This is a genomic window from Brevibacterium sp. S111, from assembly GCF_004745075.1.
Classification (GTDB): domain Bacteria; phylum Actinomycetota; class Actinomycetes; order Actinomycetales; family Brevibacteriaceae; genus Brevibacterium.
Window position 1 is genome coordinate 1 of sequence record NZ_RHFH01000009.1, and the last position, 57,671, is coordinate 57,671.

Here is a 57,671-nt window from a genome sequence, read left to right on the forward strand (position 1 = left end):
TACACCCCTTCCTGGTGTATGTCCACGCTCCCGGCTGTTGGCGCAGCGCGGGAGCCCTCTATTCGTCTGTTCAGCCTACCTCGGTACCAGGATCCCGGTTTCGGGATTTAAATGGATACCCCTTTCCCGAATACGTGAAAGATGAGACACGGAGGGACAAGTGGTGCTTCACCCCCACTGCAGCCAGGTGGTCTTGAAGTCCGAGTAGTTCTCCAACGCGTGGACGGACAAGTCACGTCCGAAACCGGACTGCTTGAACCCGCCGAAGGGCGTGGTGAAGCCCAGTGCGTCGACGGTGTTGACCGAGACAGTGCCGGCCACCAGGCGCGCGGACACGCGGTGGGCCCGGGCCATGCTGCCCGTCCACAGGGCTGCTGCCAGACCGTAGGGCGTTTCGTTTGCTTTCGAGATCGCCTCCTCCTCGGTGTCGAAGGGGGTGACGAGGGCGACCGGTCCGAAGATCTCGTGGCTGTGCAGACGGTGATCGTCCGGCAGGTCCGTGACGATCGTCGGCTCGACGAATGTGCGGCGGCCGTTGATCGCCGGGCGGTTGCCGCCCTGGACGATGGTGCCGTCCGCGCGAGCCTGTTCGATGCATTCCCACACATCATCGGCGTGCTTCTCGGACACGAGGCAGCCGATCGCGCTCTCGGGATCGAGCGGATCCCCGGGCTGGAAGTCCTCGGCTGCGTCCTCGAGCAGATGGACGAACTCTTCGTACACGGGGCGTTCGACGAAGATCCGGGAGGTGGCCGAGCAGACCTCGCCCTGGTTGTAGAAGATGCCGAATGCCGCCTTCCGAGCCGCGGCAGCGAGGTCATCGGTGTCGGCGAAGATGACGTTCGCGCTCTTGCCCCCGGCCTCGAGTGCCAGACGCTTCATATTGGACTCCCCGGCGTAGACCTGGAGCTGCTTGGCGACCTCGGTGGACCCGGTGAAGCCGAGCATGTCCACGTCCATGTGCCGGCCCAGTGCCGTACCGACGACCGAGCCGCGACCGGGTACGACGTTGAGGATGCCCGCGGGCAACCCCGCCTCGACAGCGATCTCGGCCAGCAGCAGGACCGAATGCGAGGCCTCGACCGGCGGTTTGGCGACCAGCGCATTGCCGGCCGCCAGCGCCGGAGCGATCTTCCACGTCGCGATCTCCAGCGGATAGTTCCACGGCACGATGACCCCGATGACGCCCAGCGGCTCGCGGGTGACGAGCGCCGTCGACCCCGCCGGGGTCACCGGAATCTCGTCACTGAGCTTCTCGATCGCCTCTCCGTAGAAGCGGAACAGGGCCGCGGCCCCCGGAGCGTCGATCGTCGAGGACTCACCGATCGGCTTACCCATGTCGAGCGTGTCGAGGAGGGCGAATTCGTCCGACCGCGCTTCGATGAGGTCGGCCAGGCGCAGCAGCACCTCACGCCGATGCGTCGCCGAGGCACGCGACCACTCGCCGCCATCGAACGCGGCGCGAGCGCTCGCCACCGCCGCATCGGCATCGGATCCGTCACCGAGGTGGAGCTGCGAGATCACCTCACCGGTGGCGGGGTTCGTCTTCGGATGAGTCTGCCCCGAGCGGGCATCAACCCGTTGCCCGTTGATGACGGGGCGTCCGTCGATGCTCAGAGCCGCTGCTGCGGCCTGCCATTCGGCCAGGGTCGCCGGTCGGGTCGTGGTGTCGGTCAGAGCCGCGGTCATGGAAGGTCTCCTTCGAAAGTGGTGCGGAAAGCGAGTGGGCAGTGACAGCGGTCAGCGGTCGCTGGAGGGTTCGACGGGCGAGGGACTGGGGCACTCGGCGGGCGCTGCCGGCTCGGCGACGGGGGAGGCCGGTGCCTCCTCGATGTCATCGGAGTGCAGCAGGTTGATGCCGCGGGTCTCCGGCAGCGAGGCGACGGTGACGATGCCGATGACGCCGACGACGGCGAGGAACCAACCGGGGCTCAGGGTGCTGCCGGTGGTATCGATGAGCCAGGTGAGGATGTACGGCGCAGTACCGGCGAAGAGTGCGGCGGTCAGTGCGTAGGCGATGGACAGTCCCGTCTGCCTCGTCCGGGTCGGGAAGAGCTCGACGACGGTGGCAGCGTGCGTGCCGAGGATGATCGCGAGGATGAAGGCCAGTCCGAAGGTCGACACGAACGACGCCCACGGGTAGTCCGCGCCCATGAGGAGGAACAGCGGCACGGAGAGGACGGTGAGTGCGATCGCCGCGGTCATGAGCACGGGCTTGCGTCCGAACCGGTCAGAAGCGATTCCCGCCAGCGGGACGATGACGAGTCCGAGCGCCGAAGCCAGGGTCGACAGCAGCGCCGCCCGCCCGGGTTCGATGCCCATAGCGGTCTCCTGATAGGTGAGCAGGTAGACGAGGACGACGTAGAACGTGACGTTCATGAACGTCTCCATCCCGCAGGTCTGGAGGAACTGTTTGGGATTGCGTTTGAACACCTCGCGCAGGGGCGCCTCGGCGACGGTCTCCATCTTCTGCAGCGCCTCGAATTCCGGGGTGTCCTCGATCTTCCGACGGATGTAGAGGCCGATGAACCCCAAGGGCACGGTGATGAGGAACGGGATCCTCCAGCCCCAGGCGCTCACCTGGTCGGGCGTCAGCGCCTGGTTGAGGAGGAAGACGACGAAGGAGGCCAAGAGGAATCCGGCCAGGGAGCCCACCTCGAGCCAGCTGCAACCGAAGCCGCGACGCTTCGGCGGAGAGAACTCTCCGAGGAACGCTGCGGCGCTGCCGAATTCGCCGCCGGCGGCCAGTCCCTGGACGATGCGGGTGACGATGAGGAGGATCGGGGCGAGCACTCCGATGGTTCCGTAGGTCGGCAGCACACCGAGTGCGAGTGTCGACAGGGCCATGGCGAGGATGACCAGCGACAGTGTGTGCTTGCGGCCGAGTTTGTCGCCGAGGCGGCCGAAGATGACCGCTCCAATCGGGCGGACGAGGAAGGAGACCGCGAAGACGGCGAAAGTGGCGAGCAAACCTGCGGTGCTGTCCTCTTCGGGGAAGAAGATCGCTGCGATCGTCGTGGCCATATAGGCGTAGACGGCCCAGTCGAACCAATGGACGAGGACGCCGATGGAGCCGGCGACTACGCTCTTCTGTAGGCCCTTCTTATAGGCCAGCCCCTCGGTGTTCTGCTTGTTACCTGACATGTCCGAATCTTCCTTTGGATACGTGCCTGCCGGCAGAGTGCCGGTGGCTTCGGCTCGGTGAACCGACTACAGCTCAATGCATGCGGGCGGCTACTGCCGGATCGCCGATTTGGTGCGGCGGTCACTGACGTCTGCGGCGGTCCAGGCCAACGCGATTGCGCCGTCGAGGAGTGTGCGTTCGGCCGGTTCGCCGACGCAGGACTCGGCGAACGCCGCCTGATGGTTGCTCGCTTCGCCGCCGACGCCGATATAGGGGTGGATGGCGTCGACGATCTGAGAGACATTGCCCATGTCCGTCGAGGCACGATTCATCGTCGCTGCGACGGGGTCGACGTCGAAGTTCCGGCCCAGGGCCTCGGCGTTGGCCCGGTATGCTTCGAGCGCGGCCTCGTCGGTGCGCATCTCCGAGTAGCGGCGGCTCTCCGGGGTGATGGTCAGTTCGGCCCCGGTGGCCAGGGCCCCGGCTTCGAAGCAGTTGACGACCTTCTTCTCGACGTCCAGCAGTTCGTCGGTCGTCTTGGCACGTACGTACCAGCGGCCCTCAGTCTTCTCGGGAATCGCGTTGGGAGCCTCGCCACCATTCGTCATCACCCCGTGGACTCGTACGGTCTTCGGCAGCTGCTGGCGCAGCAGACCGAGGGCCATCTGGGCGATGAGGAACGCGTCGTTGGCATTGATTCCGCGTTCCGGGTATGCGGCGGCATGGGCGGCCCGCCCGGTGTATTCGACATGCCAGTGGGTGACGGCGAAGGGCTCGGCCTCGGCGACATCGACGGGTGCGGGATGGGCCATGAGCGCGAAGTCGAGTTCGGTGAAGGCACCGCGGTCGAGCAGTTCGATCTTGCCGCCTCCGCCCTCTTCTGCCGGTGTGCCGATGACCTCGACGGTGATGCCGAGCTCCGCGGCCGCCTCGGCGAGGCCGATCGCCCCACCGACGCTCATCGCGGCGATGAGGTTGTGGCCGCAGGCGTGACCGAGGCCGGGCAGGGCGTCGTACTCGGCGAGGAAGCCGATGGTGAACTCACCCGTTCCGTACGTGGCGCGGAATGCGGTCTCAAGACCGAGGTAGGGGCGTTCGACGGTGAAGCCGTGCTCGGCCAGGACCTCGGCGACGGCGGCCGAGGAGCGGAACTCCTGCCAACCGAGCTCGGGGTCGTCGTGGAGGGAATTCGACAGTTCGATGAGCTTCGGTGTCGTCTCGGCGACCCGGGCGGCGATGCGGTCCTTGAGTGCGCTGGTCATCGATCGTCACCGGGCACGCCGTAGGACGGAGAGGCGGCCGGATCGAGGCCGCGCGTGATGTAGTCGTCCCGCTGGGGCATCCAGATCTCGAGGAGGCGGCCGAGCTGCCCGATCGGATCCTCATCGGCCCAATCGACGCGCAGATCGGTGACCCTCCAGCCGGAGCCGTTGACCACGGATAGGCCGGCGGAGTGGACGGGTCCGGCTTCGCCGCCGGCGGCCATCGCTGCCTCGAAGGCTGCGAAGAGGCGTTCTTCGAGACGACCGGTCGCAGACAGCGCGGTCTCGACGAAGGCGTCGAGGACTGTCAGGTCTGCGAGCATATTTCCTCCGGCCACGGCGTTGTTCTCGGTGCGGGCACCGAAGATGCCGAGCGCCTGCGCGCCCGAGTGTGCGGCGGTGTTCCCGGCGGCGTCGATGACGAGCAGCTGCCGAAAGTCGATCGCGGTGGGAACGGCAGCGGCGACGACCGCATCGAGTGCCGACTGCGCGTCCTTGCCGGAGCTCATCTCGTCGATGATGGCCGGGCCGAGCCGTGGGTCGGTGATGTTCTGGGAGTTCACCCCGCCGACCCCGTCGGTCAGACTGATGCAGCGTGCGGCGACGGCCGGCGAGGATGAAGAGATCGCGGAGCCGAACTCCCCGGTCTCGGGATCGTGGAGGAGGAGCGAGAAGGTCACTGGGCCACCTCGGTCCGTCCCGCCTCGGTGCCGTTGTTCGCAGCGGAGTTCTCGCTGATCACGGCGGTGGCGTCGATTTCGACGAGCCACTCGGGACGCGCCAGTGCCTGGACGACGATGCCGGTCGAAACGGGGAAGACGCCTTTCAGCCACTTGCCCATCGTGCGGTAGACGTCCTCACGGTAGCGGGGGTCGATGATGTAAACGGTGACCTTGACGATGTCTTCCATCCGGCTGCCTGCTTCATTGAGCAGCATGTCGATATTGGACATGGCCTTCTCGGTCTGGGCAATGACATCACCGATGCCGACAGATTCTCTGGTGTCCAGATCTTGGCCGATCTGCCCGCGCAGATAGACGACACCATTGGCGACGACGGCCTGGCAGAGGTCATTGTCGAGATTCTGCTCCGGGTAGGTGTCCTTGGTGTTGAACATCCTCAGGCGCGTATGTGTTGGATCTGCCATGGGTCTCCTCGTCGTGTGAACTGGGTCATAGGAACGTGAACCCATTCTCGAAGAGATCAACCCATCTGGGAAATAGTTATAATTTAGTCAGAGTATCTGCAAAATAGATTTTGAGGTCACGGGAGGCGAGTTATGGTCCAGAGGTTCTCAATCACGCTGACTCAGCTCTCCTATTTCGCTGAGTGCGCCAAGACGTTGAATATGACCGAAGCCAGCCAGGAGCTTCACATCGCTCAGTCTGCGGTGTCGACCGCGATCAATCAGCTCGAGAAGGCGCTCGGCGCTCCGCTCTTCGTTCGCCAGCACTCGAAGGGGCTGGTGCTCACCCCCGCAGGAGAGAGCCTGCTGCAGGAGACGAGGGAGATCTTCGGTCGGATCTCGAATGCCGTGGAATCCATTCAGGCCGGGCAGAACGAAGTGCGCGGGACGATCGTCGTAGCTTGCTTTCAGACCATTGCTCCGTTCCTGCTTCCACAGCTCCTCGAAAAGCTCGAAGCGAACCATCCCGAACTCAATGTCGAGATCATCGAAGGTGATCACGATGAATGCATGGCCGCTCTCAAGAGCGGAAGGGCCGAACTCGCCATCAACTACGACTTGTCCGAAGCCGATGGAGTTCGATTTCAGATCGTCGGCGAGGCTCGTCCTCATGTCATCGTCGGTACAGGTCATCGGCTGGCGAAGCGGAAAAGGATCTCCTTGTCCGAGCTTGCAGACGACGACTTCGTAGTGCTGAATCTGCCCGGAAGCCGCGAATACTTCATCAGCCTGCTGAGGCTGATGGGGGTCACTGCGAACGTTCGCTATCGAACTTCAAGCTATGAGACCGTCCGGTCGATGGTGGCGATGGGGCTAGGGTTTTCGATACTCAATCAGCGACCTCGGATTCGCGAAACCTACACGGGCGAACAGACAGCGATTCTCGAGATTTCCGACCAGGTGCCGACCCTCCATATATCCATGTCGACGCTCGCGCGATCGCGACCGACAGCCAAGGCCGCTGCAGTGATGGAGGCCGTCAAAATGCTCCTCGCCGAGTCGGAGCAGACAGGCTGAATCTCAGCATTTCCATCCGTCAGGAAGATTGCAAAGACTGACTGCATCTATTCTATTGATGCAATCGACCGAGAAGAACTATTGGCATTGCCGATCTGACCTGCGGTTTGCTGGACATGACTAGGGCAACGACGAAGTTGTGCCCGTCAGCACAGAAAGTTCGGTCGTGGCAGCGCGGCCCCCGACGGAAGGGCATCAATGTCGAACACGCAGACAGAAACCACCGAGGTCGTCGTCATCGGCGGCGGCCAGGCCGGAATCGCGATGAGCGAGCATCTCAGCGACCGGGGAGTGGCCCACGTCGTCCTCGAAAAGCATCGGGTTGCCGAGGCCTGGCGAACTCGCCGCTGGGACTCCCTCGTCGCCAACGGTCCGGCTTGGCACGATCGCTTCCCCACACAGGAATTCGAGGAGACCGATCCTGACGGATTCGCCACCAAGGCAGAGGTTGCCGACTACTTTCAGAAGCTCGTCGATCGCAAAGAGCTGCCGGTGCGTACCGGTGTGACAGTCACTTCGGTCGAGGAGAACGGCGGCGGCCGCGGCTGCCGCGTGACCACCGACTCCGGTGTCATCGATGCCGATTACGTGGTGTCGGCAACCGGCCCATTCCAGACCCCGCGGATTCCCGGACTCATTCCGGACGAGGCAGGTTTCACCCAGCTGCATTCGAGCTCGTACAAGAACCCTGACCAACTCGAAGACGGTGGAGTCCTCGTGGTCGGAGCCGGGTCTTCGGGTGTTCAGATCGCCGCCGAGATTCAGGACTCCGGCCGGCCGGTTCATCTCGCCGTCGGTCCCCATGATCGTCCTCCCCGGTCCTACCGTGGACGCGATTTCTGCTGGTGGCTGGGCGTGCTCGGACTGTGGGATCTCGTTACGCCGCCTGCCGGAGCGGAACACGTCACTATTGCTGTCAGCGGTGCCGGAGGCGGACATACCGTCGACTTCAGGGACCTGGCCGATTCGGGAATCACGCTCCTCGGGCGCGCCAACGGTTACTCGGATGGAAAGCTTGTTCTGGGGACGGATCTGCAGAAGAACATCGCCAATGGTGACCAGAACTATCTGTCGTTGCTCAACGCGGCGGATGAGTACATTGAACGGAACGGCCTTGACCTGCCGCCTGAACCCGAGGCTCATGTGCTCGGACCCGACCCGGAATGTGTCACGAATCCGATCCTCGAACTCGATCTAGCCGAGGCCGGTATTCGCACGGTGATCTGGGCGACCGGATTCGGAGTCGACTATTCGTGGCTCAACGTCAAGGACGTGCTGGACGAGTCCGGTTACCCGGTTCATGCACGCGGAGTCTCGCCCGTCCCCGGAGTGTATTTCCTCGGTCTGCCGTGGCTGTCGCGGCGTGGATCGAGCTTCATCTGGGGAGTTTGGCACGATGCGAAATACATTGCCGATCAGATCGATATCCAGCGGATGTACCGTGACTATTCGCCTACTCGCACTGGTCTAGCTGCTGCCGCTGTTTGAATGAGCGACTTCTGCAGGGGCGGGCGGACAGTTGTGTCGGAAACGTCAGTCTGCTGCACACCAGTCGTCTGATTTCTCCGAGGAAGTCCTCCGCCTGTCCGCTGCCGCCGAAAACCCCTTCGGTTGGCTCTAAAGATATGAGATTCTGAAGCCACTATGACTGAGCCAAACGCCTCCGCATCACCCAACACCGCCTCTCTTCCCCTCGCCTCGTCGACGACGAGCCAGATCCCCACCAGCCAGAACTTCCCTACCCGCACCGAGTCCGACTCGATCGGCAGCCTCGAGATCCCCGACACCGCCTATTGGGGCGTGCACACGGCCCGGGCGAACGAGAACTTCCCCATCGCGCGCCGTCCTGTCTCCGTCTACCCGGACTTCGTCCGCGCCTTCGCCTGCGTCAAGCAGGCCGCGGCCCGTGCCAATGCCGAGATCGGAGCGCTGGACGATCAGCGGGCGAACCTCATCGATGCCGCCTGTGAGGAGATCAAGTCAGGCAGACTCCACGACCAGTTCGCCGTCGGTGTCATCCAGGGCGGAGCCGGCACGTCGACGAACATGAACGCCAACGAGGTCATCACGAACCGCGCCCTGGAGATCGCGGGCCGGTCCAAGGGCGACTACGCGTTCATCCACCCGAACGATCACACGAACCACAGCCAGTCGACGAACGACACCTACCCGACGGCGATCAAGATCGCGCTCGCCTTCTCACTGCAGAACCTGCTGAGCGAACTCACCCTCCTCGCCGATGCCTTCGCCGCGAAGGGCCGCGAGTTCTCCCATATCGTCAAGGTCGGCCGCACCCAGCTCCAGGATGCGGTGCCGATGACGCTCGGCCAGGAATTCAACGCCTTCGCCACGACCCTGCGCGAAGACGTCCAGCGACTCGAGGAAGCCGTCGCCCTCCTCGGCGAGGTGAACATGGGCGCCACCGCGATCGGCACCTCGATCAACGCTCCCGTCGGGTACAAGGAAGCGGTCATCAAACACCTGCGTGAGATCACCGAGCTCGACCTGGTCACGGCCGGTGACCTCGTCGAATCGACCTCCGACACCGGCGTGTTCATCACCTTCTCCGGTGCGCTCAAGCGCAGCGCACTGAAGATGTCGAAGATCGCCAATGACCTGCGGCTGCTGTCCTCGGGGCCGCAGGCCGGCATCGGCGAGATCAACCTGCCGGCCCGGCAGGCCGGGTCGTCGATCATGCCCGGCAAGGTCAATCCCGTCATCCCCGAGGCGGTCTCCCAGGTCGCGTACTCCGTGGCCGGCGCCGATGTCACCGTGTCCATGGCCGTCGAAGCCGGTCAGCTGCAGCTCAACGCCTTCGAACCGATCATCGCCCACTCCCTGTTCCAGTCGATTACGTGGCTCGAGCGCGCCTGCCAGACCTTCCGCACCAACTGCGTCAACGGCATCACCGCCAACGAGGCGGAGCTCGAGGACACCGTCGACCGGTCGGTCACCGTCATCACCGCACTCGCACCCGTCCTCGGCTACACTCAGGCCGCCCAGCTGGCGAAGCAGGCGTTGGCGACGAATGAGCCGATCTCCGACCTCGTCGTCGAGCGCGGACTGCTCGACCGGTCTCAGCTCGGCGAGATCCTCCAGCCCGAACGGCTGACGGGGCTGAGCACCGATCACAACGTGACCACGGACCCCGACTCCGCCGAGGCGGTCCCGCGCGACGAGATGACCGGAGAGCTTCCGACGGTGGCCGACCCCGAGGGGTGAGCAGGGCCAGAGCCCTGCCGTATCTGTTCAGAGGAGCTGGCGCAGAACGTAGGGCAGGATTCCGCCATGGACGTAGTAGGCCTCCTCGGCGGGGGTGTCGACCCGGACCTTCGCGGTGAACTCCACGCTCCCGTCGCCTTCGCCGGCGCGCACGGTGACCGCGTCGGGGAGGGTATCCCGACCTTCGAGCCCGGTGATCGAGAAGACCTCTTCGCCGGTGAGCCCGAGGCTCTCAGCCGATTCGCCGTCGTTGAACTGCAGCGGCAGGACACCCATCCCGATGAGGTTCGAGCGGTGGATGCGCTCGAAGGACTCCGCGAGCACCGCTTTGACCCCCAGCAGGGTGGTGCCCTTGGCGGCCCAATCGCGTGACGAACCCGAACCGTACTCGGCGCCGGCGATGACGAGCAGGGGGACCTGCTCGTCGAGGTAGCGCTGAGAGGCCTCGAAGATGCTCATCTCCTCCCCGTCGGGCAGGTGCCTGGTGACACCGCCTTCGGTGCCGGGAGCCAGCTGATTGCGCAGCCGCACGTTGGCGAAGGTTCCGCGCACCATCACATCGTGATTGCCGCGCCGCGAACCGTAGGAGTTGAAATCGGTCGGTTCGATCCCCTGCTCGCGCAGGAAGCGTCCTGCCGGTGAGGTGGGGCTGATCGTTCCGGCCGGGGAGATGTGGTCGGTGGTCACCGAATCGCCGAGGAGGGCCAGCACCCGGGCACCGGTGATGTCATGGGCGGTATCGGGCTCGGCTGACATGCCGTCGAAGTAGGGCGGACGGCGGACATAGGAGGAGTCCGGGTTCCACGCGAACTTGTCGCCGGCGGGCACGTCCATGCCCCGCCAGTTCTCGTCACCGGTGAAGACGTCCGAATACCCGGAGGTGAACATCTCGGCCTCGAGGCTCTCATCGACGACCTTCTTGATCTCAGCGGTGGTCGGCCAGATATCGCGCAGGAACACCTCCCGTCCGTCCTCGCCGACCCCGAGCGCCTCGGTGAGCAGGTCGGTGTGCATGCTCCCGGCCAGCGCATAGGCGATGACCAAGGGCGGAGAGGCGAGGAAGTTCATCTTCACCTCGGGATGGATGCGCCCCTCGAAGTTGCGGTTGCCCGAGAGCACCGCAGACACGTTGAGGTCGTTGTCGTTGACCGCCTGACTCACTGCCGGAATCAGTGGGCCGGAGTTGCCGATGCACGTCGTGCAGCCGTACCCGATGAGTCCGAAGCCCAGCTGATCGAGGTACGGGGTCAGGCCGGCCCGGTCGAAGTAGTCGGTGACGACCCTTGAGCCCGGGGCCAGGGTCGTTTTGACCCACGGTTTCGGCCGCAGCCCGCGTTCGACGGCCTTCTTGGCCAGCAGCCCGGCGCCGATCATCACCGAAGGGTTCGATGTGTTCGTGCATGAGGTGATCGCCGCGATCACGACATCACCGTGGTCGACGATCGCCGGGATGTCGTTGATGACGACATCGGCCGGATCGCTGGGCCACCCGAGGCGGGCGTTCGCGGTCAGCTGCGCGCGGTCGACGTGACGCGGAGGCTCATCGGGGACCGACGACGATGAGACCGAGATCGGGTCGCTGGCGGGGAAGGAATCGGCAGAGGCATCATCGACCCCGCCGGGACGGACGGTCGACTTCTTCTGCTCGCCGGCGAGGAGGCCGAGCACGGTCGCGGGGGCATCTCCGAGCTCGATGCGGTCCTGGGGCCGCTTCGGTCCCGCGATCGACGAGGTGACGGTGGCCAGGTCCAATTCGACGACCTGGGAGTATTCGGCAGGCTGGTCGGGGTCGTGCCAGAGCCCCTGCTCCTTGGCATAGGCGGCGACGAGGTCGATCTGCTCGGGAGCACGGCCGGTCAGCCGCAGATACTCCAGCGTCTCCTCGTCGATGGGGAAGATCGCACAGGTGGCACCGTATTCGGGACTCATATTGCCCAGGGTGGCGCGGTTGGCCAAGGGAATGTTCGCCACGCCGGGCCCGAAGAACTCGACGAACTTGCCGACGACGCCCGTCTGACGCAGCAGCTGGGCCACAGTGAGGACGAGATCGGTGGCCGTCGTCCCCTCGGGCAGCTGGCCGGTCAGCTTGAGCCCGACGACCTCGGGGATGAGCATGCTCATCGGCTGGCCGAGCATGGCAGCCTCGGCTTCGATGCCGCCGACACCCCAGCCGAGCACGCCGAGGCCGTTGACCATGGGAGTGTGCGAATCCGTACCCACGAGGGTGTCCGGATAGGCCTGAGGCAGGCCGTCGACGGTCTCGCGGGTGAACACGACCCGGGACAGGTATTCGAGGTTGACCTGGTGGCAGATGCCGGTATCCGGTGGAACGACGAGGAAGTCCGTGAACGACTCCTGTGCCCAGCGCAGCAGCTGATAGCGCTCCTGGTTGCGTTCGAACTCCTTCTGCGCATTGATTCCGAAGGCATCCGAACGGGCGAAGACATCGGCGATGACCGAGTGGTCGATGACGAGTTCGGCGGTGACCAGACGGCCGTCCTCATTGCGCAGGAGGTTCTCCAGCAGCACTTTGAGGCTGTAGGGCAGTCGCTGGGACCCTTCGATGCGGTCGAGCCGGTGAATCTCGTAGGTCTTTTCGCCCACTGTCAGCTGGTCTCGGGTGTTGAAGCTGTTGGAAGTCATGATCGGCCTTTCCGAATGGACGCACAGCGAATGAGTCGCGGGGTCATCCGAACAGATGCCGATCGGAATGGTGCCGACGTTGCGCACCAGTGCGGCCTCCATGCAGGCGGCCCGTTATCGACAGCATAGGCACGGGTGTGCCCAGAACTCCAGAGGTGATGGAGAAAGCCGTCGGCTCATCTGCGCCGAGGCGACCGCCCTCACGCCTTGCGGCTCCGCTGGCTCGCTTCGGTCAACTCGACATACGCCAGGTGCTGGTCTGCCGAATAGCAGATGATCTTGCCCTTGTGGTTCTTGGTTCGTCGGAGAATCTTCGCCTCGGCGAGTTCGACGAGGGCGCGGTGCGCAGCCGCCCGAGTCACTCCGTGCTCGACCGAGACCGACTCGATGGTGATCACGGGTTCTCGTGCCAAGCTGTCGAGGATTTTCAGGATGACGGAACCGGTCCTCGGCCGAGCCGGTGACTTGCCGATCGCTCGGCGATGCTCGATGAGGTCCGTGCGAACCGTCTGCTCGAGTGTCTCGATGTCCTCGGCGAGGAGGACGGCGCTTGCGGCGGCGGCTTCGACCGCCTCGGCGAAGGAGATGACCCAGTGGTCGAGATCGGCTGGGGCCTGACGATAGGTCGTGAGCCCACCGATATAGGTAGTCGTGTCAGAAGCGAAGACAGTGCTGATCGGCACGAGCACAGTGCGGAGGGCATCGGCGCGTTTGAGGACGGTGTGGACGAGCGCTCGCCCGGTTCGACCGTTTCCGTCGATGAACGGATGGATCGTCTCGAACTGAGCATGGGCGATGGCCGCACGAGTGACGGGGTTTCCCTCGGTGGCTGAGACGAATTCGGCGAGGTTCGCAACGAGCCGTTTCACCTCGGCGGCCGGAGGCGGGACGAAATCGGCGCGCAGAGGACTGTTTCCGGGGCCGCCGACCCAATTCTGGGTCGTCCGCAGTCCGGGCTCGAGCCGGGGCTCGATCGAGTGCTGCAGCTCTTCGATGTCACGGACCGTGATCGCTCGTGAGGGGTCAGCGATCTCATCGATCGCGTTCTCAGTGGCTCTCACATTGGCGATGACATCGAGTGCGACCCGGTCGCCGTGTTGGAAGCGTTCGGCGATCGCCAGCTTCTTCGGACTGAGGCGGTTGCCTTCGATCCACGATGAGGAGATGCTCTCGGACCGGATGAGCAGATGGTTGAGATAGCTGCTGCCCGAGGACCTGATCCGTTCATCGAGGCGGGCCAGCACGACGACTGCTTCCTCGGCTGCGCGCTGTGCTTCGGCACCGAGTGTGGGGAGAGCGGAGGAGAGCTCATCGGGCACATAGGCGTGGAATGTGCCTGAGGCTCTGTCCTTTCTGCTCAGCCCCGCGGGGTTCGGAGGACTCCAGTGGCATTCGACGCTGTAGGGCATGGGCGGGCCTTCTGTCGGGTGGGCCCCACGGTGAGAAATGGGCTCGTATATTTACTTTAGTCCATCTAAAGTAAATATTCACCCGTCCAGCAGCCCCCGGATGTCCTCGGCCGTGACGGTCTGGCTGAACGCCTGCCCACTGGGCCCGCGGCCCTCGAAGGTGCCGGAATCGGACATGAGGGAGTCGAAGAGTTCGGCCTTGCGTTTCTGCAGGGCCAGCACCTTCTCTTCGATCGTGCCCTCGGCAACGTAGCGGTAGACCATGACGGACTTCGTCTGCCCGATCCGGTGGGCTCGGTCGATCGCCTGGTTCTCGGTCGCGGGGTTCCACCACGGATCCATGAGGAAGACGTAGTCCGCCTCGGTGAGGTTGAGCCCGAAGCCGCCTGCCTTGAGGCTGATGAGGAAGACGGGGGCCTCACCGGACCGGAACGACTCGACCACGGCCCCTCGATTCCGGGTCGACCCGTCGAGGACGACATGGGGCACACCGCGGCGCTCGAGGACCGCGGCGACCTGGTCGAGGAACGAGGTGAACTGGCTGAACACGATCGACCGGTGCCCCTCGGCGATGACATCATCGAGCCGGTCCATCAGCGCCGTCAGCTTGCTCGAGGGCACCTCGGCGTGTTCGGCGTCGACGATGCTCGGGTCCAGGGCGAGCATCCGCAGCAGGGTGAGCGAACGGAAGACGATGAACCGCTGCTTGTCGTAGTCGCTGTCGATGAAGCCGAGGATCTTCTTCCGCTCCTTCTGCAGGATCCGGTCGTAGAGCTTCCGGTGCGCGGAATTGAGCTCGACGGTGATGACCTGCTCCTGCTTCTCCGGCAGATCCGCGGCCACGAGGTCCTTCGTCCGGCGCATCATGAACGGTCGGATGCGTCGCTGCAACCGCTGCATCCGTCCCGGGTTCTCGCCGCTTTCGATGGGGCGGACGTATTCCTCGTCGAACCGGTGCGGGCTCGGGAACAGTCCGGGCGCGGTGATGGAAAACAGCGACCACACATCGCGCAGCGAGTTCTCCATGGGGGTGCCGGTCAGGGCCAGACGGAACGGTGTCCGCACGGACTTCGCCGCCTGATGGGTCAGGGCCGTGCTGTTCTTGACGAACTGGGCCTCATCGAGGACGAGCCCGGCCCACTCGAGGCGAGAGATCGGGTCCTCGTCGAGGCGCAGCATCGCATAGGACATGACGACGATATCGGCACCGTCGACGACCTCGTCCAGCGGTGTCCGTCTCTTCTTCGTCGACTCCGCGATGACGCGAACATCGAGGTCAGGGGTGAAGGCGGCAGCCTCCTTGACCCAGTTGTCGACCACCGAGGTGGGGGCGACGACAAGGAACGGTGCCCTCGCCTGACCGGTGCCGGCCACGGTATCGCTGGCGGCCACGGTATCGCCCGCGGCCGCAGTTTCGCGGGCAGCCGCGCGGCCGGCCTTCACATGGGCGATGAGAGCCAGCGTCTGCAGCGTTTTGCCCAGCCCCATATCGTCGGCGAGGATCCCGCCGAGGCGGCACCGGTAGAGCAGCGCCAACCACCGGAATCCCTGCACCTGATAGGGACGCAGCCTCGCCCCGCCCAGTTCGGGCACCTCGGTGGCCGGCAGGTGGTCGAGATCGGCCAATGCCTGTGCGGATTCCCGCCAGGTCAGAGCCGGCTCGGACTCGTCGGCGACGTCCTCGAAGTCCGACCACAGGCCCACGTGCATCCGTGAGATCTTCGGTGTCTCGGGTTCCCATTCGGGGATGAGGTCCGCCTCGGCGAGGAGGGCCTTGAGTTTGTCGAAGACCGGTTTGCTCAGCGACAGGAAGGTGTCATCGGGGAGTTTGAGCTTCTTCGCGCCCCTGGCCAGTGCCTTGTACAGCTTGACGAAGGGGACCGGGTGCCCGTCGACGCTGATCTGGAAGCCGAGGTCGAACCAGTCGTTCTTTTCCGACTCCACCGAGGTGATTGTGACGTTCGGCTCCCCGCCGAGTTCCCGGTAGGGCTGCTTCTTCCCGCGGGTGATGACCTTGAGATGCTCGATCTCCTCGAGCCCGGGCAGCACGTTGACGACGAAGTCGGCGGTATCGGCATCGTCGAGCGCGGTGTCGACGACCTCCGTCAGCCGGGATCCTTCCTCATGGGTGTCGGCCAGGACCCGTGCGACCGCGGAGAGCACTTCGGCTTCGTGCTCGAGGTCGCGCCGGTCGTCCCGCTCCCACGCAGAGGCTGTTCGCGCCGGTGTCGTCTTTGTCGAGGTCGCCCCCACCGAGGCGGCCGGTGCCGAGTGCGGCGGTGAAATGGTCGGCAGCTTCGCGCGGGAAATGACCGGCAGGGTGCGTCGGGGTCCCGAGTACTCCCAGTACCAGCGCAGGTCGAGCCTGTCGCCGGCGCCGAAGGTGAGGAAGAGGACGAGGCGGGGCTGCCGGTAGGCCGGGAAAGTCACGGTGTCGTCGGTGCTGACCACCTCGGCGCTGGTGCGCAGCTGCGGATAGTACTCTTCGAAGAACTCCTCGGCCTCGGAATCGGGAATGGTGATCGGACCGGCGGCTTTGAACACCGGCAAGGCCGACTCCCTGGTCGGCTTCTCCGCCGGAGCGAGAGTCACGGTGAAACCCGAGGCCACATCGATGCCGAAGAAGCCATGCGTCCAGATCGGCTTGATCAGACCCGGAGTGAACTCGCGTTCGTCGATCGTCGCCCGCGGCTGGACGCGCAGCTGGCCCTGAGCACGCCTGATGTCGACGACGGCTTTCGCCACCCGCCCGATGCGCACGTCCATGCCCTGGTTGATGCCGACGAATTCGATGCCGAGCTGTGCACCCCGGTCGAAGTGCTCCCACAGCAGCGGGGTATGGAAATCGCCGAGGTGGTACGGCGCTCCGTCGGGCGTGAAGTCGGTCCTGTCCCGGGTGCGCAGGCCCGCAAGCTGGGTGAACCATTCCTGGTGGCGAGCGTCGATATTGTGCTGCCGGGCCATCCGATCGATGGTGCGCCAGGTCAGCGACTTCTTCACCCAGTTGCCGGATTCGCTGAGCAGCAGCGGCCGGATGGCCAGGGACGGGTTCGTGCCGGGGGAGACAGTGGCGCGTTCGAGCAGCACCGAGTGCTGGGGTTCGAACCAGGTGCGGGGGACGACCTCGACGAGCTCGAAGCCCAGGGACACGGGAGTATGCTCCTGCGGGGCCGCCTCGGCGAGTGGGGCGAAGGCCTCACGCCAGTCGGCGGGGGCGGCCGAGGCCGGGGGAGTGGTCTGTCGGGTTTCGGGCACGAGGCCATCTTCTCACTCGAGGCTGACTTGGGAGCTAAGGAACGAGAACGCCGCGGCCCTGGATCCGCCCCTGCCTGAGGTCATCGAAGGCGGTGAGTGCGTCGTCGAGCGAATAGCGTGTGACCTCGAGTGCGATCTTGTCCTGTTGGGCGAGAGCGATCGCCTCGCGTGCTTCGGAGCGGGTGCCGCCGTAGGCTCGTTCGATGTTCACACACCAGGGCAGGTCAGCGCCGTTGGAGGCCTCGTAGTCGAAGGAGCCTCCGCCGAGGCCGACGAAGCGGATTGCGCCCCCTCCGCGCACAACGCCGATGGCGATGTCCACGGTCGGTTGGACGCCGACGAAGTCGAGGACGACATCGGCGCCGATTCCATCTGTGAGCTCCAGGATCTTATCGGCTGCCTCGGCGTCGGACCTGATCGCGGTGGCACCGTGCTCGGCGGCGAAGGAGAGCTTCTCGTCATCGGTGTCGAGAGCGATGATGCGGGATCCGGTGATCGCCATGAGGATCTGCAGACCCACATGGCCCAGGCCGCCGAGACCGAGGATGACGGCGGTCGCGTCGCCGGTGAGGCGGTCGCGGACGGAGTTGATCGCATGCAGCGGAGTCAGGGCCGCATCGGCCAGCGGTGCAGCATCGACGGGGTCGAGATCGCCGAGGGGGCCGATGTGGTGAGAGCTGACGGCGATGTAGTCGGCCATGCCGCCGTCGACACCGATTCCCGGTGAGATCGGGCCCGTAGGGCTGCGACCGGTGATGACCTCGCATTGGTTGTCTCTGCCGGCGAGGCACTCGCGACATTTCCCGCACGAACGCATGAGTGAAACGAGCACAGGGTCTCCGAGGCTCCACCCGGTGACGTTCTCACCGATTTCAGCGATCGTTCCGGAGACCTCATGGCCGAGTGTGAAACCGATCAACGGACTGTCGTCTCCGGTTCCGATGATGGAGATGTCGGAATGGCAGAGGCCAGCCCCTGAGACTTTGAGGAGGACCTCGTCCGAAGCGATCTGCGGGACCGGCTTCTCCTGAAGTTCGACGGTGTCGTTCCTGACAAACGTCACTGCGCGCATTGTCGTGGCCATTGCTGTCCACCTTCCTGGCGGTGTCGGATGATGGTGCCTCTTCGCAGGCTACTCCATGGAAGGAACGGGTCGGCGAGGGTGGGACAGCGGTTGCAGGGGCCGGGACCAAGGGGGAATGGAGGAATGACTCGTTGCTCACGTCTGCGGATTGTCCGTTGCCGTTGAGTTCGGTCGTCAATAGGGTGGCCGCGAGAGCACAGAGAAGGAGCGAAAGCGATGAAGGCAGTTCGGTACTACGGCAAGGAAGACATCCGCATCGACGAGGTCGAGGAGCCGAAGACCCGACCGGGAACCGTGAAGATCGCGCCGGCCTTCAACGGCATCTGCGGAAGCGATCTCCACCTCTACCAGGACGGTCCGATCCGTCCTGCTCCGAGTGGTGAGGAAGCGCATCCCCTCTCCGGTGAGACCCTGCCAGTGGTCTTCGGACACGAATTCTCCGGAGTGATCGAAGACATCGGAGATGGAGTCGAAGGACTGGAGATCGGTGACTCCGTCGTCGTTGAGCCGCTCATGGTTGACGGCACATGCCCGGCATGTCGCCGTGGTGCCTACAATCTGTGCGAACAGATGGGATTCATCGGCATCTCCGGACGGGGCGGGGGCCTGAGCGAACACATCGTCGTCGAATCGCAGTGGGTCCACCCCGTCGGTGATATGCCGCTGGACCAGGCGGCGCTGATCGAACCACTGGCCGTGTCCCTGCACGGGGTCAAGCAGACTGCTGCTGCCGAGGGGCAGATTGCCGTTGTCGGCGGAGCCGGCCCCATCGGGCTCCTCGTCTCCGCCGTTCTCAAGGCCAAGGGGCTGACCACCATCGTCAGTGAAGTATCACAGGCTCGCCGTGCCAAGGCTCTGGAGTCGGGGGCAGCGGACGTCGTGATCGATCCGACGACCGAGAACCTCGGCGAGGTCGTGTCGGAACAGACTTCCGGTGCAATGGCTGATCTGGCTTTCGACGCGGCCGGCGCGCCGGCCGTGGTCGGCCAGCTGCTCGACGTGCTTGGCGCCACCGGCCGTCTTCAGGTCCTCGCCATCCACGGTGCGCCCGTCGAAGTGGACATCACTGATCAGCTGATGATGCAGGACCGCACGCTCGGCGCGAGTGTCGGTTACGCTCATGACCACGCCGAGGCGATCGACCTCGTTCGCTCCGGCAAGATCGACCTCGCCCCGTTCGTCACCTCGAAGATCCTTGCCGAGGACATCATCAGCGACGGGTTCGACCGGCTCACGAACAGCCAGGACGAGGTGAAGATTCTCGTCTCGATGAGCTGAATCTGGCTGTCTCCGGGCGATCGCGGCTCATTGAACGGTGCCCGCGTCTGGTCGATCCAAGTCGCTGGACTCGTCAGAATCGACTTGGATCGACCACCGCCTACGGCTGAGACTCAGTCCTCGGAGACCGCGGCAGCCAGATTGCCCAGTGAGGTTTCGAGGTCGTCCTCGCCGACGAGAGGGAAGCTGACCTGCTTCAGTACGTGCTTGTCGGTGACCGAGCTCCAGTCGTAGGTGACGGAGACGTCCGTCGAGTGACGGCCCTGCGGAATGAGCTCCCAGACCCACTCCCAGCCGGGTGGTTCCTCACCGGCCGGAGCGGTCTTCCAGGCCAGGAGTTTGTTCTCTTCGTAGCCGACGACGTGGTTCTCGGTCTTGTAGTCCCCACCCATCGGTTCGGAGTGCATGTTCATGGTGAACACTTGGCCGACGGCTGTGATGCGATCGGTCTTGTCATCGGAGACCACCATGTTCGAACCGTCGATGGCCGCGTGGCGCTCCGGGTTCGAGAGCACGTTGAAGATGTCCTCCGGCGCAGCATCGATCGTTCTGGAAGCGCTGACGTTCATCTCTGCCATGATCTTCACCTTTCATCAGGTGGTCGCGTGTGTGCCAGGGCGAATCGGCCGACCCGCCCTGTCGGGCCACGCTATACCCTCAGCCGGAATGCAGACAGGGGGTGCGGAATCGACAGCCAGCCGTGATCACCGAGCCGCCGAGTTACAGTGAAGGATGCCCGAATCTCCCGAGCTGTCGCCCACGGGTGACGAACGATGGCTGATCGTCAACGGCCGCCGGTGGCGCAGAACCGATCCCGAGCTGGATCAGAACGTGGTCGATGAGCTCAAGAGCCACCTCGGCGCGGCAAGGAATGCGGTGCGGACCGCGAAGAAGTCAGGCTCGGAGGGCGATCTCGCCGATGCCCGGCAGCGCGTGAACGTGGCCAAACACGGTCTGGGTGAACGTGGTGACTACTGGTGGCAGATGAGCCTCGCCGACAGACGCCAACGCGCAGAAGCGGCACTCGAGGAGCTGCGCTGACCAACACCGCTGACTAGCACCATCAGGTCATCTGAGCACTATCGGGTCAGCTGATCAGCGAGGTCTTCGAAGTCCTCGGCGACGACGTCCCATGGTCCCTCCGGAACGAGGTCGACTGTCTGCCCAGGTCCGTGCTCGGTCGGACGGCGAACGAAAGCCGTGCGCAGACCGACCCGTGCCGCGGCGGCGAGGTCACTGTTGTGGGCGGCGACCATCATCACCTGTTCGGGGTCGAGTCCGAGGATCTCTGCCGTGCGCAGATAGGCGGCCGGGTCGGGTTTGTAGGCGGCGGCCACCTCGGCGCCGAGGATGGCGTCCCATGGCAGCCCTGCGCGTTTGGCGACGTCGAGGGCCAGTCGCACATTAGCGTTCGACAGCGGTGCGATGATGTGGCGTTGCTTGAGGCGAGCCAACCCGGCGACCGCATCGGGCCAGGGATCGAGGCGATGCCAGCAGAGATTCACCTTGTCGAGGACGTCTTCGGGAATCTCACGCGGATCGATTCCGAATCGTTCGATGACAGTCTCGAGGTTCTCCCGATGGAGGACATCCAAGCGCACGAAGGGCCGACTGCCGCTGCGGACCCGCTCCATCGACGGCTGGTATTCAGCACGCCAGAGGTCCGCGAATTCATGCGGATCTGCTTCGGGCAGATACTCATCGAGGAGCGATTCGACGCCGCTCGCCACGCTGGTTCGCCAGTCGACGACCGTGCCGAACATATCGAAGACCAGCGCCTCGACTGCGCCCAGATCAGCAACCATGCCTTCACACTATTCCGCTGACCACCGATCGCCAATACATCACACGTCGGTGCACGGGTGCAGATTCGGCAGCGACGACGTCATCGGTCGGACGGCGAACTCATCGGAACGTGACTTCACCCATGTACTTCTCACCCGGGCGAACCGTCCAGCACTGCGTCTTCACGATCACTTTCCCCCAGCTTTTGTAGAACAGCGCCCTCAAAGCCGAGCCCTGCTCGCATTTGGCCAGGGTCGGATAATAGCTGTAGGTCGCCTTGTTGCCCTCGGCATGAGCGGCGGTTGCCCCGAACACACTCATCGTTGCCAGCATCAGCGAAGCCGCTCCTATACCGATCACTCTCTTTGCGCGCATCCGTCCTCCTCATGCAGTAACCGAGTTCCGGTCGTTCACCGGCGTCGGTTCTCACTCTAGAATCGCGGACCACCCAGGTGAGTCGGCCCGTGTTTCAGCTTGGCTACGGGCTGTGTCGAAGCCGCCACGTACAATGAGCGGTGATGGATGACACCGGATCGACGAAATCGCATACTCCCTCTCCGGCCGTGCTGGCAGCGCTGCTCTATCTTGCCGACCGAGCAGTGCCGACCGGCTCCGACGCAGCCGGGTCGAGTGCTGTTGCGTCGACTCAGGACATCACAGACCGTGACAGGGAGATGCTCGATGCGGTCGAGGGGGCTCTGGAGTCCCAGCTGCCCGACGCACCGCAGCTCGTGAGGTCAGCCCTCGCCGAGGTGGACGCTGCAATCCGATCCGTCCGCGCCCGGGCTGAGGCCCCGAGCCTGTCAGCGTCGAAATATGATGCTCTGCGCTCCGAGGTGCTCGACCAACTCAGAGCGCGTTCGAGCAAGGGCGCGGCCGTGTGGCCGCCGACGAGCCAGACGGCCGTGCAGCGGTTCGGTTCTTGGAACGAAGCTCTCAAGGCTGCGGGCCTGGCGACGAACCGACTCGGCCGAGCGAAGGGCCAGCTGCGCTTCGACGCGGAGGCCTATGACAAGGCGATGTCCGTCTTCGTCGCCGACTGCGAATCCCGCGGAATCACGGCCACCTACAAGGCTTACACCGAGTACGCCGCCGAGCATAAGGGTGAAGTTCCTTCCGCCGCCGCTGTGCGCAAGTTCTACGGCTCCTGGAACACCGCGCTCGCCGCGGTCGGGTGAGACTGAGCGGCCAGGTGGGCCGCTCCGATCCGTCTCATTTCAGCCCGGGCACGGTCTGCCTTCAAACGTCGCGCCAGCAGGGGCTGACGCCTCTCATATCACCGAAGAAGACGTCCTCCCTTGATGACGCTGTGGATGGCGTTGCCAGGATCGCCCAAGGCAGTGACGTCGTCCAAGGGGTTCGCGTTGAGTATCAAGAGGTCCGCGAACGCCCCCGGAGCCACAACTCCCAGCTCTCCCTTCCGCATGAGCAGTTCTGCTGCCGTCGTCGTTGCTGACCGCAGCACCTGCTGTGAAGTTTGGACTTTCGCCCGAATGGCGAACTCCTGACTCTGATGAGGCTGCATTCCGCCCAGCAGATCGGAGCCGTACGCGATCTTGACATTGTGCTCAGTCGCCAGTTTCAACGCATCGAGGCCCGCGTACAGCACGTCGTCGATCTTCGCTTGGCTTGCCTCTGGCAGACCGAATTGAGCTCCGTCCTGCTTCAGACGCTCATATGTCACGAGTGTCGGAACGAGGAACGCACTCTTCTCGAGGAGGAGCTGGACGCTTCGCTGGTCGATCAGATTCCCGTGCTCGATGGACCGCACTCCCAGTTCGAGGCCGCGGTTGACCGACCTGGCGGTGTAGGCATGACCGAGAACATAGCGATTCGCTGCGGAGGCCTCTTCCACCGCCGCTCGAATCTCCTCATCTGAGAACTGAGTTGAGTCGACGCGGTCAGTCGGAGAAGCCACTCCGCCGGAGAGCATGATTTTGACGTGGTCGGCACCGGTGCGCAGGTTCTCCCGGGCGGCTTTCCTCACCGCGTCGGCTCCATCGCAGACGATGCCGATATTCGGGCAGCACATGTGCGTGTCCATGACGTGCGTGCCGGGACCCCGCATGTCTGCGTGGCCTCCGGTCTGGGACAGAGCCTTGCCGCCGAAGAAGAGACGTGGTGCGGGGAAGAGGTTTTCCTGTGCCGCTGCTGAAAGCCCGTAGTCGGCTCCGCCTGCGTCTCGGACGGTCGTGAAACCGCGGCTGAGCATATCGCCCATCAGACGCGCAGCCTGAGCACCCAGGTAGTACGGTGACTGATCACCTAGATTGCCCAAATTCGCTGTTGCAGCGAGGACATGGACGTGTGCGTCGATCAGCCCGGGGGACACGATTCTGCCTTCTGCATCGAAGCTCTGCGATCCGGCTGACACATTGTGGTCTCCGACCTCACTGACTCTCTCGCCGTTGATCGTCACCGTCGTCGGCTCGGAAACAGTGGCCGTCTCCACGTCGAGGACCCGTGCGTTGGTGACCGTATTGATTCCGACATCGAGCTGCATACCGTGTCTCCTTCATTGGATCCGCTTAGGATGATGGGCCTAGGCTAGACGCAATGCAACGTTCTTTGCAAAGGGAGTTCAGACTGTGACCAGCTTCTCCGAGTGGATCGCCGCCCTTCGATCGAATGCGCGACTGACGCCGTCGACGCAGGCGGTGCTCGCTGTCATCGACTCAGCGCCGGACGAAGCCGCGTACAGTTCCGCCCAAGCCATCGCGGACATGGCGCAGGTGAATGTCGCGACCGTCGTTCGCGCTGCCCAGTCGCTGGGCTATTCCGGGTGGCCAACGTTCTCTGCGGATATCCGCACCCGGTATCTGGCATCGCTGAGTTCACGCAATCTCTATCTGCACAACAAGGGGCAGGGTCTTCTCGCCACGTCTCTCGACAAAGACATCGAGATGCTCGAGCGGATGCGTGGGGAATTGGACGAAGACGCTTTGGCGCGGATGGCTGAGCGCATCATCGCGTCGGAGAATACCGGGGTGTTTGCGACCGGATCCTATGCCGCTCCGGGTCTGCAGCTGTCGCATGTGGCGCAGATGCTCGGCTTCCGAGTGCGGTTGCATTCAGGGTCAGTGACGGCGATGGTCAATGAAGCCAGCCTGCTGACCTCTGCTGACTGCTTCCTCGCGATCACGGTGTGGAAGTCCTCCCGGGCGGTCGTCCAGCTGGCGGAGGCTGCCCGTGAGCAGGGCGCGAAAGTGCTTGTCATCGCTGATCGTCGAACTGCCCTGACCGATATGTGTGATGAGTATGTTCTGGTGCCCGCCGAATCATCGGAGCTGATATCGTCCTTGGTCTGCGTCACAAGTGCAGTCCAATACCTGCTGGCGTGCCTTGCGCGACACGATGAGCAGCGAACTCAGGCCAAGCTGGGGCGAATCGATGACCTGTGGGGAGCAACCGGCGCAATCGCCGACGATTGAGTCGGTTGCAAAATTTATTGCATTCCGGGTGGGGTATCGGCGAGAATCGTGCTCAGCGCATTTGTGCTCCACGACACAAGGGATACCTATGAACCTCACATTCGTCATCGTCCTCGTCGCCTATGTGGCGCTGATGGTAGGCATCGCCGCCTGGTTCGGGCGAGCATCGGCCATGAAGGACGGGGAAGACTTCGTTCTCGCGGGGAAGTCTCTGCCGACATGGGTGCTTGCCGGGACTCTATTGGCGACCTTCGTCGGATCCGGCTCCATCATCGGGGGAGCGAACTTCATCTTCAGCAACGGCCCATTGGCGGGCATTCTGTTCTTCGCAGGTACGTTCTGCGGGATCATCGTTCTGTACTTCATCGCCCCACAGGTGCGGAAGAACGGCTTCCGCACCGTCCCCGAGCTGTTCGAGTCCAAGTTCGGGCGACCCGTTCGGGTGGCGGGTACAGTCATCATCCTCGTGGCCTTCGTCGGAATCACCGCGTACCAGTTCACCGGTGCCGGCTATATTCTCACTCTGATCACTCCCCTCAGCACGACACAGGCGACCGTTGTCGCGACAGTCCTCATCACCTTCCTGTCCCTGTCTGGTGGGCTGAAGTCCGTGGCCTGGACTGACTTCCTCTCGGCAGTCCTCATTGTGATCTCGCTGCTCGGAGCACTCATCTGGGTCTTCACGCAAGACCTGGGCGGCATCGGCAGCTACGTCGACCGCCTGGATCCAGCGTTCAAATCATTCACCGGAGTTCTCACTCCATGGCAGATTCTGGGCTACTTCCTCCCGCTCTTCCTCCTGATCCTCGGCGATCAGAATATGCACCAGCGCCTTGCGGCAGCCCGGTCGCCCAAAGTCGCTCGCAATGCCACCATTCTGTTCTTCATCGGAGCTGCACTGATCGTTGCTCCGATCATCTTCCTGGCTTCCGGATCCTCCATCCTCATGCCGGAGATCAACCCGGACATGGCCATCCTCGCACTGGCAGAAGGCGAGTTCACGCCGGCCGGGATCGGAGCTGTGCTGCTTGTTGCGGCACTGGCACTCATCGTGACCACCGGTTCGTCTTATCTGCTCACCTGCTCTGGAAACGTCGTCTATGATCTCGTGTTCATCAAGAACAAGGCTCGTGGAGATTCGAGGACCGGGGTTCTAGTCGGGCGGGTCTCGGTACTCGCTATCGCTGTCTTGGGATTCATCATGGTCCAGTTCTTCGAATCGGTGCTCGAGCTCCAGATGTATGCCTACACGATGTACGGCGCTGCCATCACTCCAGCGGTTCTGGCCGCTCTGTTCTGGAAGCGAGTGACCGCCGCCGGTGCTCTTTCGTCGATGATCGCAGGTGGAGTGGTGACAGTTCTCTGGGAAGTCAGTGGCAGATCCGCCGACATCAACTCCGTCATCCCGGCGCTGCCTGCGGCTGTGTTGGTGCTCATCGTCGTCAGCCTGGTGACCAAGCCGTTCTCGGGCAAGCCCGCGGACTCCGCTGACAGCGTGTCCGCTGGCGGTGCCTGAACACAACTTCACACCGACTCAATGCAGGAGATCGAGAGTCTCTGCCTGCTCGCAGCTTGTGGGCAACAGCGGAATATCGAGCCGGGGTCCGGAGGCACCGCGCTCGCCGCGGTGAAATGAGCGATTTTCGTCAAGTCCATCGGCACCGACTGCATCCGTGCTAGCGTAAATTCTCGAGAATGACGGAGCCGTCGGGATCGGCGACTGCGCCGGATACCGACGAGGGAAAGTCTTCCATTGTGATTTCGCGCAAGCTCAGCAAGGCCATCGCCGGTGCGGCTCTCTGCGTTCTGGCTGTGACGGGATGTTCCTCGTCGCCGGGCGACGGGTCGAAGGACAAGGACTCCTCTGCTCAGGGCAGTGGCAAGGACGCCGCGAAGGCCGGCGTCGAGAAGGTCGACCCCAACGATGTCATCGTCAAGCAGGACGTCAAGGTTCCCGGGTCGAACGAAGACAAGGTGACGGTCGCCTTCCACTCGCTCGAAGTCGAGGGGAAGACACAGACCCTGACCTTGGTCGTCACACCGCACTTCCAGAGTGTGGAAGACGATGCTGCGATCGGCATCTATGACGCATGGGGTGAGAACGGGTTCGCCCCGCAGCTCATCGATACGGACAATCTCAAGGTCTATTCGCCAATCTCCGACACCTACGATGAGTGGACCTCGGATTCGGTCTTCACCGAGACGACGAACAATCAGCCGGTGACCGCGTGGGCCGTCTTCAAAGCTCCGGAGAACGACATCGACTCCGTCGACATCCGGCTGCAGGAATCATGGCCCAAGTTCACCGACGTTCCGATCACGGAGTCGTGATGAGGCTGGTCAGGCGAGGGCGTTGGACGTCCGCCCTCGGCGTGGTCACGGTCGGTGTCATGCTCGGCTCCGGTGTCGCAATCACGGCCGGCCCCGGTGCCGGAACGGCTTCCGAGGCGGAGGTGACCTCGCCTGCGGATCTGCCCGAGCCGAAAAAGGAGCAGCTGGATAAGTCTGTCCAGCGATGGGAGCCGGGCAGCGTCAAGGAGTGGAGCAGCGCCGAATCCGTGACCCCGCTGGTGACGAACAAGAAGGAAGGTGAGGACGCGGTCATCACTCTGGCCAGCGACATCCTCTTCGACTTCAACAGCGCCGAGATCTCCGACAAAGCCAAGAAGGCGATCACGCAGACCGTCGAGGGCGTGCCCGACGGTGCGAAGGTCACCGTAGCCGGTTATACGGACTCGGTCGGCGACGGGGCTGCGAACAAAAAGCTGTCGAAGAAGCGGGCGCAGGCCGTAGCCGATGTCATCAAGGACGGGTCCGCGGACCTCGAGCTCACGGTCGAAGGCCATGGTGAAGAAGACCCGGTGGCAAAGAACTCGACGAAGGACGGCGACAACCCGAAGGGTCGGGCGAAGAACCGACGCGTCGAGATCAGCTACGACGACAGCTGACCGGCACGGCCGAAGCCTTACCGAAATCGGCAAGGACCCTCACCGCCCGGCGGCGAAGGCCTCCAGCCGGTCGCATGCCGTGTTGATGTCGTCATCGGAGACCGAGAACGTCAGCCGCAGGTAGCCCTCGCCGGCCGGGCCGAACGCAGATCCGGGAATGGTGGCGAGCTTGTGGTCTTCGAGCAGTCTCGTCGCCAGTTCCCAGGAGCCCAGGCCCCAGTCGCGGACACTGACGAAGGCGTAGAACGTGGCTTCCGGGCGGATCATGCTCAGCCCGTCGATGCCGTTGATGCGTCTGCTCATCAGATCCCGGCGGCGGGCGTAGGAAGCCACCATCCTCTCGACATCGGTCTGCGGTCCCTCGAGAGCGGCGACCGCAGCCTCCTGGACGAAGCCGGGCAGGCTCGAAGTCAGACCCTCCTGCAGCAGTGCCATGGGGGCAATGTAGTCGGTTGCGCCGATGACGAAACCGCACCGCCAGCCGGTCATCGCATAGGTCTTCGAGAAACTGCCGATGGCGAGGAACCGATCGAACCCGGGACGCACCTCGGCGATGGAGGTGAACTTCGCGTCGTCGAAGACCATCTCGTCGTACACCTCATCGGAGATCACCGTGAATCCGTGCTCATCGGCGAGGTCGGCGATCTGCTCGATGTCGCAGCGGTCCATGACCGACCCCAGCGGGTTCGAGGGGCTGTTGATGATCACGGCCGCGGTCTTGTCGCTGATGGCCGCGCGAACATCCTCGGCGCGCAGCTTGAATCCTTCGGATTCGCGGACGGGAACGGACACGGCCACCCCGCCGAGGCGGTGCACCTGACCCATGTAGTTCGGGAAGCTGGGGTCGGGGATGATCACCTCCTGACCTGGGGAGACAGTGACGTCGAGGGCGAAGGTCAGGGCTTCCATCGCGCCGAAGGAGACCATGACGTTCTCGGGTTCGACGGTGCGAGACCAGCGAGTCGAATACTTGCGAGCCAGGGCGCGACGCAGTTCGGGGATGCCGGCATTGGCGACGTAGCGGGTGTTGTCGTTCTCGATGGCCCTGATCCCCGCGGCCTTGATGTGCTCGGGCGTGTTGAAGTCCGGTTCTCCGACGGTGAGCTTGAGGGCGTCGGGATGGTCGAGGGCGAGGTTGAACATCTTGCGGATGCTCGAGGCCGGGTAGCTCGCGGCCATCGGGGAGATGCGGGAGGAGGTGTCGGTCATGGAGTGGTCCCTTCTACGTCGACTCTCATGCGTCGACGCGGCCGGCGGCGTCCTGTTCGTGCGGTTGTTCGGACAGCTACTCGTGCAACCCGGCAAGCCGCGAGCCGAACTGGGCGAGCAGGCTCGTCTTCTTCGCGCTCGTCGCGGTTTCCCACGCATCGGCGATGCCGAAGAGCTTGTACATCGAGCGTATCCCCAGCCAGCGGATCGGTTCGGGCTCCCACTGTCCGGAGAAATGATCGTTCCACGGCAGCCCGGTCAGCGGAGTCGCAGCACCGGACGCCCGGTCGAGCAGCGTCTTCGCGGCCAGATGCGTGGCCGTCACCCCGTGCCCGGCATAACCGCGCGCCACCCCGATGCGCTGGGCGGGATCGAAGAAGATCCCGGCACACCAGTCCCGAGTCACCCCGAGCGCCCCGCGCCAGGCGTGGGCGATGTCGAACTCGAGGTCCGGGAAGAGCGAGGACAGGCGCCCGGCCAGCAGGTCGACCACCTCGGCGGGGACTTCGCCGTCGCCGGGCAGCCCGGAACCGAAGGCATAGGGTGCCCCGCGCCCGCCGAGCGCGATCCGACCATCGGCGGTGCGTTGGGCGTAGATGAAGGTGTGCGCGGTGTCGCCGAGGCATTCCCGGCCCTGCCAGCCGATCGACTCCCACGCCTTCGCCGGCAGCGGTTCGGTCGCGATCATCGAGGAGAAGACCGGGATCACCTGCCGTCCCTGCAGGCCGGGCAGGTCCCCGGTGACGGTGTCCGAGTAGCCCTCGAGACAGACGAAGATCGTCTCCCCGCGCACCGGCCCCCGGTTGGTCGCCACCGTTCCCTTCCCGATATGACTCGCCGAGGTGGCTTCACAGATGGTCACGCCCTGCTGCCGAAGGGTGTGGGCGAGTCCGCGGGTGAGCAGTGCCGGGTCGATGGCCGCGGTGCCGGGGAAGAAGATGCTGCCCTGGGCGCCGTCGACGTTGATGCGATTCCGGGTCGCTTCGGCGTCGAGGAACTGCATGTCCTCGGGCCCGTAGCCGAACTGCGCATTGCCCTCGAAGAGTGCGTGCAGGCGCGACATCCCGGCCTCGGACTGGGCGATGTCGATATGTCCTCCGTGGACCTGGTGGGCGTCGATGCCCTCGGTCTCGCAGACGGCGAGGACCTCATCGACGGAGTCGAAGAGTGCGGACTGGAAGGACCGGACGCTCGAGACTCCGTCGAGTCCGGCCGAACCGACCGGGCCGGTGGGGTCGTTCCGCAGGGCGCGATCAACCGCCTCGGCGTACTTGGCCCGGTTGCCGGGGAGCAGGGTGGACAGCCAGCCGCCGTTGCGGCCCGAGGCGCCGTAGCCGATGTGCTTGGCCTCGAGGATCGTGATCGACCAGTCCGGGTGAGTCTGCCGGGCATAGTAGGCCGACCACAGGCCGGTCAGGCCGCCGCCGACGATGACGAGATCCTGTTTCTCGCTCGGCAGCGGGGTGGGGTCGATGGGAGCGGCGGGGGACTGGGCCAGCCAGTGCGATGCTTCACCATTGAAGTAGGACATGGATCAACTCCTGAAGACGAGACGCGCATGAGGCGGGTCTACGGAAACAGTTCTATCCCACGTCGGCCACGAAGTAAACAGTTGTCAGCGAATGTATCGTCTGCTGAAACCGGCGAGGTTCGGTGCTGATTGCGCGGAATGGTTCGCTTCCTCGGGCGGAGTCTGGCTACACTGATCGCATGAGTGCAATGGAGCCGATCGACACCCATGATCTTCCCCTCAGCCACGAACCCATCGAGACCTGGCAGGACCTGCCAGCGGCCGCCTCGGCGGGGCCTCGCGACGATGAGGGCGGGAGGACTGCGACGACGGGATTCGCCGAACTCGGCACCATCGGCGGGGCGGACTTCGGACTGTGGGAGATGAGCGCCGGGGCCATGCGCGATGTCGAAGGCGATGAGGTCTTCCTCGTCATCTCCGGCACCGGGCGCATCGAATTCGATGAACCACGGCGCGAACCGATCCATTTGGCGCCGGGTTCGCTGGTCCGCCTCGACGAGGGGATGACCACCCGCTGGTACGTCGACGAAGCGCCCTTGCGGAAGCTGTTCATCGCTCCGCACGAAGACTGAGCCAGTTACCCGAGCTTGGGTCGAAGACCGGGTTAGACTCGACAGACAGTCGGCCTTGGGTGAAGGGATCAATGATGATCGACCTGTCCTTTCCGCGCGATCTCGTGATGATCGGCGCGGTGTTCGGCCTCGCCGCGTTCATCTGGTCAGGATGGGCGCAGGAGGCTCCGCCCGATCGAGTCGTCTTCCGGATCCTCCTCGGCGGACTCTCAGCAGCCGGACTCGGCCTGGCGGTGCCGAGCATCTTCCTGGCCATCGGCCATTGGTCGGAACCGAGTGCGATCGCCACGGGCACGACTGCGTTCACGATCTATATCGTCGTGGTTTGGGCAGAGATCATCGCAGCCGCCGTCCTCAGCTTCTTCGCCGTCCGTTCCGGCCACGCCGAGGCGGTCGCCCCACTCATCCTCGCGATCGTCGGCATCCACTTCTTCGCGCTCGCCGTCGTCTTCGCCCAGCCGGTCCTCCATCTCGCGGGAGCGCTCATCACGATCATCGCAATCGCGGCGTACTTCATTCCGCGCAGCCTCGGCGCGCCGAGCTTCTGGTGCGGTGTCCTCGGTGCCCCGGTGCTGTTGGCCATCGGACTGTGGTGCCTATTGGCTGGGCGTGCAGCTCTGGCCGTGGACTGATCGATCGGACTGGCAGCCGGGGGACTAGCTGCCGGCCGGGGGACTGGACGCCGGGCTGTCGACCCGGCTGGCTAGTGGTCTGGCCCTTCGCCGTGCGGTCGACCCGACTGCAGGCGGGCCTGGCGACCGATCGTGCCCTGCGGCTGACCACCGCTGACATTCCGGCTCGCGGTGTTCTATCGTGTGTGAAGCGAGGGATGTTCTGCGTGCTCAAGGGCGCCGGAACCTCAGCCCGCAGTCGCTGCGGTCACGCTCTCGTTCTGCCCGACCCGATGAAGGAGCCGACAATGAAGACCGCTCAACGCCTGGACAACCTCGGCACCGAGACCGCGTTCCGCGTGGCCCAAGCCGCCGCCGAGTGGAAGGCGCGCGGAAACGAGGTCTTTCCGTTCCACCTCGGCGATCTCAATTTCCCCCTGGCCGGGCATATCGTCGAGGCGCTCGAGCAGGCCATCCGGGACGGCAAGACCGGCTACTGCCCCGGACCGGGCATTCCCGAGCTGAGAGAGGCGCTCGCCGATGACATCGGTGCTCGGCGCGGCATGAACATCGACCCCGCCGAGGTGGTTGTCACCACCGGAGGCAAGCCCGTGATCACGAAATTCCTCCAGGCCGTGATGGACCCTGGCGAGAGCGTGCTCTATCCGAACCCCGGATTCCCGATCTACGAATCCCAGATCAACTACCTCGGCGGCACCGCCTTGCCGTATCGGTATGTGCCCACCGAGACCGGGTTCGCCATCGACCTCGACCATCTGCGGGCATCGATCGACGAGACCACCACGGCCATCATCTACAACGACCTGCAGAATCCGATCTCAGCCGAATCGACGGCAGAAGAACGAGAGGCCGTGGCTGCGATCGCGCAGGAATTCGACCTGTGGGTGCTCTCCGATGAGGCCTATTTCGAGATGCGCTATCGGGGCAAGTCCCAGTCGATTGCGGCTCTGCCGGGGATGGCCGAGCGCACCGTCATCCTCTACACCTTCTCGAAGAAATACGCGATGACGGGATCGCGACTCGGCTGTGCGGTGGCTCCGAAGACCGTCGCCGAGGCGATCTCGACGATGAACACGAACGACGAATCCTGCACGAACCAGTATGTGCAGTGGGCGGGCATCGCCGCTCTGCGCGGACCGCAGGCTCCGGTGGGGCAGATGCTGGAGGTGCTGCGCAAGCGTCGGGACGCCACCTGTCGCATCATCAATGAGATCCCCGGCATGAGCACGGCGACGCCCGGCTCGACGTTCTACGTCTTCCCCGACGTCACCGAGGCGATGGCGGCCAAGGGGATCGCCACCCTGGCCGACTTCTCCACCGAGGCGCTGCACAACACGGGAGTCTCGTTCTGCACTCGCGAGCATTTCGGCGCACCGCAGCCGGGCGAGGACCGATCCTATATCCGGCTGGCCTACTCGGGCATCGACGAAGCCGCGATCATCACCGGCCTCGGTCGCCTCAAGGAGTGGATCGAGGCCTGAGCCGGGCGGGGAGCCGCCTCGGCGAGGGCGTGGGTCAGTCCTCGGCCGGCTGCGGTTCGCGTCCTTCGATGTACGGCGACTTCTCGGGTTCGGGGTGGCGCTTCCACTGGATGAGCATGATCACCAAGCCCAGGGCCACAGCACCGATCGCGCCCCACACGTTCGTGCGCAGGCCGAGGATGACGAAGCTCGGGTCGAGGCGGATGGACTCCCAGACGATGCGGCCGGCGCCGTACCACATGAGGTAGACGGCGAACAGGCGTCCCCATTGGAAGAAGAGATGCCGGCTGAGGTAGAGCAGGGCGAGCGCGCCGAGGCTGTTCCAGATGACCTCGTAGAGGAACGTTGGGTGGAAGAGCGTGTCGGCAGGGGTGCCCGGTGGGATGGCCGGGTTGCCTGGGGCGATCTCGAGGCCCCAGGGCAGGGTGGTCGGCAGGCCGAAGAGCTCCTGGTTGAACCAGTTGCCGAACCGCCCGCAGGCCTGAGCGAGGATGAGACCCGGTGCCAGCGCATCGAGCAATGTGGTGAGTCTGAGGCCGAGCCTGCGGCACATGATCCATGCGCCGAGGGTGCCGCCGATGAGGGAGCCGAAGATCGCGATTCCGCCCTCCCAGATCGCCCACACGGACCCGGGTTCGAAGGGGTTCCACGGGTTGCGGCCGGGACCGAAATAGTCCGTGTAGTGCGTGATCACGTGGTAGATGCGGGCGAAGACGATGGCCATGGGCACGGCCAGGGTCGCGATATCGAGCACCTGCCAGTCCTCGACTCCGCGCTTGGTCAGCCGACGGTTTGTCAGCACGATTGCGATGATGATGCCGACGAGGATGCACAGCGCGTAGAAGTGGATCGTCAGCGGGCCCAGTTGGAAGCTCGAGATGCTCGGGCTCGGGATCGCCGCCGAGATGTCGTGCGGAAGCGAGGCCACGCCGGAAGTGAGTGGGGCAGAGTGCATGGGGCCAGTCTATTTGCGGTGGCTGAGAATCCGGTATTCGTCGCGCTCATCGGCGTACGGGTCTGGCCTATGGGGCTGCATACCTCGGTCCGGGCACGGGCATGGGCACGGACACGGGCACGGACACGGGCACGGGCACGGGCATGAGTCGGCATAAGTCTATGGGGCTGAAAACCTCGACCTGGGCACAGCTGTGCCCTCTGTACCCAGGAGCCAGCTAATCGTCGAAGAGGCCTTCGATGATCTCGTCGGTGATGAAGCGCGAGTGCAGGACCAGTGCTCGAGAGGGATCGACGCTTTCCGGAGGCTGCCAGGCAGGGCGTCCATCGGTGAGCATGACCATCTGCCAATCAGAGCGGTCCATGAGGTGGTGGTGGAACGAGCAGAGAAGGCACAGGTTGTTGATGTCGGTGCGGCCACCGTCGCTGTGGGGAACCACATGATTCACGTCGCACCATCCGGCTGGTGCGTCGCAGCCGGGGAAGACACAGCCACGGTCTCGAGCGGTGATGATCGCCGTCTGCTTCTTGTTGGCGAAACGGTTCTCCGTGCGAACTTCCACGCTTTTGGCAGTTTCATCCATCAGGTGGAAGAAGACTGTGCCGTTGAGGCCGCGCCGGACGAGATCGTTCATGGGGAAACGTGCGCCCGAGCCTGTGGTGGCTTCGCCGATCTTGTTTGCGACGTCGGATGCCTTGGCTGTGACGACCAGCGCGTAGGGCGAGCCCTTCTGGGCCTCCTTCATGCTGATACGACCGATGAGCGTGGCGAAACGCTCATAGATCCAGTTCCTCGCGGTCGGCTGCTCGCTGACGAGATTGACTGTCGAACCGTCCTGACGGACGCCATAGCCACCTGGGAGTGACGTCGCTCCTGCCGCGGGATTCTGCTCGGGCCCGTCTCCGCGGTAGGCCTCGAACACGGCCCACGGCGGAGCATCGAAGCGATCGCCGGTGAGCACGGCGTCGACCGGTTCGAATCGTTCCTCTCCGGGAGCTTGGCCGAGCCCGCCGTTCGGAATGAACGGGACATCGGCAGCGACGTCGGTTTCGGCGCCGGCCTCCTCGGTCTCGGGAGTGGTGTTCATGTTCGTGTTTGTCGAGTCCGCGCCGGTGTGGCGCGCGGACTCGATGCGAGAGGTCAAGAGTCCGTGGAGTTCGGACCCGGCCACCGGGTCGAGCACACCCTCGAGCTTCCAATCGCCGTTTCGTTTGGGGCGTGCGGTGACGAAGTACGCCGACCGTTCCCTGGCGTCCAAGGGCTCGGCCCCATCAGGGTCGATCCGCACCAGCATCTGCCGAAAGATTTCGCGAAGCTCATTGACTGTCACAGCCGCCGCGTACTTGACGAGGTCGGCTTCCACCTTGTCTTTCGTCGCCTGATCGACCCATGCGGGAAGTGCATTGAGGCATTCTTCGAGAGTTGTGATGTGTTCGGTCGACAGAGTCCCGCGGTGGAACTGCTCGGCCACCAAGGGATATTCGGGTTCGAGGCGCTGGCCGTCGAGAGTGACCCGACCCCCGAGCTTCTCGGCGAGCCTGGCTCGACGATTGGCTTCGCGTCCGGTCAGGTTGAGGCGGTTCTGAATGAGGTCCTTGGGCGACTTCGCGCCACTGTCCTTCGGCGTGCCGACCCGTTCATAGACCGACAGAGCCAGAGTGGACAGAGATTCACTGAGTCGACGAAGCGCCTCGGCCCCGTCGATGACATGCAGCGCCTCATCCGGGCCCATTGGGCGGTCGAAGGTGCGCAGCGCCTCGTCCAGATCGGTCAGCGAGGCGATGGCGTCCGTGATCTCGGGTGCACAATTGACCAGATCGCTCCACGTGGAATCAGGCAGCAGCGGGTGGCGTGACGCCGGCCGCTGGAGACCCAATTTCGCTGCGAGGGCCTCCGGGCTGAGTGAAGCTGTGACTCCGTCTACAGCCGAGTCGTCCCAGACCGGCTTTTCGGCGGTCTCTGCAGCTTCGGTTTCCGACGCTTCAGCTTTCGCCTCGTCATGCTGCGTCTCTCCGAGCTTTGCATTGTCGCCCCCCGCGGGCGCGCCCCACGCGTCCCATGCATCATCCTCCCAGGCAGGAGCATCCTCGGCGAGGTCCGGGCTAGGTTCCCGAGATGGCGAAACGTCGTCGGCGGTCTCTTCCCAAGCAGGTACCTCGTCGCTCGGGTCGACAGCAGGTTGCTGGGCGGAGGCGATGCTCTCGGAGTCTTCTGTCCATGCGGGGACATCGGCGTCCTCTTCTGCAGCGACGCCAGCGTCGGTGGTGACCGGCTCAAGCGGCTCAGTGGGGACGGGGTCGAGGGCATCGAACACCTCGGCGAAAGGATGACCTGTGAGATCGAGACCGGCCGCTTTGAGCTGCTCTTTCAGGGACGAGAGGTCCTGGGTGGGGTTGCTCCGATCGGATTTCGGCCTCCTGCTCGCGCCGCCGCGCGAGTCGGAATCAGCGCGGCGGGCGCGCCGATCTGACTTACGTCGTTTGCGATCGGGAGTGTAGGTCACTGGTCCGAGTTCCGTTCTCCATTGAAGGTCTCTTTCTCAAATTATAGTCATCTGTCGAGTGGAAAGCAATAGAAGATTCGAAATAGATTTGATTGCAGAGAATAGATTCGATGATGTTCGAATAAATCCGAATTGGGATAGTGGCCTCGATTCTTGGGTGATGATGAGGAGCCGCTTGTCGACCGAGTAAAGGCTGACAATAGTCGCCGGCGATGACATGGCAGCGGGAAATCGGGAGCCCTGGCTCGTCGGCCGACGGGTCGTGTCGAAGCTCGGCGGGTCGGCCGACGGGTTGCGTCGAAGTTCGACCGGTCGGCCAGCGGGTTGCGTCGAAGTTCGGCGCAACGGTGGGAAGATGAGGGACTATGGCACTCGATTTCACGCTCGTGCAGCTGCGGTACTTCCAGGAAGTTGCACGTCGGGAGAACATGACCATGGCGGCGAAGCACCTTAACGTCACCCAATCGGCGATCTCGACGGCGATGGCTCAGCTCGAGCGGACCATCGGCCTCGACCTGTTCATCCGGCAGCGGAATCGCTCCGTCGTCCTGTCGCCGGCGGGAAAACGATTCCTCGCCGAGGTGACCGGATTCCTCGAGGCGTCCGATGCTCTCGGAGAAGCCGCGCAGGGTTTGTCCCGGTCGCTGAGCGGGCGACTGACCGTCGGGGTCTTCTCGCCGATCGCTCCGACTCGGCTGCCGCTCATCCACGACGAATTCGAGAAGCGCTACCCGGAAGTGCGGGTCAACTACCTTGAAGCCGATCTGGAAGAGCTGCAGCGGGCCGTCACCGCCGGAGACTGCGACCTCGCTCTGACCTATACGCTCGGACCGACGGATCGCTTCGACTCCTTCCTCATCAACGTCGTCGAACCACATGCGCTCGTGTCCCGGGATCATCCCCTCGCCCGGGGCGGGAAGCCGAAGCCGGTGCACCTGCGCGAGCTGGCCGAGGAGGACTACATCCAACTCGACCTGCCGTTCACCAGGCAGTACTACGACGAGCTGTTCCGCATCGCGGGGGTGGTGCCGAAGATCCGGCACTCGTTCTCCGGCTATGAGACGGTGCGGTCATTCGTGGCGATGGGGCACGGGTACTCACTGCTCAGCCAGAGTGTCTCCTCCGGCACCTATATCGGGTCGAAGGCCGTCGACGTGCCGCTCCTCGACGATTTCCCGAACATCGACTCTGCACTCATCTGGCCCAAGGAGCTGCGGCTGAGCCGGCGGGCCCGTGCCTTCTGCGAGCTGGCGAAGGACATCCTCGGTCCGCCAGGGGAGTGAGCGTCGGGCACGGGCGCGAGTGAGTCTTTCATGGATTGAGTTGATGACTGCGTTCAGCATTATCTGTTGGACTGATGTGATGGGGGCCGCAACAATGGAGGCCGGGCATCACGGCGGCAGGTGGTGTCTGCGCCCACCAGCGTGACAGAGCACGTGACAGAGCAAAGGAGCTTCGATGTCCATACCCACCACAGGTGAGGAGCGTACACCCGCTGCTCGAACACGACCGACGAAGAAGTCCTCGGGCATGCAGAAGAAGGTGCTCGTCGGCGGCAGCATCGGCCAGTTCGTCGAGTTCTACGACTTCACGCTCTACGGTCTTTCGGCTGTCATCCTCTCCGAATACTTCTTCCCGCAGGGTGACCGCGTCACCGGACTGCTCGTCATCTTCGCGACTTTCGGCGTCGCCTTCGTCATGCGTCCGCTCGGCGGTCTGTTCTTCGGTGCGCTCGGCGACAAGGTCGGCCGGCGCAAGACCCTGACCATCACGATCTTCCTCGTCGGTATCTGCACCGCCCTGATCGGCGTTCTGCCCGGCTTCGACCAGATCGGTTGGTTCGCTCCCATTCTGCTCATCCTCGCTCGTCTGGGCCAGGGTTTCTCTGCCGGCGGCGAATCCGTGGGCGGACCGTCTTTCGTCTACGAACACGCCCCTGTATCCAAGCGAGGCCTGTGGATCAACATCACTCTGGCCGCCACGGCGCTGCCTTCGGTCATGGCCGGCGGCCTTATTCTTCTGCTCTCGACCATGATGAGCGACGCCTCCTTCGACTCCTGGGGCTGGCGCCTGCCGTTCCTGCTCGCCCTGCCGCTGTCGGCAGTCGGGCTGTGGATCCGAGCGAAGACCGACGAATCCGAACTGTTCAAGAAGACGGCCGCCGAGCGACCCAAGGAATTCAGCCCGATCCGTGACTCCTTCCGCGAGAACTGGGTGGGCATGCTTCAGGTGTTCTTCGTCCTCGGCGTGACCGCACTCGGCTTCTATATGCTGTCCGCCTACTTCGTCACCTACATCCAGACCACAGGCGACCTCAGCCGAGAACAGTCGCTGCTGACGAATGCCATCGCCATGGCCAGCTACACGATCTTCCTGCCGATCGCCGGGGCCATCGGCGACCGGGTCGGCCGCAAGCCCATGCTCGTCGTCGGTTCGATCCTCCTCGCCGTGGTGTCCGTACCGGCCTTCGGTCTCGTGACCAGCGGACACATGGGCCTCGCGTTCCTCGGACAGACGATCTTCGTGCTCGCCCTGTGCTGCTACGGCGGAGGCTGCTACACGTTCTTCTGCGAGCGCTTTTCGACGAAGACGCGGTTCACCTCGGCGGCCATCAGCTACAACATCTCCTATGCCGTACTCGGCGGAACCGCCCCGTTCGTGGGCACCTGGCTCGTCGACATCACCGGCGTGAACACCGCGCCCGGCTTCTACATGGCCGCGTGCGCTGCTGTGTGCCTCGTGCTCATCGTCGTGACCCGCCTGCCCGAGACACGAGGGCGGTTGGGATGAGTGGGCGGCAAGCAGGTTGCACATCTTTGCTCATCGGAGCGGGGGCCCTCGCTGCATCCGAGCCGGTGCGTCGAGGCAGGTGCGCTGGGCCGTGAGGTTTCACCCGCCGCGCATCAGGTTTCGTGCACTCAGGCATCACGTTTCGTGCGCTCGGGCATCACGTTCCGTGCACGCCGACCTACTTTTCGTACTGACGGTCAGTTCGCGTCATGATGAAATGAACGAAATCTGAATATGAACAGCAGGCACGACGCCTCACCTCGGGCCGCGCCCTGGCGGCGCTCGACTTCCGGGTCGCATGCTGTCGGCGCTCGGCATCCGGCCCACGTGCTGTCGGCGCTCGGCAGCCGGGCCTCACCCCAGCGGCGTTCGGCCCCCGCGCGGCCCACGGCCCACGTGCTGGCAACGCTCGGCAGCCGGGCCGCACCCCGGCGGCGTTCGGCCCCGCTACGCCCGCGGCCCCCGGGCCCCCCGTACCCCACCGTCCACCTCTTCTCCCAGAGAAAGCGATCTGCAATGAACCAACAGGCAGCCACCTCTTCCGACGCCGCCTTCCTCTCCGCCTTCCACCACGTCGCGACGATCGGCGCCACGGACAACAGCGGCGTCGACCGGCAGGCGCTGACGCCTGAGGACAAACAGACGCGTGACTGGATGCGCGAATGGGCAGTGGCCCACGGCTTCGAGGTCCGCGTCGATGCGATCGGCAACATGTTCGCCTGTCTCCAGCTCGTCCCCGACGACGCCGCCGGGCAGAACGACGAAACCCTCGCCGAGGCGACTTCCCCCGCCACCACTGACACCACCCCCACCGGTACCCCACCCACCGGCACCAACCCCGCCAAAGCAACCCCCACCGACACCGCCCCCTACGTCCTCATCGGCTCCCATCTCGATTCGCAGCCGCTCGGCGGGCGTTTCGATGGCGCCTACGGTGTCATCGCCGGCCTCTTCGCGGCCCTGCGCGTGAAGGAGCAGTTCGCCGAATCCGGTCTCCAGCCCACGTTCAATCTCGCCGTCGTCAACTGGTTCAACGAGGAGGGCGGTCGCTTCGCCCCGTCCATCATGGGCAGCTCCGTCTACGCCGGCCTCTTCGACCTCGACGAGATGCTCGCCGTCACCGACCTCGACGGCACCTCAGTCTCAGAGGCACTGACCGCCATCGGCTATGCCGGCACCGACACCCCGCCCGAGGCGATCTCCTACGCCGAGATCCACATCGAACAGGGACGCATCTTGGAACGCGAGGCCACGGACATCGGCGTCGTCGAAGCCAGCTGGTACACACAGAAACTCGACATCGATGTCCTCGGCGAACAGTCCCACACGGGAGCGACCGCCATGGCCGACCGGCACGACGCTCTCGTCGCCGCCGCGAAGGTCGTCCTCGCCGTCGCCGAAGTCGTCGACGAGTTCGAAGAAGAGGCCCTCGTGTCGTCGGTCGGCCAACACGTCGTCGAACCGAACTCGCCGATCGTCGTACCGCGCCGTGTCCACATGGTCGCCGACCTCCGCTCCTCCGACCCGACCATCGTGCAGGCAGCCCGGGACTCACTGAAGAAGCAGATCGCCGAGATCGCCCGTGCCCACGACATCACCATCAATGTCGAGGACTTCGACATCCGCGACAAACGTCGATTCCCGACCGAAGGCGTCGAACTCGCCGAGAAGGCCGTGGCCAACGAGGGCCTGAGCATCCGCCGCCTCGAAACCATGGCCGGCCACGACTCCGTGGCGATGAACCACCGCGTGCCCGCAGTGATGATGTTCGTGCCCAGTGTCGCCGGCGTCTCCCACTGCGAACGTGAGTTCACCACCGACGACGACATGCTCCGCGGTGTCCGCGTGCTCGCCTCCGTGGCCGGTGAGCTCGTCCACGGCGAACTCGCCGAGGTCTGCGACGGTGCCGTTTGGGTCGGATCCTCCGTCGCCGAGGTGCGCGCATGACCCGCGACGAGATCCGCACAGATTCGGCGATGCCCACCTCGACGTCGCCCGCCTCCACCGCGCCCTGGGCGCTCACCGCCGCCGAGGCGCTCGACCGGTTCCGCACGAAGCAGCTCTCCCCGGTCGAGTACCTCGAATCCCTCATCGGCCGCATCACCGCGGAAGATGAGCGCATCAATGCGGTCACCGAAGTCGTCGAGGAGGCGGTCACCTCGGCGCGGGAGGCCGAGGCGTTCTATGCGAACGCCACGGCAGACGAACTCGCCGAGGCGGCCGCCGACCGTCCCCTGCTCGGACTGCCCGTGATCGCCAAGGAGAAGCACGCCCTGGCCGGGCGCGGCCTGACCCAGGGGCTCCTCCATGAACGCGAGACCATCGCCGAGGCGGACGCCGCGATCATCCGTCGCATCCGTCGAGCCGGCGGATACGTCCATGCCCGCGCGACCTCCCCGGAGTTCAGCTGCGCAACGATCACGCACTCACCGATGTGGGGTGTCACCCGCAACCCGTGGAACCCGGACCTCTCACCCGGCGGGTCCTCGGGCGGATCGGGTGCCGCGCTCGCCGCCGGGTTCGCGCCCCTGGCCACCGCCTCCGACATCGCCGGATCGACGAGGCTGCCGGCCGCCTTCACCGGCACCGTCGGGTTCAAGGCCCCGTACGGTCGGGTCCCCGGTGCCCAGCCTCTGGCTGCCGACTGGTACCGCGGGGACGGGCCGATGGCGCGCACCGTCGCGGACACCGCCCTGCTGGCTCGGGTCATGGTCGGTCTCGACGCGAGCGATCACGCGACGATCGATTCAACCGGATTCCTCGCCGACTTCGACCCCGCCGAGGCGGCCGATCGACTCCGCGGACGCAGGGTCGCGCTGTGTGTGCGTTTGGGGGACTTCCCCGTCGGGAAGGACATTGAGGCGAATACCCGCGCGGTCGCCTCGGCGCTGGAGTCCGCAGGCGCCGTCGTCGAGGAGATCGAACTGCCGTGGACGTCTGAGCGGATCTTCGAGACCGCGTTCACGCACTTCGGGAACTTGCTGGCGCCGGCCATGCGCGCGGCGACCCGCGGCCACGAGGACACCCTGGCCGACTACACGCTGCGGTTCATGGCCGACGCCGAGGCGGTCGCGGCGCGTCGCACTCAGTATGAGGGGCTGGCGATGGAAGCGCAGATCCAGGCGGAACTGGCCTCCGCGATGGACGGATTCGATGTGCTGCTGGCTCCCACCTCGGCGGTGGCGGGATTGGCGGCCGACGGCAGCTACCTCGACGGGATCACGATCGGCGCGGACGGCGTCGGCCGGGAGGCCGCGGGGTCAGGTGAGAGCGCAACCGCCGGGAACGGTGGGGCGGCCGGTTTCGCCGGGAGCGGTGGGGCAGCCGGGAACGGAAGCGCCGCCGAAAGCGGCGGGAACGGTGGGAGGACGACGGGCGACGGTGTGCGCCTCGATCATTACTGGCAGGCGCACATGACGATGCCATTCAACATCTGCAACCGGGTGCCGATCGTAGGCGTGCCCTCGGGCATGGCCGGCTGCGGCATCCCGACCGGCGTCCAGGTCATCGCCCACCCTTTCGACGACACCCGCGCCTTCGAGGTCGCCGCCGCGATCGAACAGCTGATGCCGTGGACGGGTCTGGCGCCGGAGTGACGGTGCGCGGCTGAGCTGGTGGCAGGGATCGTCAGCCTGGTCATCGTGTATGGCTTCGACCCGTTGGGGTCCGGTGCGGTGGTCGGTGATGTGAGCTCGGCGAACGTGATGTGAATGTCGCCGAGGCGGCCCACCCCGGTGGGATGGACCGCCTCGGTGGGTGAGCCCATCCCCGGAGGGATGAGCCGCCTCGGCGAGGTGGGAGGTCACAGCCTCCAGCAGCTGTCGAGGGGAGCCTTGCCCGCGAACGTGCGACTGGTGAAAGTTTCGACCCGGGGCAGCGAGGCGATGTAGCCGCCGACGTGTGTGGGGCCGAGATTGTCCTCGAACGCCACCTTGTGACCGGCGCGGCACCAGGTCGAGGCGAGCTCCTTGCCCTGTTCGAACGGGATGACGTCATCGAGGCGGCTGTGGTTGACCAGCAGCGGGACATCGGGCACGGGGGCCTTGCCCAAGCGCTGCCTGTCGGCAATGTCCATGAATTTCTCCTCGACGATCTCCTGGAGGGACCTGCCGTCCTTCGTCAGCGACTTCGAATCCGTGAACGCCGTCGAGAGCAGCGCCTCGACGGTGCACTGATTCGATGTTTCGGCGACCGTCTCCTGTCCCTTCTCGTTGAGGAATTCAGACAGATCGATGTCGGCCTGCGCGGCGAACGTGTCGACTCCGTACAGCGCGAATGCCGTATAGACGCTCGAGAGGCCGGACACGGTCTTGTACAGGTCCGTCGGAACTGCGCCCGCCGAGGCGGAGGCGACGTTGAGTTCGGGTGCCCATTCCTTCTGGAGTTCCAGGGCAGCAGTCGTGGCGTGACCGCCCTGCGAGTAGCCGCGCAGCTGCAGCTGGGTCTTCTCATCGATCTCGCTGCCCTCGACCTGCTGGACGGCGCGCGCCGCATCGAGGACCGAGCGACCCTCCTCGGTGCGGTTGAGGTAGTGATGGGTGCCTTCCGTGCCGAGCCCCAGATAGTCGACGACGATGACGGGATGCTTCGCGGCCAGGGCCGAGGCGACGGAGATGCCCTCGTATTCGGTGCCCATGCCCATCTGTCGGCTGGGGGCGCACTTGTCGGCGATGCCCTGAGTGCCCGGGGAGATGACGACGGCATCGTCTGCGGGGCCGCTCGCGCCCTTCGGCGTGAGCAGGGTGGCGGTGGCGGCTCGCGCAGTGCCCTGCTCGTCGGTGGTCTTGTACATGAACGTCGTCGTCTTCGCGCTGTGCTTGATGAGTTTGACGGGGTCGAGGTAGAAGTCCGATTCGGCCTGCTTGACCACGGCGCCGTCTTCGTCCGGCAGCTCGTCCGGCGTTTCGTAGAAGTCCTCGGGGACGCCATTCGCGGGGAGATCCTCCAGCGCCGCGGCGTATTCGACGTCGGCGGTGGTGAGCGCGTCGGACTTGTCGACGGCGGCCTTGGCCTGCTGGACGCTGACGCCTTGGGGCACGTTGCTCCGGTTCAGCGAATCGGAGTCCTCGGCCTGTCGGTCTTCGACGAGGTCCTTGGCCTCCTGCTCCGTCTGCGGTGCGAGTGATTCTGCGCTGGCGGGTGCTGCTGCAGTGCCCAGGGTCAGTGCCAGACCGGTGACTGCTGCGGTGCTCAGGACGGCGAAGCGCCGTGAGTGGGTGAGCGTTCTGTGACGAGACGTGCTCATACGTGTAGTCCTCTTCTGTCGTTTCTCTCGGCATTGAGCGTGCGCGGACAGTGGTCGCGTCACTGACCGCAGCAACGAGGGTGACGTCGGCGCGGTCGTCAGTAGTGCGGGGCCCGCATGGTGACGGACATCACGATCCTACTCGATAGTAGAACTTACCAGTAACTTACGGATTCGAGCACTGTTGCCGCGCGTGTGGAGGATCTCGGGTGGTGAGTGTGAAGGCCGGGAGTGCGGAGATCGCGTTCCCGGCCTTCACGCCGCTTGGCTAGGGGCCCCGCTTGACCTGGGGCTGCTTGACCCCGGGGCCGCTTGGCCCGGGACCGGGGCCCAAGTCCTCAGCTGAGCCTCGCCTCGGCCCCCTCGACCTCCGGGTAGATCGTCTCCTCGGGTGCGACTCCGTGGTTGCGGATGAGGACGTAGTAGAGCACGAAAGTCACCACGATGCCCACGAGCCAGGAGATGTCCGCACCGCCGAGCTTGGCGACGAGTGGGCCGGTGTAGAAGGACTGGGCGAGGAATGGAATCTGAATGAGCACGCCGACGCCGTAGGCCAGCAGTGCGCGCCAGTTCCATTCTCCGTAGCGGCCGCGGCGGTCGTAGAACGCCGGGATGTCGAAGCGGTCCTTCGAGATGAGGTAGTAGTCGGTGAGGTTGATGATGCTCCAGGGGGTGAAGACCATGAGCAGCGTGAGGACGAAGTTCTTGAAGTTCGCGAGGAAGTCCGCCGAGGCGAGCAGTGCCACGAGCACGGTGAGGGTGACGATGCCGACGACGAAGACCGCGCGGGTCCAGCGGCGGATTGTCGCCCGGTTGCCGAAGGAGGTGAGGATCGTCAGCGTGCACATGAACGCGCCGTAGGCGTTGAGCGTATTGACCGTGAGCTTGCCCAGCAGGATGACGATGAAGATGAGGAGTGCGAACACCCCTCCGCCGACGATGTCGCCGACGTAGGCGACCTGGTTCTCGACGAACAGGTTGCCGGATTCCGTCATGGCGGCGGCTCCGATGAGCGCACCCAGGGTCATCGACCACTGCGAACCGATGACCGATCCGCCGAAGGTGAACCAGAAGGTCTTCGAAGCTGGGGTCGATCGTGGCAGGTATCGCGAATAGTCGGCGACATAGGGGCCGTAGGTCAGCTGCCAGCCGACGGACAGGGCGATTGCGGAGAGGAAGGCGGGGAAGGCGAACGACGAGCCCGAGATCAGACCGGGGACGTCGACCTGTGTGAGCACGCAGTAGGTGATGAACAGGAACCCGAGTAGGCCCGTCACCGAGGAGATCCGACCGAGCACGTGGATGTACTTATACCCCAGCAGGGCCACCAGGGCGGTGAGCGCACCGAAGATGACGATGCCGACCCATGGGGTCTGGACTCCGATGATGAGGTTGACGGCCTGGCCGGACAGGACCGCACCGGTCGAGGCGAAGCCGATGTACATGAGCACGACGAGCACGAGCGGGATGATCGCGCCGATGATGCCGAACTGAGCACGCGAGGAGATCATCTGCGGCAGGCCGAGCTGCGGTCCCTGCGCGGAGTGCAGTGCCATGACGATTCCGCCGATGATGTTGCCGATGAGCAGACCGATGATGGCCCACAGTGCATCGGCGCCGAAGACGACGGCCAGGGCCCCGTCGACGATCGCGGTGATCTGAGTGTTGGCGCCGAACCACAGGGTGAACTGGGAACGTGGCGTTCCGTGACGCTCAGCGTCAGGCACCATCTCGATGGACCGTTTCTCGATCCCCGAATTCGACGTACCGGCCATGAGTTTCTCCTTTGAAAGATGAACAGAAACAGTGTGGCACCCAGGTGCGCGGTGCTACGAGGCCCGATTCACGCTTTCTGTCCGATATTTCGGAAACACTCCGGCCGGCCGTCGAGGCAGACTCTGGCTGGCAAGCGGGGCGGAACCTGGCGGGCCGGCGGGGCAGAACCCGGCCGGCGGGCGAGGCAGACTCTGGCCGGCCGGCGGGGCAGAGTCTTCCTCGCCCGCCGTCGAGGCGGGCTCCGGCCAGCTGACAAGGCAGGCTCTGGCTGGCCGATGAGTCAGACGACGGCTCTGCGGTGCTCTGTCAGTCCGGTCCGCCGGAGCGGACTGCCGGCGCGTGTCGCGCCGAGGCAGGTTCCAGACGATTCATCCGGAAATTCGTCACCCGCGTCAAGGTGTTGCCTGCGTTTCGCAGCCGAGAACTGCGCTTCACGACCGAGAGGTGTGTTTCGCAACCGAGAACTGCGCTTCACGACCGAGTGCCGCGCGCCTCGGACGGCAGTGGGGCCGGAAGCCACGCAGATGCGGTTTCCGGCCCCACTGTCCGAGGTCGTTCAGAGACTCGGTTCGGCTCAGGCAGAGACGCGTTCGAAGACCGCGGCCATGCCCTGACCTCCGCCGATGCACATGGTCTCGACGCCGAAGCGCGACTCGCGGCGGTCCATCTCCCGCAGCAGGGTCGCGAGGATGCGGCCTCCGGTGGCGCCGACGGGGTGGCCGAGCGAGATGCCCGAGCCGTTGACGTTGAGGCGCTCGGCGAAATCGGGCTCCGTGAGCTTCCATTCGCTCGTGCAGGCAAGCACCTGGGCGGCAAAGGCCTCGTTGAGTTCGATGAGATCGATGTCGGCCAGGTCGAGCTCCGCGCGCTCGAGAGCCTTGGCGGTGGCCGGCACCGGGCCGATGCCCATCGTCTTCGGCGGCACTCCGGCCACGGCCCAGCTGCGCATGCGAGCGAAGACCCGCAGCCCCAGCTCGGCAGCCTTCGACGCGGTGGTGACGATGCACATCGCCGCTCCGTCGTTCTGACCCGAAGCGTTGCCTGCGGTCACCGTGGCCCCATCGTCGAGCTTCGCGCGCAGGGGAGTGAGCTTCGCGAGCTTCTCCACCGTCGATCCGGGACGGATGTGCTCATCCGTGGTGATGACCTGTTCCGGGGTCTTGCGGGTAGCCGGCAGGGTGATCGGCACGATCTCCTCGGCGAACTTCCCCTCTTCCGTCGCCGAGGTGGCCCGACGATGCGATTCCACGGCGTAGGCGTCCTGGTCCTCCCGGGAGATGCCGTATTCACGGCGCAGATTCTCCGCGGTTTCGATCATGCCGCCGGGCACCGGGTAGTCCGTGCCGCCGGCGGTGAGGCGGCCGCGGGCGAGGCTGTCCTTGAGCTCCACGTTGCCGCCCTTGACGCCCCAGCGGATCTCCTCATTGTAGAACGGTGCACGGCTCATCGACTCGGTGCCGCCGGCGATGACGAGATCGGCGAAGCCGGCCGAGATCATCGCATGCGCATCGGCGATCGCCTGCAGGCCGGAGCCGCAGCGGCGGTCGACCTGGCGGCCGGCAACGGTGATCGGCAGTCCGGCGTCGAGGGCGATGACGCGGCCGATCGCCGGAGTCTCCATGTGCGGGTAGCAGTTGCCGAGGACGACATCGTCGATGACCTCACCGGGCAGGGAGGTCTTCTCGAGCAGGGCGGTGAGCACCTGCCGGCCGAGTTCCTCATGCGGCACGTTCTTGAACTGTCCGCCGAAACCGCCCACGGGGGAGCGGAGGGGTTCGCAGATGACGATGTCTTCAGACACTTCGGTCTCCCTTGGATTTCGATCGAGCCGTCCCGCCTGGACGGCGAGTCGTCGACACATTCGGCATCACTACCGAATCTGATATCAATACGTTCTGATTTATGAACATATCCGAATGGATTGAGACTGACAAGGGTCTGTCTCAATGAATGAGTGCGAAGCGGGCCGGCTCAGCGGGCGGTCGGGAGGACCGCCTCGGCGACATCGAGGACGGTATCGAGCGCGGCATCCCGGTGGTCGAGGCGGTGGGCGAGGAAGAGCTGAGTCGCTTCCTGCGGGAGGTTGAGCGGCACGGCGGAGATCCGCGAATCGTATCCTGCGGCGACGGAGTCATAGGTGATCGTGATGCCCATTCCGGCTGCGACGAGGGCGGAGATCGACTGAGAGTCCGGGGCCTCCTGGATGATGTGGGGGTTGAAGCCGGCGTCGAGGCACAGGCGCATGGCGGTCTCGCGCAGGTTCGAGTTCGGCCGGGCCGGCAGCAGGATGAAGGGCTCGTCGGCGAGTTCGTCGACGTCGATGGTCTTCCGCTTGGCCAGGCGGTGGGTGTTCGGCATAGCCACGCAGGGGTGTTCGATCGCCACGGGGCGTCCGGCGATGAGGGGTGGGCGCTTCCGCCAGCGGACGAGCGCGAGGTCGAGGGTGCCGTCCATGATCCGCTCGAGGCCCTCGTCGGCGTAGACGGTCGACTCGAGGTGGAAGGTGATGCCCGGATTGCGTTCGTGTGAGGCCGTGACGAGGGTGGCAGCGAGGTCGCGGGAAGACGGATGGGAGTAGCCGAAGCGCACGCGGCCGACCTCGCCGCTGGAGGAGCGATGGACGGATTCGATGGCGGCCTGCTGGGTGGCGAGCATGTGCTTGGCCGGCTCGAGCAGGGCCTCGCCGGCTGGGGAGAGGCTGACCGAGCGGGTGGTGCGCTGGAACAGGGAGGCGCCGAGTTCGGTCTCGAGGGTCCGGATCGTCCGGCTCAGGGGCGGCTGGGCCATGCCGAGGCGTTCGGCGGCGCGGCCGAAGTGGAGTTCCTCGGCGACGGCGACGAAGGCGCGGATCTGCTGCAGCTCCATGAGTTCTCCCCTATCAGGCGGCCCCGCTGTGCGAATGCCCTCATTATTGCATGAATAAGCAATAATCGAGAGGAAATTTTTAAGAAATGGTATTTGCCGCGGGTCATCGCGTGCTGCGTCGGCATCGCAGTCACGGCGACGCTCGAGGAGTTCTCCCACCCTATCCCGTCCGCCGTCGAGAGCCTGAGCGGCTCAGCGTCTGACGCCGTAGCGCAGGTAGACGACCTGCGAAGCGAAAATGCGTGAGTCGAGGAGTTCAAGAGGCGAGTGCCGACCGTGGTGAGCGAAGAATGGGGTGCCGCCGCCGACGAGGACCGGGTAGAGGCGGATCCGGTATTCGTCGATGAGGTCGAGATCGGCTGCCGCGGCCGCCAGCCCGGCCCCGCCGATGCCGATCTCACCGTCGGGATGCTCAGTGCGCAGGCGAGCGACCGCCTCGGCGAGTGTTTCGGTGGCGAGTTCCGTGGTGCCGACGACCTCGGCCAGTGTGGTCGAGAAGACGAGCTTCGGCAGGGCGCGCCACAGACGGCCGAACCCTGCCTCGGCGAAGTCGAGCTCGGGGTCGCGGTCCGCGGTCTCCCAATAGACCATCGTCTCGTAGAGTCGGCGGCCGAGCAGATGGACGCTCAGGCCACGGACCTCGTCCATGGCCAGCGCGAAGACCTCCTCGTCGGGCACGGACCAGTCGAACCGGTCTGCGCCATCGACGATGTATCCGTCGAGCGAGGTGGACAGGGAGTAGACGACGCGGCTCATCGGGGACCTTCTTTCGTGGAGGTGGGCTGGAATGGCTCGGGTCGTGCGGGAACGACGGCTTGCCTCGGGTCGTGAAAGAACGACGGCTTGCCTTGGGTCGTGCGGGAACGACGGCTTGCCTCGGTGCGGGTGCGGGTGCGGGTGCGGGTGCGGGTGCCGGCGCCGGAGTCGGTGCGGGCGTGGGGCCGAGGCGAGCCGCGGAGGCCGGACGCGGGTGGGTTCAGTGTGAGCCTCGGAGGTCGGATGCGCCAGAGGTATCCGAAATATCGGACAGAACTTGGTCCGGACCACTACCGCAATCCTGTCCGGTCGTCAGAATGGATGGTGTAGTCAGAGCCGACAGCGCAGGGGAGTCCGCACCTCGGCGCGACGGCGAAGCGGCAGCCAAGCATCCGCCTCGTCGGACACAGCGACAAGGAGAATCCCATGACCACCAAGCCGTCGTTCACCCAACATGATCCGAGCCGCGTCATCCGCGCCGACCGCGGGACCGAGATCACCGCGAAGTCCTGGCAGACCGAAGCGCCCAAGCGCATGCTCATGAACAACCTCGACCCCGAGGTCGCCGAACGTCCCGAAGACCTCGTCGTCTACGGCGGCACCGGCCGGGCGGCTCGCTCCTGGGAGGCCTACGACGCGATCGTGCGCACCCTCGACGACCTCGAGGACGACGAGACCCTCCTCATCCAGTCCGGCAAGCCCGTCGGCGTCATGCGCACCCACGAATGGGCCCCGCGCGTGCTCATCGCCAACTCCAACCTCGTCGGCGACTGGGCGAACTGGGAACACTTCCGCGAGCTCGAAGCAGAAGGTCTGATGATGTACGGGCAGATGACCGCCGGTTCCTGGATCTACATCGCCACCCAAGGCATCCTCCAGGGCACCTACGAGACCTTCGGCGCCATCGCCCGCAAACGCTTCGACGGAACGCTGGCCGGAACCCTGACCATCACCGCCGGCTGCGGCGGCATGGGCGGTGCCCAGCCCCTGTCCGTGACCCTCAACGGCGGTGCCTGCCTCATCATCGACGTCGACAAGACCCGCCTCGACCGCCGCCGGTCCAAGCGCTACCTTGACGAGGTCGAAACCGACCTCGACACCGCCCTGGCCAAGGTCATCGAAGCGAAGAAGAACAAGCAGGCCCTGTCCGTCGGACTCGTCGGCAACGCCGCCGAGATCCTCCCGACGATCCTCGACCGCCCCGAGGCCGCCGAAGTCGACATCGTCACCGACCAGACCTCAGCCCACGACCCCCTGTCCTACCTGCCCGTGGGCGTGAGCGTCGATGACTGGAGCGATGAGGCCGAACAGGACGCAGAGAAGTTCACCCTCCGCGCCGAGGAGTCCATGGCCAAGCACGTGCGTGCCATGGTCGAATTCCAGGACCGCGGCGCCGAGGTCTTCGACTACGGCAACTCGATCCGCGACGAGGCCCGCAAGGCCGGCTACGACCGCGCCTTCGAATTCCCCGGCTTCGTCCCGGCCTACATCCGCCCGCTCTTCTGCGAAGGGCTCGGACCCTTCCGCTGGGTGGCACTGTCCGGCGACCCGAAGGACATCGAGGTCACCGACGCCGCGCTCAAGGAGCTCTTCCCCGACAACGAACACCTCCACACCTGGCTCGATGCCGCCAACGAGTATGTCGAGTTCGAAGGCCTGCCCGCCCGCATCTGCTGGCTCGGATACAAGGAACGCCACCAGGCCGGGCTGCTGTTCAACAAGCTCGTCGCCGAAGGCAAGATCTCGGCCCCGATCGTCATCGGTCGTGACCACCTCGACTCCGGATCGGTCGCCAGCCCCTACCGCGAAACCGAATCCATGCTCGACGGCACCGATGCGGTTGCCGACTGGCCGCTGCTCAACGCCTTGGTCAACACCTCCTCAGGTGCCACGTGGGTGTCCATTCACCACGGCGGCGGAGTCGGCATCGGCCGCTCCATCCACGCCGGACAGGTCTCCGTGGCCGACGGCACCGAACTGGCCGCCAAGAAACTGGCGCGCCTGCTCACCAACGACCCGGGCATGGGCGTCATCCGCCACGTCGACGCCGGCTACGACCGCGCCGCCGAAGTGGCCGAAGACCGCGGTCAGCGCGTGCCGATGATCCCCGAACTGGATCAGCGCGACGAGGAATCCGCCGCGCAGTAAGCAGCCCCGCCGCGCCGGACGCTGAATAGCCCAGAAAAAGGTGAGTAGCCCAGGTTTGAAACTGGGCTATCCACCTTTTTCTGGGCCGAAACGGGGATCAGCGCCGCCGAGGGGCCTTTGTGAACCGGGCTCTGGACTGATGGGCGCCGGAGCCGTACCCCCTATTCGTCGAGGAAGAGGTCGAGTTCGAGGTCATCGGGGCCGTGACCGACAGAGCCGGGCCGCGACGGATCATGTGCATAGACGGACAGGTCCGTGATGCCCCGAGCCTGCAGCACCTCGTCGTCGATGAAGAAGTTGCCCGTGACCTCACGCGGGTCTGCGGTGAGGATCGTCCATGCGGCCTCGGCCATGATCTCGGGCTTGCGGCTGCGTGCCATGAGCTGTTCGCCGCCGAGGAGGTTGTTCACCGCCGCTGTCGCGATCGTCGTCCTCGGCCACAGACTGTTGGCCGCGACTCCCTCCTCGCGCAGCTCTTCGGCCAGCCCGAGCGTGACCATCGACATTCCGTACTTCGCCATCGTGTAGCCCAGGTGCTTGCCTGCCCATGCCGGATTGAGGTTGAGCGGCGGAGACAGCGTGAGCACATGTGCGGCATCCGAGGCCTTGAGGTGTGGGATAGCGGTCTTGGCCAGCAGGAATGAACCGCGTGAGTTGATCGAGTTCATGAGATCGAACTTCTTCATCGACAGATCCTCGGTCGAGGACAGGTCGATGGCGCTGGCGTTGTTGACGACGATGTCGATCCCGCCGAAGGTCTCCGCGGTCTGCGCGACCGCCTCGGCGACGGATTCCTCGCTGCGGACATCGCCGACGATCGGCAGGGCACGTCCACCGGCCGCCTCGATCTCCTCTGCTGCCGTAAAGACGGTGCCCTCGAGCTTCGGATGAGGTTCCGCGGTCTTCGCCAAGAGCGCCACGTTCGCGCCGTCCCGTGCCGCGCGCAGCGCGATCGCCAGGCCGATCCCACGGCTGCCGCCGCTCATGAGGAGGGTTCTGCCTGCAAGCGTGCGTTCCGGGACGGCCGCAGATTCGCGGCCCTCGGTGAGTCTGAAGTCAGTGGTCATTGCGTCTCCTTGAGTGATTGTTTTGCGGCCAGATAGCCGCACATTCCATGTGCGCCCGGGCCCGGAGGCACCGCGGCCGAGCACAGGTATATCCCTGACCGACCGCCGCTCGGTGCGCTGAGTCGGTAGGGGCTGAACCCAGGTGTCGGACCGAGCACCAACTGTAGAGGGTCCTTGCGGCCGGTGAGGATGTCACCGCCGACGAAGTTCGCATTGAGTGATTCGATCGCAGTGGTCCCGCGAGGCGTCACCGCGAGGATCCGATCTCGGCATCCAGGGGCGAAGCGTTCGATCTGGGCGAGGATCGACTCGGTGGCGTCTCCTGTAAAGCCCTGTGGCACGTGCGCATAGCAGTCGATCGGAACGAGTGAACCCTTCCCACGTCCGGGGTCCGCAAGATGTTGCTGGGCGAGGAGGACGAATGGCTTCTCAGGCATCCGACCTTTGGAAGTCTCGCTCTCCGCGAACGCCGTCTCCTCGTATGACCCTGAGAGATGGACGGTTCCGGCACCCCGGGACGGTTCGTAGGTCCACGGGATCCCGCCGTCCACGGCCAGTGCGAGTTTGAACGCGGCCGGCCCGTTCTTCCACCGTTCCAAACTCCGCACCGCACGCACCGGCAGTGAGTTGCCCGCGATGCGGGCCGCCTCAGCGGGGCCGGTGTTGAGCATGAGCACATCCGGGTTGCCCAAATCCCGAACGTCCTCGACCCTTCGTCCGGTCTCAACCCGTCCGCCAAGGGACAGAAGGAGCGACTCCATTGCCGAGGTGATCCGACCCGATCCGCCGACCGCCACCGGCCAGCCGAAGTAGTGAGCGGCCGAGGCAAGAGACGTGCCGATCGCCGAAGAGAGCGGCGCGTTGAAGGGGCCGAAGGTGTGCGCTGCGACTCCCGACCATAGGGCACGGGCCTCCTCGGTGCGGAAGTACCTCGCAACGGCGGCCGCGGGCAGTGCCGCCCGCGCGCCCAACATCGCAAGATGGAAAGGGTGCCGGGGCAGATGGATGAGGGACTGGAGGAACTCGTCGGCAACCGTCGGCATGCGCGAAGCCACGGGCGAGAAGAACGTCCGGTATCGCTGGGCATCGGCACCGAGGGTGCGTGAGGTCTCCACCACGGATCGCACGGCGCTGGCTCCGCGACCGTCATCGAGCGGGTGCGCGAACTCGACTTCCGTGTGAGCCCAGTGAAGACCGTGCTGTTCCAGTGGGAATACGCGAGCAAACTCCGAGGCCAGTCCGAAGGGATGGTGGCTCGAGCAGTCGTCGTGCACAAGACCAGGAAGGGTGAGTTCGGAGCTGCGAGCGCCGCCCCCCACGTGATCATCTGCCTCGTACACAGTGACCGAGACGTCGGCAGCGGCCAGGGTGATGGCCGCCGCCAGTCCGTTCGGTCCACTGCCGATCACAGCAGCGGTCGTCATTCTCGGGCTCCTCGTCTAGTCACGCTCGGCGGCGTCCTGCAGGGCCGACTCCGTGGTGAGGTCGTGACGCTTCGCCGCAGACTCGGGTTTCTGGGCACCCGCGGATTGCGGAGCAGATTCCATTGAAGACACCGCGGCCCGGGAGGCTGAAGTGTAGTGCGGATCCCTCCACGTCACGTTGAGCGGAATCGGTCCGTTGGGAAGCCACGGCTGCTCCTTGACGCAGTCGGCAACGTTCCAGGTACCACGTTCCACGATACCCACGGCCGCGTCAATGACCATGTAGTTCTGAGTCGACTTGTGGATCGGCTGTGACTCAACCCAGGCGACGACGAACTCGCCGGGCTCGAACTGGCAGCGACGCTGGAGTTCGGCGATGAGGTGGTGGTTATGGAGGTGACCGTCACCGAAGTTGAAGCCCAACAGCGAGTTGCAGGAGAACTCCGCCTCACGGATCGTGGCCCGATCGACGTCGTTGACGTGATGGTGCAGAAGAGAGAACAGTCCGCGACCCTGACTGTGCATCGATCGCCAGCCCGCGGTCTGCAGCATCGTGATCTCCGCCGCCACTCGCGGGAACCCCATCTCCTGCAGCTGGTCGACCTGGTTCTTCGTCGGACGATTCACGGCATGCAGCTTGTCCTCGGCACCGGGTTGGAAGGCCCAGAGCGCCGAGGCCCAGTTGCCCGCATACTGTCGCATCGACGGGGTGAAGGCGACGAGGTCCGGGCGAAAATTGCCGAGCACGGGGAAGAAGAACAGACAGGCCACGGTGGCGACGATGAGCCATGGAGAGCTCGCATCGCCCAGCCCATAGCCGTCCCCATTGGGGTGGCCGAGGAAGAGGAACCCCGCGATGTACATGAATAGCAGATTCCATTCCAGGGGCACCGCCAAAGGGAAGGTGCTCGTGATGAACCCGTGGAAGAGGATCATCAGCAGTGTCCCGGCGAGGGCCAGGGTCCAATCCGTCGAGAGGAGGAGGACAAGCGGAGTGACGATCTCGACGAGAGTGCCGAGGATGTGCCCGATGCCGGAGGCCAGATGGGACGGCCTGACATCGTGGGGGTAGTTGCGATAGTGCAGACGCCTGATCGCCTTGCCCGGGATGATCGGCGCATTCGAGATCATCGGCGGGATCACGAAGGAGAAGTGCTTGCCGATCTTTGAGACTCCGGCCCCCACCCAGACGGAGAAGATGAGCAGCTTGAGCATGATGATCATGTCGACGAGACCGTTGCCGAGGAAGGGAACCAGCCCGAAGATGAGAACGGCGGGTCCGTACTGTTCGGCACGGGCGGCGATGAAGATCACCTTGTCGCGCAGTCCCATGATAACGAGTAGCACGAGTGGTACGAACATCAGCGGCGGGCTGATCAGGTTCCCGAGGTCCTCGGGAGAGCCGGCGGCCACGGTCGATCCGGTGGCCCCCGGCAGAATGATCGGGACGAAGAGCGCAACGAGCAGCAGCGCATAGAGGACCACATCGAATACTGTGCGGTTGAATCCGTTGGTTCCTGGAACCTTCCCGGGCCACGGAGGCATGCGGATGGTGCCGGGCCGCAGCCAGAACAGGCAACCACCCGTCATCGGCTTGAACTTCCCGGCCAAAGGCCCCCACGAACCGGCCACGCCGATGGTCTCAAGCAGGAAAGTCCAGAGCACGAGCTTCTGGAACACGATCGGCTCGTTCCACCACTGAGCCACCTGCCACGGGGCGCCGACGCCCGAGGTGAGCGTGGCCAGGGTGACGCCGATGCCGATGTAGAGAACGGCGAGCTTGAGGATGTAGATGATGTGGAACAGTTTAGGTGAGCCGAACCCGCAGTCGACCCAGTGGAGGACGACGGCCCTGATTCTCTCCGAGAGGGGGAGGGATTCGAATGTCTCAGCATCAACCGGAGGGGCATCCGGAGTTGTGAGTCCCATGTCGCTTCCTTTCACAGGCAGGTGCCCGACTCCGATGTCGAGCAAGTGGACCTGGAATCACCCTAGGGAGGATGTGTCTTGGATCCCATGGATACTCAGCCGAAGCTCCGCGAAGAATTTGTACTCCCGATACAACATGGTCCTTCACCCAGAAGCTCCGTGTGGCGAATGTCCCTCGGGCGGGTATCAGCGTGGACAGGGAGCCCCTTTCGCGTGTTTCCCTCTGTGGTGCTCGGCCACAGCCCAGGTGAGGCTGCCGCCTGTCAGCCCTCGGTTCCATAGAGATAATGGTGAGCATGCAAAGCGGACTCGATGTTCAAGCGGTTCTCTGTCAGACTCACTCCGAGGGCCGCCTCGGCCATCTCGACCCGGTACCGGATTGAGTTCTTGTGCATGGTCATCGAGGCCGCTGTCGCCGTGTAGCTGAGCTCATGGCGCAGAAAGGCCGAGAGAGTGTTCCGGTGGCGGGCATTCGCCTCGGTGTCATCGGCCAGCGGACCGAGCACCGATCTCACCCACACTCGAGCAGCCTCGACGTCCTGGGCCAGCAACGAGGTAACGGCCATACCCCGGTCGTCGTGTGATCTCAGCTCAGCGGGAGCGCGCCCGGCGATGCAGACGCGCTGCACGCGTTCTGCTTCCTGATGGGAGAGGCGAAAACCGGCGGACAAGGCGTGCGCGGAGCCGATCGCCAGATGGATCGAGCCCGACGGCGGCACACGCTGGCGAAGAGAGTTGTCGTAATCCCAGTCGGTCGGCACAGGGATCCACCCCCAGGCGGTGTCCTGGTCCCGGCCGATGATGAGGCAGGTACGCTGGGAGCCGAGCGCGCCAGCAAGGTCTCTGATGGCTGTGGTGAACCGATCCAGCTGACCGTTCGCGTCGGGGGCCGAGTGGTGGGTCCATGCGATGACTGCGACATGACGACCGCCGAGGCTGTAGGCGAGGATCCGCTCGGCCGCCGCGACGTCGATGTTCTCCCCGGCGATGATGCGTCTGACCTGGGTCTCCCTGGCCGTTGTGCGATTGGCCAGCCAGGATTCCCGTTCCTGCTCGTAGAGTTCAGCGACCTTCTGCGAAATCCAGTCGATGTACTCCGAAACCTCGTCGACGAGGTGCTGGAAAACCGCAGAGACGAGCTCCG

Annotated in this window: 44 protein-coding genes (1 of these 44 running past the window's edge); 18 read left to right on the forward strand and 26 right to left on the reverse strand. The window is 64.7% G+C overall.

The genetic code is table 11. From position 1 onward, the window contains the following. Nucleotides 1-168: 168 nt before the first annotated feature. The 5 genes from EB836_RS11435 to EB836_RS11455 form a co-directional block, all read right to left on the reverse strand. Nucleotides 169-1,689 (reverse strand): aldehyde dehydrogenase family protein, encoded by a 1,521-nt coding sequence (locus tag EB836_RS11435; protein WP_135540506.1) that lies wholly within the window; start codon nt 1,687-1,689, stop codon nt 169-171. 51 nt (nt 1,690-1,740) lie between these two features. Further along, entirely contained in the window at nt 1,741-3,144 is a 1,404-nt protein-coding gene (locus EB836_RS11440; protein ID WP_135540508.1) for an MFS transporter, read from the reverse strand. Between the two features lie 90 nt (nt 3,145-3,234). Next, nucleotides 3,235-4,386, reverse strand: a complete 1,152-nt coding sequence (locus EB836_RS11445; protein ID WP_135540510.1) for a M20 family metallopeptidase — start codon at nt 4,384-4,386, stop codon at nt 3,235-3,237. Then, nucleotides 4,383-5,066 (reverse strand): DUF1028 domain-containing protein, encoded by a 684-nt coding sequence (locus tag EB836_RS11450; RefSeq protein ID WP_135540512.1) that lies wholly within the window; start codon nt 5,064-5,066, stop codon nt 4,383-4,385. Before EB836_RS11450 ends, EB836_RS11445 begins: the two co-directional genes overlap by 4 nt. After that, complete coding sequence (locus EB836_RS11455; protein WP_135540514.1) at nt 5,063-5,533, reverse strand: RidA family protein; 471 nt, start codon at nt 5,531-5,533, stop codon at nt 5,063-5,065. Before EB836_RS11455 ends, EB836_RS11450 begins: the two co-directional genes overlap by 4 nt. Nucleotides 5,534-5,665: 132 nt before the next feature. On the opposite strand from EB836_RS11455, the gene EB836_RS11460 reads away from it, so the two are divergent. The 3 genes from EB836_RS11460 to EB836_RS11470 all read left to right on the forward strand — a co-directional run bounded on the left by EB836_RS11460 (nt 5,666) and on the right by EB836_RS11470 (nt 9,811). Then, nucleotides 5,666-6,589 (forward strand): LysR family transcriptional regulator, encoded by a 924-nt coding sequence (locus tag EB836_RS11460; protein ID WP_135540516.1) that lies wholly within the window; start codon nt 5,666-5,668, stop codon nt 6,587-6,589. A gap of 198 nt (nt 6,590-6,787) precedes the next feature. Beyond that, nucleotides 6,788-8,077 carry an NAD(P)/FAD-dependent oxidoreductase gene (locus tag EB836_RS11465; protein ID WP_135540517.1) on the forward strand — a complete coding sequence of 430 codons (1,290 nt, stop codon included), beginning with the start codon at nt 6,788-6,790 and terminating at the stop codon, nt 8,075-8,077. Between the two features lie 156 nt (nt 8,078-8,233). Continuing rightward, the gene (locus tag EB836_RS11470) at nt 8,234-9,811 is read left to right on the forward strand and encodes an aspartate ammonia-lyase (RefSeq protein WP_135540519.1); all 1,578 of its coding nucleotides are present in this window, start codon (nt 8,234-8,236) and stop codon (nt 9,809-9,811) included. A gap of 27 nt (nt 9,812-9,838) precedes the next feature. Here EB836_RS11470 and EB836_RS11475 read toward each other — a convergent pair whose 3' ends face one another. From EB836_RS11475 to EB836_RS11490, 4 genes are all read right to left on the reverse strand, one after another. Beyond that, complete coding sequence (locus EB836_RS11475) at nt 9,839-12,454, reverse strand: aconitate hydratase (protein WP_135540521.1); 2,616 nt, start codon at nt 12,452-12,454, stop codon at nt 9,839-9,841. A 200-nt stretch (nt 12,455-12,654) separates the two neighbouring features. Next, complete coding sequence (locus tag EB836_RS11480) at nt 12,655-13,863, reverse strand: Fic family protein (protein ID WP_135540523.1); 1,209 nt, start codon at nt 13,861-13,863, stop codon at nt 12,655-12,657. Nucleotides 13,864-13,941: 78 nt separating this feature from the next. Next, nucleotides 13,942-17,118 (reverse strand): DEAD/DEAH box helicase, encoded by a 3,177-nt coding sequence (locus tag EB836_RS11485; protein ID WP_135540525.1) that lies wholly within the window; start codon nt 17,116-17,118, stop codon nt 13,942-13,944. 34 nt (nt 17,119-17,152) lie between these two features. Then, nucleotides 17,153-18,202, reverse strand: coding sequence for an alcohol dehydrogenase catalytic domain-containing protein (locus EB836_RS11490; protein ID WP_240689906.1), 1,050 nt, complete (start codon nt 18,200-18,202; stop codon nt 17,153-17,155). 216 nt (nt 18,203-18,418) lie between these two features. On the opposite strand from EB836_RS11490, the gene EB836_RS11495 reads away from it, so the two are divergent. Beyond that, nucleotides 18,419-19,480 carry a 2,3-butanediol dehydrogenase gene (locus EB836_RS11495; RefSeq protein WP_135540527.1) on the forward strand — a complete coding sequence of 354 codons (1,062 nt, stop codon included), beginning with the start codon at nt 18,419-18,421 and terminating at the stop codon, nt 19,478-19,480. 113 nt (nt 19,481-19,593) lie between these two features. On the opposite strand, the gene EB836_RS11500 is transcribed toward EB836_RS11495, so the two are convergent. Next, nucleotides 19,594-20,058 (reverse strand): SRPBCC family protein, encoded by a 465-nt coding sequence (locus EB836_RS11500; protein WP_205683357.1) that lies wholly within the window; start codon nt 20,056-20,058, stop codon nt 19,594-19,596. A 154-nt stretch (nt 20,059-20,212) separates the two neighbouring features. Between EB836_RS11500 and EB836_RS11505 the strand changes: the two genes are divergently transcribed. Further along, a complete protein-coding gene (locus tag EB836_RS11505) occupies nt 20,213-20,521 on the forward strand; it encodes a biopolymer transporter Tol (RefSeq protein ID WP_135540529.1) in 309 nt (102 codons plus the stop codon). 38 nt (nt 20,522-20,559) lie between these two features. On the opposite strand, the gene EB836_RS11510 is transcribed toward EB836_RS11505, so the two are convergent. After that, nucleotides 20,560-21,285, reverse strand: a complete 726-nt coding sequence (locus tag EB836_RS11510) for a haloacid dehalogenase type II (RefSeq protein WP_135540531.1) — start codon at nt 21,283-21,285, stop codon at nt 20,560-20,562. 100 nt (nt 21,286-21,385) lie between these two features. After that, nucleotides 21,386-21,640, reverse strand: coding sequence for a hypothetical protein (locus EB836_RS11515; protein WP_135540533.1), 255 nt, complete (start codon nt 21,638-21,640; stop codon nt 21,386-21,388). 143 nt (nt 21,641-21,783) lie between these two features. On the opposite strand from EB836_RS11515, the gene EB836_RS11520 reads away from it, so the two are divergent. Beyond that, nucleotides 21,784-22,443 carry a multidrug transporter gene (locus tag EB836_RS11520; RefSeq protein ID WP_135540535.1) on the forward strand — a complete coding sequence of 220 codons (660 nt, stop codon included), beginning with the start codon at nt 21,784-21,786 and terminating at the stop codon, nt 22,441-22,443. Between the two features lie 98 nt (nt 22,444-22,541). Here the strand turns inward: EB836_RS11520 and EB836_RS11525 are convergent, their stop codons facing one another. Beyond that, nucleotides 22,542-23,768 (reverse strand): amidohydrolase family protein, encoded by a 1,227-nt coding sequence (locus EB836_RS11525; RefSeq protein ID WP_135540537.1) that lies wholly within the window; start codon nt 23,766-23,768, stop codon nt 22,542-22,544. Nucleotides 23,769-23,853: 85 nt separating this feature from the next. On the opposite strand from EB836_RS11525, the gene EB836_RS11530 reads away from it, so the two are divergent. The 4 genes from EB836_RS11530 (at nt 23,854) to EB836_RS11545 (ending at nt 27,644) form a co-directional block, all read left to right on the forward strand. Further along, complete coding sequence (locus EB836_RS11530) at nt 23,854-24,696, forward strand: MurR/RpiR family transcriptional regulator (RefSeq protein ID WP_135540539.1); 843 nt, start codon at nt 23,854-23,856, stop codon at nt 24,694-24,696. An 88-nt stretch (nt 24,697-24,784) separates the two neighbouring features. Beyond that, a complete protein-coding gene (locus EB836_RS11535) occupies nt 24,785-26,212 on the forward strand; it encodes a sodium:solute symporter family protein (RefSeq protein ID WP_135540541.1) in 1,428 nt (475 codons plus the stop codon). A 239-nt stretch (nt 26,213-26,451) separates the two neighbouring features. Continuing rightward, entirely contained in the window at nt 26,452-27,027 is a 576-nt protein-coding gene (locus EB836_RS11540) for a hypothetical protein (protein WP_135540543.1), read from the forward strand. Then, on the forward strand, nt 27,027-27,644 hold the full coding sequence (locus tag EB836_RS11545) for an OmpA family protein (protein ID WP_167854443.1): 618 nt from the start codon (nt 27,027-27,029) through the stop codon (nt 27,642-27,644). Before EB836_RS11540 ends, EB836_RS11545 begins: the two co-directional genes overlap by 1 nt. A 39-nt stretch (nt 27,645-27,683) precedes the next feature. Here EB836_RS11545 and EB836_RS11550 read toward each other — a convergent pair whose 3' ends face one another. Together EB836_RS11550 and EB836_RS11555 are read right to left on the reverse strand one after the other, a co-directional pair. Then, nucleotides 27,684-28,853: a pyridoxal phosphate-dependent aminotransferase gene (locus EB836_RS11550; RefSeq protein WP_135540547.1), complete on the reverse strand. Its 1,170-nt coding sequence runs from the start codon at nt 28,851-28,853 to the stop codon at nt 27,684-27,686. 76 nt (nt 28,854-28,929) lie between these two features. Next, nucleotides 28,930-30,384, reverse strand: coding sequence for an FAD-dependent oxidoreductase (locus tag EB836_RS11555; RefSeq protein ID WP_135540549.1), 1,455 nt, complete (start codon nt 30,382-30,384; stop codon nt 28,930-28,932). A 179-nt stretch (nt 30,385-30,563) separates the two neighbouring features. Between EB836_RS11555 and EB836_RS11560 the strand changes: the two genes are divergently transcribed. From EB836_RS11560 to EB836_RS11570, 3 genes are all read left to right on the forward strand, one after another. Then, nucleotides 30,564-30,956 (forward strand): cupin domain-containing protein, encoded by a 393-nt coding sequence (locus EB836_RS11560; protein WP_135540551.1) that lies wholly within the window; start codon nt 30,564-30,566, stop codon nt 30,954-30,956. A 71-nt stretch (nt 30,957-31,027) separates the two neighbouring features. Further along, nucleotides 31,028-31,588, forward strand: coding sequence for a hypothetical protein (locus EB836_RS11565; RefSeq protein WP_135540552.1), 561 nt, complete (start codon nt 31,028-31,030; stop codon nt 31,586-31,588). 287 nt (nt 31,589-31,875) lie between these two features. Beyond that, nucleotides 31,876-33,069, forward strand: a complete 1,194-nt coding sequence (locus EB836_RS11570; RefSeq protein WP_135540554.1) for an aminotransferase class I/II-fold pyridoxal phosphate-dependent enzyme — start codon at nt 31,876-31,878, stop codon at nt 33,067-33,069. A gap of 34 nt (nt 33,070-33,103) precedes the next feature. Here the strand turns inward: EB836_RS11570 and lgt are convergent, their stop codons facing one another. Together lgt and EB836_RS11580 are read right to left on the reverse strand one after the other, a co-directional pair. After that, nucleotides 33,104-34,024 carry a prolipoprotein diacylglyceryl transferase gene (gene lgt / locus EB836_RS11575; protein ID WP_135540556.1) on the reverse strand — a complete coding sequence of 307 codons (921 nt, stop codon included), beginning with the start codon at nt 34,022-34,024 and terminating at the stop codon, nt 33,104-33,106. A gap of 217 nt (nt 34,025-34,241) precedes the next feature. Continuing rightward, nucleotides 34,242-36,527, reverse strand: a complete 2,286-nt coding sequence (locus EB836_RS11580; RefSeq protein WP_135540558.1) for an HNH endonuclease signature motif containing protein — start codon at nt 36,525-36,527, stop codon at nt 34,242-34,244. A gap of 365 nt (nt 36,528-36,892) precedes the next feature. Between EB836_RS11580 and EB836_RS11585 the strand changes: the two genes are divergently transcribed. From EB836_RS11585 to EB836_RS11610, 4 genes are all read left to right on the forward strand, one after another. After that, nucleotides 36,893-37,810 carry a LysR substrate-binding domain-containing protein gene (locus tag EB836_RS11585; protein ID WP_135540560.1) on the forward strand — a complete coding sequence of 306 codons (918 nt, stop codon included), beginning with the start codon at nt 36,893-36,895 and terminating at the stop codon, nt 37,808-37,810. A gap of 175 nt (nt 37,811-37,985) precedes the next feature. Next, nucleotides 37,986-39,317 carry an MFS transporter gene (locus EB836_RS11590; protein WP_167854444.1) on the forward strand — a complete coding sequence of 444 codons (1,332 nt, stop codon included), beginning with the start codon at nt 37,986-37,988 and terminating at the stop codon, nt 39,315-39,317. Between the two features lie 516 nt (nt 39,318-39,833). Next, complete coding sequence (locus EB836_RS11605) at nt 39,834-41,264, forward strand: M20 family metallo-hydrolase (RefSeq protein WP_240689908.1); 1,431 nt, start codon at nt 39,834-39,836, stop codon at nt 41,262-41,264. Further along, nucleotides 41,261-42,913 (forward strand): amidase, encoded by a 1,653-nt coding sequence (locus tag EB836_RS11610; RefSeq protein ID WP_240689910.1) that lies wholly within the window; start codon nt 41,261-41,263, stop codon nt 42,911-42,913. Before EB836_RS11605 ends, EB836_RS11610 begins: the two co-directional genes overlap by 4 nt. Nucleotides 42,914-43,119: 206 nt before the next feature. On the opposite strand, the gene EB836_RS11615 is transcribed toward EB836_RS11610, so the two are convergent. From EB836_RS11615 to EB836_RS11635, 5 genes are all read right to left on the reverse strand, one after another. After that, nucleotides 43,120-44,562, reverse strand: coding sequence for a lipase family protein (locus tag EB836_RS11615; protein ID WP_135540561.1), 1,443 nt, complete (start codon nt 44,560-44,562; stop codon nt 43,120-43,122). A 338-nt stretch (nt 44,563-44,900) separates the two neighbouring features. Beyond that, on the reverse strand, nt 44,901-46,337 hold the full coding sequence (locus tag EB836_RS11620) for a cytosine permease (protein WP_135540563.1): 1,437 nt from the start codon (nt 46,335-46,337) through the stop codon (nt 44,901-44,903). 575 nt (nt 46,338-46,912) lie between these two features. Then, nucleotides 46,913-48,139, reverse strand: coding sequence for an acetyl-CoA C-acetyltransferase (locus tag EB836_RS11625; protein ID WP_240689911.1), 1,227 nt, complete (start codon nt 48,137-48,139; stop codon nt 46,913-46,915). Nucleotides 48,140-48,309: 170 nt separating this feature from the next. Continuing rightward, complete coding sequence (locus EB836_RS11630) at nt 48,310-49,203, reverse strand: LysR substrate-binding domain-containing protein (protein WP_135540566.1); 894 nt, start codon at nt 49,201-49,203, stop codon at nt 48,310-48,312. Between the two features lie 192 nt (nt 49,204-49,395). Beyond that, nucleotides 49,396-49,959 (reverse strand): dihydrofolate reductase family protein, encoded by a 564-nt coding sequence (locus EB836_RS11635; RefSeq protein WP_135540568.1) that lies wholly within the window; start codon nt 49,957-49,959, stop codon nt 49,396-49,398. 426 nt (nt 49,960-50,385) lie between these two features. On the opposite strand from EB836_RS11635, the gene hutU reads away from it, so the two are divergent. Then, on the forward strand, nt 50,386-52,107 hold the full coding sequence (hutU, locus tag EB836_RS11640) for a urocanate hydratase (protein WP_135540570.1): 1,722 nt from the start codon (nt 50,386-50,388) through the stop codon (nt 52,105-52,107). A 161-nt stretch (nt 52,108-52,268) separates the two neighbouring features. On the opposite strand, the gene EB836_RS11645 is transcribed toward hutU, so the two are convergent. From EB836_RS11645 to EB836_RS11660, 4 genes are all read right to left on the reverse strand, one after another. Further along, nucleotides 52,269-53,174, reverse strand: coding sequence for an NAD(P)-dependent oxidoreductase (locus tag EB836_RS11645; protein WP_135540572.1), 906 nt, complete (start codon nt 53,172-53,174; stop codon nt 52,269-52,271). After that, nucleotides 53,171-54,598, reverse strand: a complete 1,428-nt coding sequence (locus EB836_RS11650) for an NAD(P)/FAD-dependent oxidoreductase (protein WP_135540574.1) — start codon at nt 54,596-54,598, stop codon at nt 53,171-53,173. The genes EB836_RS11645 and EB836_RS11650 overlap by 4 nt, the downstream gene beginning before the upstream one ends. 15 nt (nt 54,599-54,613) lie before the next feature. After that, nucleotides 54,614-56,527, reverse strand: a complete 1,914-nt coding sequence (locus EB836_RS11655; protein ID WP_135540575.1) for a DUF3556 domain-containing protein — start codon at nt 56,525-56,527, stop codon at nt 54,614-54,616. A gap of 263 nt (nt 56,528-56,790) precedes the next feature. Further along, nucleotides 56,791-57,671 carry the 3' portion of a helix-turn-helix domain-containing protein gene (locus tag EB836_RS11660; RefSeq protein ID WP_135540577.1) on the reverse strand. The gene runs 415 nt beyond the window's last position, so 881 of the gene's 1,296 nt are visible here — the last part of the coding sequence; the start codon falls outside the window, past its right edge; the stop codon is at nt 56,791-56,793.

Coding starts and splice junctions, on each gene's coding strand:
- EB836_RS11435 (WP_135540506.1), bottom strand. CDS start 1,689: ATGACCGCGGCTCTGACCGACACCACGACCCGACCGGCGACCCTGGCC.
- EB836_RS11440 (WP_135540508.1), bottom strand. CDS start 3,144: ATGTCAGGTAACAAGCAGAACACCGAGGGGCTGGCCTATAAGAAGGGC.
- EB836_RS11445 (WP_135540510.1), bottom strand. CDS start 4,386: ATGACCAGCGCACTCAAGGACCGCATCGCCGCCCGGGTCGCCGAGACG.
- EB836_RS11455 (WP_135540514.1), bottom strand. CDS start 5,533: ATGGCAGATCCAACACATACGCGCCTGAGGATGTTCAACACCAAGGAC.
- EB836_RS11460 (WP_135540516.1), top strand. CDS start 5,666: ATGGTCCAGAGGTTCTCAATCACGCTGACTCAGCTCTCCTATTTCGCT.
- EB836_RS11465 (WP_135540517.1), top strand. CDS start 6,788: ATGTCGAACACGCAGACAGAAACCACCGAGGTCGTCGTCATCGGCGGC.
- EB836_RS11470 (WP_135540519.1), top strand. CDS start 8,234: ATGACTGAGCCAAACGCCTCCGCATCACCCAACACCGCCTCTCTTCCC.
- EB836_RS11475 (WP_135540521.1), bottom strand. CDS start 12,454: ATGACTTCCAACAGCTTCAACACCCGAGACCAGCTGACAGTGGGCGAA.
- EB836_RS11480 (WP_135540523.1), bottom strand. CDS start 13,863: ATGCCCTACAGCGTCGAATGCCACTGGAGTCCTCCGAACCCCGCGGGG.
- EB836_RS11490 (WP_240689906.1), bottom strand. CDS start 18,202: ATGGCCACGACAATGCGCGCAGTGACGTTTGTCAGGAACGACACCGTC.
- EB836_RS11495 (WP_135540527.1), top strand. CDS start 18,419: ATGAAGGCAGTTCGGTACTACGGCAAGGAAGACATCCGCATCGACGAG.
- EB836_RS11500 (WP_205683357.1), bottom strand. CDS start 20,058: ATGGCAGAGATGAACGTCAGCGCTTCCAGAACGATCGATGCTGCGCCG.
- EB836_RS11505 (WP_135540529.1), top strand. CDS start 20,213: ATGCCCGAATCTCCCGAGCTGTCGCCCACGGGTGACGAACGATGGCTG.
- EB836_RS11510 (WP_135540531.1), bottom strand. CDS start 21,285: ATGGTTGCTGATCTGGGCGCAGTCGAGGCGCTGGTCTTCGATATGTTC.
- EB836_RS11515 (WP_135540533.1), bottom strand. CDS start 21,640: ATGCGCGCAAAGAGAGTGATCGGTATAGGAGCGGCTTCGCTGATGCTG.
- EB836_RS11520 (WP_135540535.1), top strand. CDS start 21,784: ATGGATGACACCGGATCGACGAAATCGCATACTCCCTCTCCGGCCGTG.
- EB836_RS11525 (WP_135540537.1), bottom strand. CDS start 23,768: ATGCAGCTCGATGTCGGAATCAATACGGTCACCAACGCACGGGTCCTC.
- EB836_RS11535 (WP_135540541.1), top strand. CDS start 24,785: ATGAACCTCACATTCGTCATCGTCCTCGTCGCCTATGTGGCGCTGATG.
- EB836_RS11545 (WP_167854443.1), top strand. CDS start 27,027: ATGAGGCTGGTCAGGCGAGGGCGTTGGACGTCCGCCCTCGGCGTGGTC.
- EB836_RS11550 (WP_135540547.1), bottom strand. CDS start 28,853: ATGACCGACACCTCCTCCCGCATCTCCCCGATGGCCGCGAGCTACCCG.
- EB836_RS11555 (WP_135540549.1), bottom strand. CDS start 30,384: ATGTCCTACTTCAATGGTGAAGCATCGCACTGGCTGGCCCAGTCCCCC.
- EB836_RS11560 (WP_135540551.1), top strand. CDS start 30,564: ATGAGTGCAATGGAGCCGATCGACACCCATGATCTTCCCCTCAGCCAC.
- EB836_RS11565 (WP_135540552.1), top strand. CDS start 31,028: ATGATGATCGACCTGTCCTTTCCGCGCGATCTCGTGATGATCGGCGCG.
- EB836_RS11570 (WP_135540554.1), top strand. CDS start 31,876: ATGAAGACCGCTCAACGCCTGGACAACCTCGGCACCGAGACCGCGTTC.
- lgt (WP_135540556.1), bottom strand. CDS start 34,024: ATGCACTCTGCCCCACTCACTTCCGGCGTGGCCTCGCTTCCGCACGAC.
- EB836_RS11585 (WP_135540560.1), top strand. CDS start 36,893: ATGGCACTCGATTTCACGCTCGTGCAGCTGCGGTACTTCCAGGAAGTT.
- EB836_RS11590 (WP_167854444.1), top strand. CDS start 37,986: ATGTCCATACCCACCACAGGTGAGGAGCGTACACCCGCTGCTCGAACA.
- EB836_RS11605 (WP_240689908.1), top strand. CDS start 39,834: ATGAACCAACAGGCAGCCACCTCTTCCGACGCCGCCTTCCTCTCCGCC.
- EB836_RS11610 (WP_240689910.1), top strand. CDS start 41,261: ATGACCCGCGACGAGATCCGCACAGATTCGGCGATGCCCACCTCGACG.
- EB836_RS11615 (WP_135540561.1), bottom strand. CDS start 44,562: ATGAGCACGTCTCGTCACAGAACGCTCACCCACTCACGGCGCTTCGCC.
- EB836_RS11620 (WP_135540563.1), bottom strand. CDS start 46,337: ATGGCCGGTACGTCGAATTCGGGGATCGAGAAACGGTCCATCGAGATG.
- EB836_RS11630 (WP_135540566.1), bottom strand. CDS start 49,203: ATGGAGCTGCAGCAGATCCGCGCCTTCGTCGCCGTCGCCGAGGAACTC.
- EB836_RS11635 (WP_135540568.1), bottom strand. CDS start 49,959: ATGAGCCGCGTCGTCTACTCCCTGTCCACCTCGCTCGACGGATACATC.
- hutU (WP_135540570.1), top strand. CDS start 50,386: ATGACCACCAAGCCGTCGTTCACCCAACATGATCCGAGCCGCGTCATC.
- EB836_RS11645 (WP_135540572.1), bottom strand. CDS start 53,174: ATGACCACTGACTTCAGACTCACCGAGGGCCGCGAATCTGCGGCCGTC.
- EB836_RS11650 (WP_135540574.1), bottom strand. CDS start 54,598: ATGACGACCGCTGCTGTGATCGGCAGTGGACCGAACGGACTGGCGGCG.
- EB836_RS11655 (WP_135540575.1), bottom strand. CDS start 56,527: ATGGGACTCACAACTCCGGATGCCCCTCCGGTTGATGCTGAGACATTC.